This window comes from Streptomyces sp. NPDC026417, assembly GCF_055567695.1.
Genome location: NZ_JBVHPY010000013.1, coordinates 13,192 through 66,137 on the forward strand (window position 1 = coordinate 13,192; position 52,946 = coordinate 66,137).

At 72.7% G+C, this 52,946-nt stretch carries 30 protein-coding genes; 8 read left to right on the forward strand and 22 right to left on the reverse strand.

Annotation, left to right across the window (positions count from 1 at the left end; genetic code table 11):
* Positions 1–121: 121 nt before the first annotated feature.
* The 5 genes from ACZ4NT_RS21010 to ACZ4NT_RS21030 form a co-directional block, all read right to left on the reverse strand.
* Entirely contained in the window at positions 122–3,400 is a 3,279-nt protein-coding gene (locus ACZ4NT_RS21010; RefSeq protein WP_467726859.1) for a GH92 family glycosyl hydrolase, read from the reverse strand.
* A 714-nt stretch (positions 3,401–4,114) separates the two neighbouring features.
* Positions 4,115–6,949 (reverse strand): aconitate hydratase, encoded by a 2,835-nt coding sequence (locus ACZ4NT_RS21015; protein ID WP_467726860.1) that lies wholly within the window; start codon positions 6,947–6,949, stop codon positions 4,115–4,117.
* Positions 6,950–7,185: 236 nt separating this feature from the next.
* Positions 7,186–7,854, reverse strand: a complete 669-nt coding sequence (locus ACZ4NT_RS21020) for a hypothetical protein (RefSeq protein ID WP_467726862.1) — start codon at positions 7,852–7,854, stop codon at positions 7,186–7,188.
* Between the two features lie 77 nt (positions 7,855–7,931).
* Positions 7,932–10,280 carry a hypothetical protein gene (locus ACZ4NT_RS21025; protein ID WP_467726864.1) on the reverse strand — a complete coding sequence of 783 codons (2,349 nt, stop codon included), beginning with the start codon at positions 10,278–10,280 and terminating at the stop codon, positions 7,932–7,934.
* 16 nt (positions 10,281–10,296) lie between these two features.
* Positions 10,297–10,728 (reverse strand): hypothetical protein, encoded by a 432-nt coding sequence (locus tag ACZ4NT_RS21030; RefSeq protein ID WP_121406634.1) that lies wholly within the window; start codon positions 10,726–10,728, stop codon positions 10,297–10,299.
* A 280-nt stretch (positions 10,729–11,008) separates the two neighbouring features.
* Here ACZ4NT_RS21030 and ACZ4NT_RS21035 point away from each other — a divergent pair, with 280 nt between their 5' ends.
* Both ACZ4NT_RS21035 and ACZ4NT_RS21040 read left to right on the forward strand, forming a co-directional pair.
* Positions 11,009–11,206 (forward strand): DUF4236 domain-containing protein, encoded by a 198-nt coding sequence (locus tag ACZ4NT_RS21035; RefSeq protein ID WP_121406633.1) that lies wholly within the window; start codon positions 11,009–11,011, stop codon positions 11,204–11,206.
* Between the two features lie 111 nt (positions 11,207–11,317).
* Positions 11,318–12,847, forward strand: coding sequence for a UDP-N-acetylglucosamine 1-carboxyvinyltransferase (locus tag ACZ4NT_RS21040; RefSeq protein WP_121406632.1), 1,530 nt, complete (start codon positions 11,318–11,320; stop codon positions 12,845–12,847).
* A gap of 251 nt (positions 12,848–13,098) precedes the next feature.
* Here ACZ4NT_RS21040 and ACZ4NT_RS21045 read toward each other — a convergent pair whose 3' ends face one another.
* From ACZ4NT_RS21045 to ACZ4NT_RS21065, 5 genes are all read right to left on the reverse strand, one after another.
* On the reverse strand, positions 13,099–13,815 hold the full coding sequence (locus ACZ4NT_RS21045) for a DUF4839 domain-containing protein (RefSeq protein WP_467726865.1): 717 nt from the start codon (positions 13,813–13,815) through the stop codon (positions 13,099–13,101).
* 112 nt (positions 13,816–13,927) lie between these two features.
* Positions 13,928–15,310 (reverse strand): hypothetical protein, encoded by a 1,383-nt coding sequence (locus tag ACZ4NT_RS21050; RefSeq protein WP_467726867.1) that lies wholly within the window; start codon positions 15,308–15,310, stop codon positions 13,928–13,930.
* A 90-nt stretch (positions 15,311–15,400) separates the two neighbouring features.
* Positions 15,401–16,111 (reverse strand): class I SAM-dependent methyltransferase, encoded by a 711-nt coding sequence (locus ACZ4NT_RS21055; RefSeq protein ID WP_121406611.1) that lies wholly within the window; start codon positions 16,109–16,111, stop codon positions 15,401–15,403.
* Positions 16,112–16,221: 110 nt separating this feature from the next.
* A complete protein-coding gene (locus ACZ4NT_RS21060) occupies positions 16,222–17,157 on the reverse strand; it encodes an NAD(P)/FAD-dependent oxidoreductase (protein ID WP_183117061.1) in 936 nt (311 codons plus the stop codon).
* 363 nt (positions 17,158–17,520) lie between these two features.
* Entirely contained in the window at positions 17,521–19,899 is a 2,379-nt protein-coding gene (locus tag ACZ4NT_RS21065) for an excinuclease ABC subunit UvrA (RefSeq protein ID WP_121406609.1), read from the reverse strand.
* Positions 19,900–20,057: 158 nt separating this feature from the next.
* Here ACZ4NT_RS21065 and ACZ4NT_RS21070 point away from each other — a divergent pair, with 158 nt between their 5' ends.
* The 3 genes from ACZ4NT_RS21070 to ACZ4NT_RS21080 all read left to right on the forward strand — a co-directional run bounded on the left by ACZ4NT_RS21070 (position 20,058) and on the right by ACZ4NT_RS21080 (position 23,992).
* Positions 20,058–20,843 carry a TioE family transcriptional regulator gene (locus tag ACZ4NT_RS21070; protein ID WP_467726869.1) on the forward strand — a complete coding sequence of 262 codons (786 nt, stop codon included), beginning with the start codon at positions 20,058–20,060 and terminating at the stop codon, positions 20,841–20,843.
* A gap of 110 nt (positions 20,844–20,953) precedes the next feature.
* Positions 20,954–22,237, forward strand: coding sequence for an erythromycin esterase family protein (locus ACZ4NT_RS21075; protein ID WP_467726871.1), 1,284 nt, complete (start codon positions 20,954–20,956; stop codon positions 22,235–22,237).
* A 6-nt stretch (positions 22,238–22,243) separates the two neighbouring features.
* On the forward strand, positions 22,244–23,992 hold the full coding sequence (locus ACZ4NT_RS21080; RefSeq protein ID WP_467726873.1) for a non-ribosomal peptide synthetase: 1,749 nt from the start codon (positions 22,244–22,246) through the stop codon (positions 23,990–23,992).
* 56 nt (positions 23,993–24,048) lie between these two features.
* On the opposite strand, the gene ACZ4NT_RS21085 is transcribed toward ACZ4NT_RS21080, so the two are convergent.
* Positions 24,049–25,236, reverse strand: a complete 1,188-nt coding sequence (locus tag ACZ4NT_RS21085; RefSeq protein ID WP_467726875.1) for a cytochrome P450 — start codon at positions 25,234–25,236, stop codon at positions 24,049–24,051.
* Here ACZ4NT_RS21085 and ACZ4NT_RS21090 point away from each other — a divergent pair.
* Positions 25,235–26,131 (forward strand): tryptophan 2,3-dioxygenase family protein, encoded by an 897-nt coding sequence (locus ACZ4NT_RS21090; RefSeq protein ID WP_467726877.1) that lies wholly within the window; start codon positions 25,235–25,237, stop codon positions 26,129–26,131. The two genes, ACZ4NT_RS21085 and ACZ4NT_RS21090, sit on opposite strands and share 2 nt — an antisense overlap.
* Positions 26,132–26,144: 13 nt before the next feature.
* Here ACZ4NT_RS21090 and ACZ4NT_RS21095 read toward each other — a convergent pair whose 3' ends face one another.
* The 8 genes from ACZ4NT_RS21095 to ACZ4NT_RS21130 all read right to left on the reverse strand — a co-directional run bounded on the left by ACZ4NT_RS21095 (position 26,145) and on the right by ACZ4NT_RS21130 (position 48,278).
* Positions 26,145–26,564 carry a winged helix-turn-helix domain-containing protein gene (locus ACZ4NT_RS21095; RefSeq protein ID WP_220784184.1) on the reverse strand — a complete coding sequence of 140 codons (420 nt, stop codon included), beginning with the start codon at positions 26,562–26,564 and terminating at the stop codon, positions 26,145–26,147.
* A gap of 271 nt (positions 26,565–26,835) precedes the next feature.
* The gene (locus ACZ4NT_RS21100) at positions 26,836–27,048 is read right to left on the reverse strand and encodes an MbtH family protein (RefSeq protein WP_121406602.1); all 213 of its coding nucleotides are present in this window, start codon (positions 27,046–27,048) and stop codon (positions 26,836–26,838) included.
* Positions 27,049–27,087: 39 nt separating this feature from the next.
* Positions 27,088–36,537, reverse strand: a complete 9,450-nt coding sequence (locus tag ACZ4NT_RS21105; protein WP_467726880.1) for an amino acid adenylation domain-containing protein — start codon at positions 36,535–36,537, stop codon at positions 27,088–27,090.
* Positions 36,538–36,544: 7 nt separating this feature from the next.
* Positions 36,545–44,638, reverse strand: coding sequence for an amino acid adenylation domain-containing protein (locus ACZ4NT_RS21110; protein ID WP_467726881.1), 8,094 nt, complete (start codon positions 44,636–44,638; stop codon positions 36,545–36,547).
* Positions 44,565–44,936, reverse strand: a complete 372-nt coding sequence (locus ACZ4NT_RS21115; RefSeq protein WP_183117059.1) for an antibiotic biosynthesis monooxygenase family protein — start codon at positions 44,934–44,936, stop codon at positions 44,565–44,567. The genes ACZ4NT_RS21110 and ACZ4NT_RS21115 overlap by 74 nt, the downstream gene beginning before the upstream one ends.
* Positions 44,927–46,336, reverse strand: coding sequence for an FAD-dependent oxidoreductase (locus ACZ4NT_RS21120; protein ID WP_467726883.1), 1,410 nt, complete (start codon positions 46,334–46,336; stop codon positions 44,927–44,929). The genes ACZ4NT_RS21115 and ACZ4NT_RS21120 overlap by 10 nt, the downstream gene beginning before the upstream one ends.
* Positions 46,333–47,406, reverse strand: a complete 1,074-nt coding sequence (locus tag ACZ4NT_RS21125; protein WP_467726885.1) for an isocitrate/isopropylmalate dehydrogenase family protein — start codon at positions 47,404–47,406, stop codon at positions 46,333–46,335. The genes ACZ4NT_RS21120 and ACZ4NT_RS21125 overlap by 4 nt, the downstream gene beginning before the upstream one ends.
* A gap of 122 nt (positions 47,407–47,528) precedes the next feature.
* Positions 47,529–48,278, reverse strand: coding sequence for an alpha/beta fold hydrolase (locus tag ACZ4NT_RS21130; protein ID WP_183117058.1), 750 nt, complete (start codon positions 48,276–48,278; stop codon positions 47,529–47,531).
* Positions 48,279–48,436: 158 nt separating this feature from the next.
* On the opposite strand from ACZ4NT_RS21130, the gene ACZ4NT_RS21135 reads away from it, so the two are divergent.
* Positions 48,437–50,074, forward strand: coding sequence for a (2,3-dihydroxybenzoyl)adenylate synthase (locus ACZ4NT_RS21135; RefSeq protein ID WP_467726887.1), 1,638 nt, complete (start codon positions 48,437–48,439; stop codon positions 50,072–50,074).
* 69 nt (positions 50,075–50,143) lie between these two features.
* Here ACZ4NT_RS21135 and ACZ4NT_RS21140 read toward each other — a convergent pair whose 3' ends face one another.
* Entirely contained in the window at positions 50,144–50,584 is a 441-nt protein-coding gene (locus ACZ4NT_RS21140) for a DUF6299 family protein (RefSeq protein WP_121406598.1), read from the reverse strand.
* 366 nt (positions 50,585–50,950) lie between these two features.
* Between ACZ4NT_RS21140 and ACZ4NT_RS21145 the strand changes: the two genes are divergently transcribed.
* Positions 50,951–51,142 (forward strand): DUF5999 family protein, encoded by a 192-nt coding sequence (locus tag ACZ4NT_RS21145; RefSeq protein WP_467726890.1) that lies wholly within the window; start codon positions 50,951–50,953, stop codon positions 51,140–51,142.
* A gap of 43 nt (positions 51,143–51,185) precedes the next feature.
* On the opposite strand, the gene ACZ4NT_RS21150 is transcribed toward ACZ4NT_RS21145, so the two are convergent.
* Complete coding sequence (locus ACZ4NT_RS21150) at positions 51,186–51,584, reverse strand: RidA family protein (RefSeq protein WP_467726892.1); 399 nt, start codon at positions 51,582–51,584, stop codon at positions 51,186–51,188.
* Positions 51,581–52,744 carry an acyl-CoA dehydrogenase family protein gene (locus ACZ4NT_RS21155; RefSeq protein WP_467726894.1) on the reverse strand — a complete coding sequence of 388 codons (1,164 nt, stop codon included), beginning with the start codon at positions 52,742–52,744 and terminating at the stop codon, positions 51,581–51,583. Before ACZ4NT_RS21155 ends, ACZ4NT_RS21150 begins: the two co-directional genes overlap by 4 nt.
* Between the last annotated feature and the right edge of the window lie 202 nt (positions 52,745–52,946).

Consider the following 52,946-nt stretch of genomic DNA (forward strand, 5'->3'; position numbering starts at 1 on the left):
GTCGCGCCCCGCCCCCACCCCCGACCGAGGGGAAGGGGACAGCACCAGCATCCCCCCCCCCCCCCCCCCCCCCCGCGGCATGTCCGGCGGCCCGGGCCACCGGCCCCGGGCCGCCGGTGGTTCAGCCGACGGCGAGTGTGAAGACGTGCAGGTCGCCGTTGTCCGGCAGCTTCACGCTCTTGACGGTCCTGCCCGCCGGGGCCTCGAAGGGCTTCGTGGCGAAGACGTACGTCGCCACCGGGTCCTTGTCGGCGCCCGCGACGTTGCGGTACGGCGCCCTGGCGACGACCTCGTTGCCGTACTGGACGGTGCCGCCCCCGCCGCCGACGGTCCAGTCGGTGAAGGAGAGATCGACGGTGTCCGTGGTGCCGTCGGTGTAGGTCACGGTCGCCTCGGCCCGCTGGTTGCCGTTGACCGCACTCCCGATGAAGCTCAATCTGGCCGCGGGCTCGGCCAGTTCGAGGGTCTGGCCGGACGCCGTGGCGTTGTCGGGGCGGCCCGAGGGGGAGTCGGGCCAGGTGAAGGCCAGGCCACCGGACACCGTGCCCCGGCTGCCCGGCGCGAGCCCCGCCGCGGCCAGCGCCTGACGTGAGTAGCTCCAGCCGCCCCCGTCGTAGTCCGCCTCGTCGTGGTCGCCCTCGTCGTCGGAGACGCCGGTGTTGTCGTAGGCCGCGAGGAGGGAGCCGGGGGCCGCCACCGTCAGGGCCACCGGCTGCTCGTAGGAGGTGGTACCGGAGGTCACGGTGACCTCGACGTCGTAGAAGCCCTGCCGGGCGCTCTCCGCCGCCGACAGGACGATCCGCTGCGCGCCGTCGGTCACCGTCCCCTCCGCCGGGGTCGCGGTCACCCCGTCCGGCACGTCCACGTGGAAGCGCACCTCGGGACCCGTTCCGCCGCTCAGGGCCAGCGCCTTGATGCCGAGTTCGGTGCTGCCGCCCGGTGCGAGCGTCGCCGCGGTCGGACCGACGCCGATCTGGTACGGCTGCTCGCCCGCGCGGAAGGACGGCGGGGCGTCGGCCGCGGCGCTGCCCCACTCCTTGTCCGGGGTGCCGCTCAGCGTGTAGTCGAGGGTGCCGCCCGTCCGGACGAAGGACGCCGGGAGCCAAGCGCGTTCGGAGGCACGGCCGTTGACCTTCAGGGACCGGACGTACGGGGCCTCGGGCGCGGCCCCGGCGGCGCGGATCGTGATGTCGGCGGCACCGGGCCGGGAGATCTCGACGCGCGGGAACAGCGGTGAGGACAGGACCAGTTCACCGCGCGAGGGGACCTGCGGGTACATGCCGAGCGCGGAGAAGACGTACCAGGAGGACATCTCCCCCAGGTCGTCGTTGCCGGGGATGCCGCCCGGCTGCGTCGACCAGAGGTGCCGCATCGCCGCGCGGACGGTCTCCTGTGTCTTGTACGGGGCGCCGGCGTACGCGTACAGGTAGGGCACGTTGATGGACGGCTCGTTGTCCAGTTCGGATTTCTCGCCCCCGCTGCCCGTGAACGCCCAGCCGCCGTCGGCGTCGTGGAAGAAGGTGTCGAGGCGGTCGAGCGCCTCGGCCCGGCCGCCCATCGCCGCGAACAGTCCGGCCGGGTTGTGCTGCACCATCCAGGTGTACTGGGCCGCCGTCCCCTCGACGAAGCCGTTGCCGGTCGCCGGGGTGAAACCGGTGACCCAGCTGCCGTCCGCCTTGCGGTTGGCGATGTAGCCGCCGGTGGTGTCGGCCGCGAGGTTGAAGTTGTTCTGCCACCACTGCGAGCGCTCGGCGAAGGTCTTCGCGGTCTGCTTCTCCCCCGCCGCCGTGGCCAGTTGGGAGATGGCGAAGTCCGCGCCCGACATCTCCAGGGTCTCGGCCGCGCCTCCCCAGGCGTTGGAGACGGAGGGCATGTAGTGCTGCTTCAGGTACTTGTCGAGGGAGGGCCGCTGGCCCACGGACAGAACCGGCTTGCCCGCCGGCGACAGGTCCTGCTCGGTCGGTACGGTCGCCGCCCGGACCAGCGAGTCCAGCGCCCCGCGCAGGTCGAAGCCGGTGCCTCCGAAGGCGCGGATCCCGGCGAGCGCGGCGGGCGAGGGGTCGCCGTTCATGACGTGGGTCCCGCTCGCGCCGTGCAGCCAGCGGTCCCAGATCCCGCCGTTCTGCCGGGCCAGTTCGAACAGTGACTGCGCGATGTCGGAGCCGGCGTCCGGATCGAGGAGCGTGAGCAGCTGGACCTGCGACCGGTAGACGTCCCACCCGGAGAAGGTGCCGTACTGGGCCCGGTGGCCGCGGCCGACGGTGTGCACCCTGCCGTCGCCGCCCCGGTATCTGCGGTCGGCGTCGCTGATGACGTTCGGGTGCAGGAGGGAGTGGTAGAGCGCCGTGTAGAAGGTGGTGCGGTCGGTGTCGCTGCCGCCGCCCACCGCGACGGCGCCGAGGGACTTCCGCCACGCCTGCCGGGCGGCCTGCTGCACCGAGGAGAAGGACCGCTCCGGCGGGTTCTCCTTCGCGAGGTTGGCCGCCGCGCCGGCCCGGCTGACGTACGAGATGCCGACCTTGACGTTGACGGGGTCCGAGCCGGGGGCGAACTCCACGTAGCCGCCGGCGCCCTTGCCCGCGACCGGCCGTCCGCCGGCGGAGAAGCCGCCGGTGCCACCGCTCGTCGCGGTCGCGCCCGGGGTGACCGTGTCGTCCCGCCAGGTGCCGGTCTCCTCGAAGTCCCGGTCGAAGCGGGCGGTGAAGTAGAGGGTGTAGTAGCTGCGCCGGCCCTCCGGGTCGAGGTAGCCGCAGAAGTTCCCGGACGTGACGGAACCGGAGACCGTGCGGGTCGCCGGGTCGATGCGCAGGTCCGAATCCGCCGACCCCACCTCGGAGTTGGCGGTGCGGATGAGCAGGGAGGCGGGCTTGTCCTCCGGGAAGGTGAAGCGGCCCGAACCGGTGCGCGCGGTCGCGGTGAGGTCGGCGGTGACCCCGGAGGCGAGCGCGGCTCTGTAGTGGCCCGGTTCGGCGGTCTCGTCGGTGTGCTTGAAGTCGGCTGCGTACACCGCGTCCTTGGTGTCGCTCGCCGGGGAGGACGTCACCTTGCCGGGGTACGGGAAGAACGGGATGTCACCGCTGCCGCCCGCGCATCCGGTGCCCGACATGTGGGTGAGGCTGAACCCCCGGATGCGGGTGGCGTCGTACTGGTAGCCGCCCGGCGCGGCCGTGCGGGTGGCGTCACCGCGGGTGTTCTCCGGACTCCAGGAGAGCATGCCGAACGGGACGACGGCGCCGGGGAAGACGTTGCCGCCGTTCTTGGTGCCGATGAGCGGATCGACGTACGCGGTCGGGTCGCGGACGAGGTCCGGCGGACCGGACGCGGGTGCGGCCAGGGCCGGGGTGGCACCGCCGACCGTCAGGGCGACGGCGAGCAGCACGGATGACGGACGGAAACGCATGACGCGGCCCCTCCTCCTTCGGACGGGTCGCGCACCACGGGTCGCACAAGCCGCAGGGACAGTAGCGTGCGCCACCGGTACCACGGAAGACCGCGTCCGGCGGGCCCGGCACGCGGGACGCGCCGCAGGACGGTCCGGCGCCCGCCCGTTCGGCCGAGAACCGCGGTGATCCGGGGAGCAACTGGCTTGACATCGTTGTCCGTTGAGGCGGTAGAGTCGTCCCGGTCTGTTAGACAACGTTGTCGCGCATCGCGGCCGCCACAAAGCCACGCACCACCCCGGGCCGGTCTCTCCCCCCTTCGGCCCGCCCGGGCTCGCGGACCGGGTGGGCCTCGGGCTCACCCGGTCCGCCCCGAGCCACCCGCCCCGCGCCGGGGCGGCCCGTCGGGGTGAGGTGGGAGCGGCTCCGCCGAGCGGGTTCCGGTCCGCGGTCGTGGGAGCGCTCCCACCCTGCGTGGACGCTAGCGCGCACGGGCACCGCTGTAAACGCCTGTCACAGAACCGCCCCCGGCGGCGCCGGCCGCGCGGGCCTCCCGGCGCGGGCCCTTCCCTCCCGGAACGCACGCTCGGCGCGGAGCCGGCCCGGCGGACCGCCGAGGCCGCCCCCGCCGTACGGGGGTGCGCCCCCGGCCGACGGCGAGGGCCGCACCCCCGTCGTACGGGAGTGCGGCCCTCGGTGTCCTGCGGCGCCCGGTGACGGGCGTCCCGGTCCGGCTAGCTGCGGATCAGGCTGCGCAGCACGTACTGCATGATGCCGCCGTTGCGGTAGTAGTCCGCCTCGCCGGGGGTGTCGATGCGGACGACCGCGTCGAACTCGACACCCGTGTCGGTGGTGACCTTGACCGTGCGCGGGGTGGTGCCGTTGTTCAGCTCCTCCACGCCGGTGAAGGAGAAGGTCTCCTCGCCGGTGAGGCCGAGGGCCTCGGCGCTCTGGCCCTCCGGGAACTGGAGCGGCAGGACGCCCATGCCGATGAGGTTCGAGCGGTGGATGCGCTCGTAGGACTCGGCGATGACGGCCTTGACGCCGAGGAGCGCGGTGCCCTTGGCGGCCCAGTCGCGGGACGAGCCGGAGCCGTACTCCTTGCCCGCGAGCACGACGAGCGGGATGCCCTGCTCGATGTAGTTGCGCGAGGCGTCGTAGATGAACGACACCGGGGCGTCGTCCTTGGTGAAGTCGCGGGTGTAGCCGCCCTCGGTGCCCGGCGCGATCTGGTTGCGCAGGCGGATGTTGGCGAACGTGCCGCGGATCATGACCTCGTGGTTGCCGCGGCGCGAGCCGTAGCTGTTGAAGTCACGACGCTCCACACCGTGCTCGGTGAGGTACTGGCCGGCCGGGGTGTCGGCCTTGATGGCACCGGCCGGGGAGATGTGGTCCGTGGTGACCGAGTCGCCCAGCTTGGCCAGGACGCGCGCGCCCGTGATGTCGGAGACCGGGGTGGTCTCCATCGTCATGCCCTCGAAGTACGGGGGCTTGCGGACGTAGGTGGACTGCGGGTCCCACTCGAAGGTGTTGCCGGTCGGGATCGGCAGCGCCTGCCACTGGGCGTCGCCCGCGAAGACGTCCTGGTAGGACTTGCTGAACATGTCCTCGCCGATGGCGTTCGCCACGACGTCGTTGACCTCGGCCTCGGTCGGCCAGATGTCCTCGAGGAAGACCGGCTTGCCGTCCTGGTCGGTGCCGAGCGCGTCCTTGGTGACGTCCACCTTCATGGAGCCGGCGAGGGCGTACGCGACGACGAGCGGCGGGGAGGCCAGGTAGTTCATCTTGACGTCGGGGTTGATACGGCCCTCGAAGTTCCGGTTGCCGGAGAGGACCGACGTGACCGCGAGGTCGTGGTCGTTGACGGCCTGGGAGACCTCCTCCGGCAGCGGGCCGGAGTTGCCGATGCAGGTGGTGCAGCCGTAGCCGACGAGGTTGAAGCCGACCTTGTCGAGGTAGGGGGTCAGACCCGCCTTGTCGAAGTAGTCGGTGACGACCTTGGAGCCCGGGGCGAGCGTGGTCTTGACCCACGGCTTGCGGGTCAGGCCCTTCTCGACCGCCTTCTTGGCCACCAGCGCGGCGGCGACCATGACGTACGGGTTCGAGGTGTTGGTGCAGGAGGTGATCGCGGCGACGGTGACGGCGCCGTGGTCGAGCTCGTACGTCGAGCCGTCGGGGGCGGTCACCGTGACCGGGTTCGACGGGCCGGCGCCGGGGACGACGGCCGAGTGCTGCGGGGCGCCGGAGCCGTTGTCGTCGTGGCCGTAGGCCGGGGCGTCGCTGGCCGGGAAGGACTCGTCGCTCGCCTCGTCCACCGGGGAGGCCACGCCGTGCGGCTTCTCCTGGGCGGGGACGCCGGACTTGCGGTCGTCGCCGCCGGTGATGCCGGCCTCGACGTAGTTGAGGACGTCGGCCTTGAACTGCTCGGCGGCGTTCGCGAGGACGATGCGGTCCTGCGGGCGCTTCGGGCCGGCGATCGAGGGGACGACGGTGGCGAGGTCGAGTTCGAGCTTCTCGGAGAAGTCGGGCTCGGCGGCCGGGTCGAGCCAGAGGCCCTGCTCCTTGGCGTACGCCTCGACGAGCGCGACCTGCTGCGCGTCGCGGCCGGTCAGGCGCAGGTACTTCAGCGTCTCGTCGTCGATCGGGAAGATCGCGGCGGTGGAGCCGAACTCCGGCGACATGTTGCCGATGGTCGCGCGGTTGGCGAGCGAGGTGGCGGCGACGCCCTCGCCGTAGAACTCGACGAACTTGCCGACGACACCGTGCTTGCGCAGCATCTCGGTGATGGTCAGCACGAGGTCGGTGGCGGTGGTGCCGGGCTTGAGCTCACCGGTGAGCTTGAAGCCGACGACGCGCGGGATGAGCATCGAGACGGGCTGGCCGAGCATCGCGGCCTCGGCCTCGATGCCGCCGACGCCCCAGCCCAGCACACCGAGGCCGTTGACCATGGTGGTGTGCGAGTCGGTGCCGACGAGCGTGTCGGGGTACGCCTGGCCGTTACGGACCATGACCGTGCGGGCCAGGTGCTCGATGTTGACCTGGTGGACGATGCCGGTGCCCGGGGGGACGACCTTGAAGTCGTCGAAGGCGGTCTGGCCCCAGCGAAGGAACTGGTAGCGCTCCTTGTTGCGGCCGTACTCCAGCTCGACGTTCTGCGCGAACGCCTCGTGCGTGCCGAACTTGTCCGCGATGACGGAGTGGTCGATGACCAGCTCGGCCGGGGAGAGCGGGTTGACCTTCGCCGGGTCGCCGCCGAGCTCCTTCACGGCCTCACGCATGGTGGCGAGGTCCACGACACAGGGCACGCCGGTGAAGTCCTGCATGATCACGCGAGCCGGCGTGAACTGGATCTCCTGCGACGGCTGCGCCTGGGAGTCCCAGCCGCCGATCGCCCGGATGTGGTCGGCGGTGATGTTCGCGCCGTCCTCGGTGCGGAGGAGGTTCTCCAGCAGCACCTTCAGGCTGTACGGCAGGCGGGCCGAGCCCTCCACCTTGTCCAGCCGGAAGATCTCGTACGACTCGTCGCCCACCTGCAGCGTGCTGCGGGCGTCGAAGCTGTTCGCCGACACGACAGTCTCCTTCATATATGTGCGCGTACCCACCGCAATCCTGCCGCCATGACGACTGGCCTATCCGCTAAGGTAAGGCTAAGTTAGGTAACCCTTACCGGAGTGGCGGCTGCGGGGCGCCTTCGGCAGATATCTCGATGTCGAGATAACTCTAGTACATGACTCCTGCGCGCAACCAGGCACGCCCCCCTGTCACGCCCTCTCATCGTCGTACGAGGCGCACAGGCGCACCAGCGCTACAGCGACGGGGCGGCCTTCAGCCCGCCGTCGTCGGCGCAGCGCAGTTCCTTCGCCATCGCCAGGGAGAAGGAGTGGGCGACGGTCGCGTAGGCGCGCTTCAGCTTCCGGGGGTCGCCCTCGGGCTCGTGGAGAGCGTCCGGGTTCTCGACGCCGACGGTGATGTGGTCGGCATCGGAGGGGGACTCGTCCTCGGCGCGGCAGGCGAAGGAGACGAAAGCACCGTCGGTCGCGCCGCCGGCCCGCTCGCCCATCGGAAACAGGGTGAACTTCGACGCGGAGGGCTTCTCCGGGGCCGTGTCCCACGTCCTCCAGGTGAGGCGCAGCTCCTCGACACGGGAGTCGTACGGCGCGTAGATCCCGCAGATCTCGCCGTTCGCCCTGGCCGTGGAGCCGGTCGTGCGGGACAGCTCCGCGGCGGCGGCCGCGACCGTGGCCTTCTTGTCCGAGGGTTCGAACCGGTCGGAGCCGGTGATCACTCCGAGGGCCTTGCCGGCCTCCTTCGACACCGCCGAGCCGCCGCAGAGTTGCTCCGCGTCCGCGACATAGCCGGGCGTCGGCGCCGCGGCCCCGCCGTCGCCGGAGTCGCAGCCCGCGGCGGCGAGCGCCAGAAGGCCGGCCACGAGCGCGCAGCGGACCTCGTGGCGGCGGGGGCGGGTCGTCATCATCAGAGTCCTTCTACGTTCCATGTGATCGGTGCGGGAGGAGGAGGAAGGCAATGCTCAAGGAGCGGTCGGGGGCAGGCTCAGCCCGTTTCCGGGTCGTTGCCCTGCTGGTTCTCGCGGTCGTTGCCGACGCCGTAGCCGATCCGCATGGACTCCTTGAGGTCCTGGCCGAGCCGGCTGTCGGACGTTACGCCGCGGCTCCGCATGAACTCCTCCATCGGGGACTCGGCCAAACTCTCACCCGAGGAGTAGATCTTCCTCCGCTCCTGCGCCGTGAGCTCCTCGACCTTCTCCTTGTGCTCGTCGACCGAGTTGTCGGAGATGTCGCCGACCAGCTGCCCGATGCCCTGTTCCAGCGCGCCGCTCGCGGTGTCCGTCGCGAGCGGGATGAGGACCGCGGCGGTGCCGACGGCGGCGGTCGCGGGCAGGAAGGCCACGCCCGCGGCCACACCGGCGGTCGCCCCGAACTCGATCCAGCCGGCCCGCTTGGCGACCGCCTTCTCGTAGTCCTCGTGGGTCTTGAGGTTGGTGGCCTCGACCTGGTCCGCACGGGACTGGTCGAGCATGCCCTGCACCTCGGCGCCGACGTGCACGGTCGACCTGGCCATGCCCTCGTCGATCTTGCCTTCGGGGCCGACCGTGCCCTCCAGGACACTGCGGGTGTAGACCTGCTCGGCGGCCGAGACCGTGGCGTAGGCGTCGGGATGCTGGCCGAGGGAGCTGAGGAAGCCGCGGGCGACGCTGCGTCCGTTGCCGTCGGCGGTGTCCGAGAAGTCGAGGTGGCCCTCGGGGTTCCTGCCCGGCGCGAAGGGGCTGTTCGGATCGTTCTTGTCGAGGGCCCAGTTGATGTCGTCGACGTACCCGGCGCCCATCGTCCCGAGGCTGTCGGAGAGGGCTTCCTGTGTCTTGAGCAGGCCTGCGTCCGAGCCGTACTTCTCCATGACCTGTTGCATGACCGCGGCGTTGTCGGCGTCCTTGACGATGCCGCCGTCAGGGTGCCCCGCGGGGTAGCCGAGAGTCGCGGCCTCCAGCGCCTTGCCCAGCGCGTCGGGCATGTAATTCAGTGAGCCCTCCAGCTCCTTCTGGTCCAGCGAGTGGACGTCGCCGAAGCTCTCCCACTTGTCCGTGCCGAAGAAGTCGAGGTAGTTGTCGATCGGCTGCCCGTCGGCCTTGCCGAGGTCGGCGGTCGCGCCCCGGTTGACCGTGCCGTCCTCGTTGTATGCGGTCGGGGGGTCGGCGAAGAAGTGCTTGGCCGCGTCCGGGCTGTTGCCGAGGGCCTCCAGCATGGCGATCGTTGGGTCGTAGCCCGCGCCGTTGACCCCAGAGGGGTTGAACGGGTTCGCGAGCGGGCCGTTCACCACCTTGTTGCCGGCGAACAAGTATGGGTCCTTCTGGTGGAGCTGCGCCACGTGCTCGGCGATCGGGTTGAGGAACTGTTTGTCGTAGTTCCCGTACCGCATGATGCCGCCGAGGAGCTGATACCCGTAGGGCCCGCCGTAGTCGTTCTTGGCCAGGGGAACGCGCTCCGTGCCCAGCTTGCGCAGTTCCGGGCCCCACTTGTCGCTGAACTCCTTGTCGTGGGAGGCGGTCGCAAGGTTGAGCCCCAGATTGCGCTGGAGTTCCTGGACGTCCTTGAGCCGCTCCTTGTCGACCTTTCCGTGCTCGTACGTGTCGGTGGAGAGCTGACCGAAGAAGGCGAGGGACTTCTCCGGGCCGAGCTTCTCGTAGAAGTTCTTGGCGAACTCCGGTGCCGTCCCGTTGTCCTTCAGGAGTTCGTTGAGGGCCTGGAGTTCGGTGTGGGTGATGTCGCCGCCCTTGGCGGCCAGGGCGGCGGCCCGGTCGGCCTCTTCCTGGTCCATCTTCGTGTACTTCGGGGCGCTGAAGTCCTTGCGGTCGGTGACATTGGCCTCCAGGGAGTTCTTGAAGGACACGTCGGTGTCGTTGCAGTTCTCCACGATGGCGTCGATCTTCCGCTGCCAGGCGGCGATGTTCTCCTTCTCCTGGCGTACCAGCTCGGGGTAGTCCGGATCATGGTGGCGCTGAGCCGGCGGCACGTCGTCCATCGGGTGCAGCGCGCTGACCTTGCCCCTAGCGTCCACGCGGATACCGGCCGCCGGCCCCTCGTGGTCGCGGACGCCGATCAGCTCATCCCTGGCCCGCTTGATGGCGGCGTGGCCTTCCGCCAGGATGAGCTTCACACCCTTAGCCTCGGCGGCAGCGTCCCTGAACTCCTTGGCTGTCTTGCCGATGAATGCCTTACCGACACCCGCGTTGACGCCCTCCCAGTCGGCCTTCTTGGCCCGGGCAAGCATTCCGTCCTCGGCGGCACCCGCCAGCTGGTCGAGGTCGCCCGCCATCTCGGTCCAGGCGTCGACGGCGGCCTTCAGCTTTCCCACGGGCGCGTCGATGATGTCCTCGTACTTCAGCATGTGATTTCCCGGACCCCTACTGCAGATACTCGGAGAGCTTGGACACGGAGGTCAGGTCGCCCTGGATCCTCACGTCGTCCTTGGCGTGCTGGGCCTTGGTGTAGTCCAGGTGGTTCGAGATCTGCGCGCAGGCGTCGAGCAGTGTCTTCACATGGGTGTTCCAGCGGTCGTGCACCTTGAGCAGGGCGGAGCCGCTCGCGAATTCACCGTTCGTCAATGCGATGGCCGCGGCGAAGGTGGCGGGCCTGGCCTGGTCACCGTCTTTGGAGAGCCGGGTGCGCAGCTCGTACGCGTCATTTCCGATACGACCCAGTTCATCCCGGTGAGCCACCAGATCAGCCGTTCCACCGCCGCCTCCGCCCTCAGCGGGGAGGCTGTTGAGCTGCATAGCGCTGTGGCGAGCGGCGGCCGCGTCCCGCAGTTCGGCCCATTCCTCGTCGAACGACATGAATCCCCATCGGTGCAACGGCCGCCCCGACCGGTCCTCGCGGCCACGATTCTGCGTACCGTAACCGTTTTTCTCTTGTCGCCGTCAAGAGATGGCGGGACCGGACCGACAGCGCGTCGGGCGAACGGGCACGCGGGTCCCCTGCCGCCGACACCCCGCCCTACGTGCCGCCACCTGCACGCACCGCACATCGCGGACCGGCCCTGAACTCCCCCCGCACGCAGGGCCGGTGCGGTTTTTCCCGTCGACTGATCGCGAAGTGCGGGGGTAGCCGTAGGCCATGGCTATCACTTTTCGCAAGAGCTTCCGGATCCTGCCCGGTGTACGTCTGAACATCAACCGCCACTCCTGGTCCATCACCACGGGTGGCGCGCACGGGCCGCGGCAGACGCACAGCAGCACGGGTCGGCGCACGACGTCGATGGACCTGCCGGGTCCGTTCGGCTGGCGTCGCACGCGTACTTCCAAGCGGCGATAGGCCCCGGTCGGCGGCGCGTCGGCCCCGTCTCGGGGCTCAGGGTTGAGGAGGCGTCACCTGAAGGGACCCCTCGGGAGGGCGCCATCTCATATCTGAGATAACCTCGACCCCATGGCAGACGACTACCTCGTACGCATCGGCAAGCTCATCCGTGACGCCCGGCAGCACCGGGGCTGGACACAGTCGCAGCTGGCCGAGGCGCTCGGCACCAGCCAGAGCGCGGTCAACCGCATCGAGCGCGGCAATCAAAACATCAGCCTTGAGATGATCGCCCGAATCGGTGAGGCCCTGGACAGCGAGATCGTCTCTCTGGGGTACGCGGGGCCCATGCATCTGCGGGTGGTCGGCGGCCGTCGTCTGTCCGGCTCCATCGACGTCAAGACCAGCAAGAACGCCTGCGTGGCGCTGCTGTGCGCCACGCTGCTCAACAAGGGCCGCACCGTGCTGCGCCGGGTCGCCCGCATCGAAGAGGTCTACCGCCTCCTGGAGGTGCTGGGCTCCATCGGCGTACGCACCCGCTGGATCAACGACGGGGTGGACCTGGAGATCGTGCCGCCGGCCGACCTCGACATGGGCACCATCGACGCGGACGCGGCCCGCCGCACCCGCTCGATCATCATGTTCCTGGGTCCGCTGCTGCACCGCCTCGACACCTTCAAGCTGCCGTACGCGGGCGGCTGCGACCTCGGCACGCGCACGATCGAGCCGCACATGATCGCGCTGCGCCGGTTCGGTCTGGACATCGCGGCCACCGAGGGTCTCTACCACGCGCAGGTCGACCGGTCGGTCTCCCCCGACCGGCCGATCGTGCTGACCGAGCGCGGCGACACCGTGACCGAGAACGCGCTGCTGGCCGCCGCCCGGCACGACGGCGTGACGGTCATCCGAAACGCCTCCTCGAACTACATGGTCCAGGACCTGTGCTTCTTCCTGGAGGCCCTTGGCGTACGCGTCGAGGGCATCGGCACCACGACACTCACCGTGCACGGTGTGCCGAACATCGACGTCGACGTGGACTACTCGCCCTCGGAGGACCCGGTCGAGGCGATGAGCCTGCTCGCCGCCGCCGTGGTCACGGAGTCCGAGCTCAAGGTGTGCCGGGTGCCGATCGAGTTCCTGGAGATCGAGCTGGCGGTCCTGGAGGAGATGGGCCTCGACCACGACCGCACGGCCGAGTACTTCGCGGACAACGGCCGTACGCGGCTGGTGGACCTGACCGTGCGGCCCTCCAAGCTGGAGGCGCCGATCGACAAGATCCACCCGATGCCGTTCCCCGGCCTGAACATCGACAACGTCCCCTTCTTCGCGGCCATCGCGGCCTCCGCGCAGGGCAAGACGCTGATCCACGACTGGGTCTACGACAACCGGGCGATCTACCTCACGGACCTCAACCGCCTCGGCGGCAGGCTGCAGTTGCTCGACCCGCACCGCGTCCTCGTCGAAGGCCCGACCCGCTGGCGCGCCGCCGAGATGATGTGCCCGCCCGCGCTGCGGCCCGCCGTGGTCGTGCTGCTCGCGATGATGGCGGCCGAGGGCACGTCCGTGCTGCGGAACGTCTACGTCATCAACCGGGGGTACGAGGACCTCGCGGAGCGGCTCAACACGATCGGCGCGCAGATCGAGATCTTCCGGGACATCTGACGTGCGGATGCCGCCGTGCTCGGCCTGGCCTTTTCCTTGGCGGGCCAGGACGGGGTGCGGCGGCATCTCCGGTACTCCTCCAGGGCTTTCGGCCCGAGGCGGGCGGCGGGCCACCTCCGCCCGGCTTTCCCGGCGGACCGCGGTCAGGTGAAGATCACGTCGATGGCGCGCTGACCCGGCCCCACCCCGGTCGGGGCCGTCGACCGATCCGGCGGGAGCCTCGAACGCGCGGGGGAAGGCTGCCCTTCCGGCTACCGGGTCCGTGTCGAGACCGGGGCGAGGCGGAAGAGGCACTGGACCTTGTTGAACTCGACCACCTCGGCGGCGAAGCGGAACGTGTCGCCGACTGCGACCGTGGCGGGGACCTGCTTGCCCGTCAGGTGCAGGTTGCCGGTGTTGACGTCCTCGTACTTGAAGTTCGGGCCGTCCGTCGTCCGCGGTCCCTCGTCGCCCGGGCCGAGAAGGAAGTCGTAGCGGGTCCGGTCACCCTCGTGGGACGCCATGTACCTGATCGACCCGTCGAAGGCGACCGTCTGCCCCGTGTGCCGGGCGGCGAAGTCCGCGTTCGCCTCGTCGCACGGGTCCGCCTTCAACAACGCTGCGAACTCGCTGTCGTTCTGCGCCGTGATCACCTCGGCGGCAGTCGGCTCGTCTGCGGGCGGCGTGGCGGAAGGCTTCTCGTCGGTGGCCGTCGAACCGGCCGACGCGTCCTTCTCCTCGTCTCCGTCGCCGAGCACGACACCGCTGGCGATGATGGCGGCCAGAACCACGACGACAGCAGCCCCCGCACCGATCAGACGCCACGGCAGTGGTCTCTTCGGCCGACGGAAGGTGAGGGTGGTGCGAAATCTGCCCGGGAGCTGGTCCACGAGCTCCCAGCCGTCCTTCCGCATCTTCGAGATCACCAAACTGTCGGTGCCCCGAACCGTCTGCACCGACTTGTACTCGTGTTTGATCTCATCGGTCATTCGGCTCCCCGCCCCTGAAGCGAACTGGTCACACCAACTGGGCGCGAGCATAGATGACCCCCCGCAGAGCCCGACATCGCCAACTGTCGGCTCATCACCGGCATCCGCTCCCCTACTGCAGATAGGCGTTCTGCTGCACCCAGTGGAACCCCCGGGCGAGGAGGGGGAACGTCTTCGGGTCCAGGCGGCGGAGGCGTAGGTGCAGGGTGGCGTCGTCGGCCTTGCCTTCGAGGACCAGGAGGTCGTCCTCGGGGCGGGAGAGGTGCAGGGTGGCCTTCCAGTCCGGGTCGGCCATCCGCATCAGGGTGATCGAGCCGGCGTCCATGTCGATCGCCGCGGCGTGGCCGTCCAGCGAGTCGTCCATGCGCTGGACGGTCACGACGTCGGCCGAGTCGAAGACGACCCGGCGCCAGCGCCGGGGGTCGGTCGTCAGCGGGGGCCTCGGGCGGCCGTCGACGGTGTGCTCCTCCACCTCCCAGATGCCGTACAGCTCGGGCTTCTCGCGTCCGCCGCCGTAGGTGTTCCAGAACGCGCGGTCGTTGCGGAGCTGCGCGTGGAGCAGCCAGAGCCCCACGCCGACCTGGACGGCCGCGGCCAGTCGGTTGGCGCGGGGGCTGCGGAAGAGCTGCGGCCGGGACGCGGGACGGACCGGGCGGTCCGACAGGAAGACCTCGGCCAGACGCGCCGACTCCGGGGCCAGCAACACCAGGCTGAGCAGCAGCAGATGGAACGAGTGGATCTTCACCGGGACGTCGAAGGTCATGTTCAGGATGAAGACCTGTGACAGTTCGACCGCGCACAGCAGGGCTCCCAGTGCCGCGGTCCGCGGCAGGATCAGCAGCAGACCGCCGGCGATCTCGGCACCGCCCAGCAGCCGCTGGTACGCCTCCGACGAGCCGGTCTGCGCCCACAGCACCCCCATCGGGCTGAAGTTCCCGAAGGGCTGGACGAGCTTGGACAGCGGCAGCTGGAACTGCAGCGGTACGGCCTTGGCGGCGCCGTAGGAGAACATCTGTCCCGCGAGGCACATCCGGACCGCCAGCCGGAACCAGGCGTCCAGCGCCTCGTGGTCCGTCCGGCGCCGGTCCAGCACCGACCAGACGGGGGTGGCCGCGGCCGCGCCGACCAGCCGGCAGAACTCTCCCACCCACGCGAACAGGTCGTCACCGCCGTCGAAGTGCTCGCCCACCTCCTTGCCGAAGACGTGGGCGGCCACCCAGGTGCGGACCGGGGTCATCGACCAGAGCTTCGCCCAGGAGTCGGCCGCCGACTGCAGATGCCCCAGCCCGCCGCCGCGCAGCGCGAGATGGATCTGGGGTGTCGTCAGGCAGTAGCTGCCGCAGTAGGCCGCCCCGAAGCGGAAGGCGACCCGGGTGGCCGTGCTCCAGTGCGACGTCGTCGACGGGCCGCCGGGCCGCGAGCCGGCGCGCCGGGACGCCCTGTTCCCCGGCGCGGACATCAGGGTCCGCAGCCGGCTGCCTACGCGTACCTTCATGGGTTCATCACCTTCGCGTTCGCCGGGTTGGCGGCGGGGAGCAGTCGTGCTCTGGGGGGGGCGACGGCCGCGCGAGGCGGCCGTGCGTGGTCAGGTGCGGCGGAACCGGCCGAGCCAGGCGTGCAGTTCGAGGGGCTCCGTCGCGGACGGGGGCAGGCCGTGCATGGTCGTGTCGGTGACGGACTCCACCGTCCAGCCGTCGGAGAAGCCGTCGCACAGGTGGTCCGCGGACCGCCGCGGACCGTGCGCGGCGTCGTCGGGGAGTTTCGCCGGCATCCCCTCGATCACCTCGGCCAGCCGTGCCTGCATCTCCGCCGCCCCGCGGTCGCTGATCGCGAGGACGTGCACGACCGCCCCGGGGCGGCACACGCGGTGCAGTGCCGCCGCGTACGTGCGCAGCCGGTCCGCCTCGAAGGTGTGCGCCAGGCCGGAGTCGATCACGGTGTCGAACCGTCCCTCGTAGCCCGCGAGTTCGAGCGCGTCGGCGACCTCGAAGGTGGCCCGGAGCCCCCGCTCGGCGGCCTTGTCCCGGGCGAGGGCGACCGCCGTCGGCGACAGGTCGAGTCCCGTCACCGCATAGCCCTTGGCCGCCAGGTACAGCGCGTCCTCACCGGTGCCGCAGCCGGCGTCGAGCACCGTGCCGCCGACGAGTCCCGCCTTCTCGACCGCGACGAAGGCGGGCTGCGGCCCGCCGATGTCCCACGGCGGGCGCGGGCCGAACGGGCTCTCACCGCGGTAGACGGCGTCGAAGACTTCGGCCGGCGCGTCGATCCCGCCGGGCCGGGCAGCAGGTTCAGTCATGCCAGCATGATTGCGCCGCCGCCCCGCGCCCTTTCGATCTCTTGCCGACATCTGTCACCCGGCTGCCCGGGTCCCCGACGAAGGCGGTGGGGCCGCGCCGCACGGCCCGCTCAGAGGCGGGCGGCGCGCAGTATCGCCGACGCGTGCAGGGCGTCGGCGGCCGTGGCTCCCGCGGCGGCCGACGCGGTGACCGACTGCCGCCACCGGCTGGTCAGGTCACCGGCCGCGTAGAGCCCCGGGACGCTGGTGCAGCCGGTGGCGTCGACGGTGACGAAGCCCGCGTCGTCGACGGCCAGGTCCAGCTCCCCGGCCGTCCGTGCCACCACGGCCTGCTGCCGTTGCTGCGGCGTCCACACCAGCGTCTCCCGCTCCAGGACCCGGCCGTCGTCGAACTCGACGGCGTACAGCGAGCCCAGCCGGTGGTGCAGCCGCCGGACCGTGCCCACGACGAGGTCGCCTCCCCTGCTCCGCGCGGCGGAGCGCGCCTCGTCGAGGCCGGGCATCGAGGCGTCGCAGATGGCGATCGTGTCCTTGGTCCACGCACGGAAGGCCACCGGGGACAGTGCGGCGAGGTCCGCGTTGTCGACGACGGTGGCCCAGCGCCGGTCGGCGTTCTCCTCGCCGAGGCAGAAGGGGCAGTGGATCACGGTGTGGCCCCAGCAGGCCGTGAAGCCGTCGACGTCCGCCGGGGGGACGTCGACGACGCCGGTGGCGAGCAGGACGGTGGCGGCCTGCAGGCTGTCTCCGTCGTCGAGGCCGATCCGGAAGCCGTCGCCCGTGGCGCGGACGCTGTCGGCGTCGGCGCGGCGGAACTCCACGGTCGCGTACCGGGAGAGTTCCTGCCGGGCGCGCGATTGGAACTCGGCCGGTGTGACGCCGTCCATCCCGAGGTGCCCGTGGACGCCCGTCGAGGTGTCGTTGCGCGCGCCGTGGCGGCCCTCCACGACGAGCACCGGGTGCCGGTACCTGGCCAGGACGAGCGCCGCCGTGAGTCCCGCGGGTCCGGCCCCCACGATGACGGTCTCGGTGTCGGTGTGCGAAGCCATGGGTCGGTACCTTCCGTCGGACGGGGTCGGCGTCTTCTCGCGCCGCGGAGCCCGGGAGCCGGCCGGGGCGGTCGCTGCTCGCCGTCGACTCACCGGCCGCCCGTGGGGCCGCCGTGGCGCCGCCCGTGGATGCGCGGGGGGTCTGCGGCAGGAGGCGGCGTCGGGCATCGGCCACGGGTCGGTGCCGATTGTGGTCGGTACCGGTGCGGAATCGGCCGGAGTGACAGAACTCGGCCAGACATCGGTCCGCACGAGGCCGCCCGTATGCGCGCGGCCGGGACGCGCGCGGCCCCGCCCCGGGTGGTGCCGGGGCGGGGCCGCGCTGGTCGACGGCGCCTCGGAGGGTGTCGGGGAGGCTCCCCCTCAGGCGCCGACGTACTCGGCGAGGTGCTCGCCGGTCAGGGTGGAGCGGGCGGCGACGAGGTCGGCGGGCGTGCCCTCGAAGACGACGCGGCCGCCGTCGTGGCCGGCGCCCGGGCCGAGGTCGATGATCCAGTCCGCGTGCGCCATGACCGCCTGGTGGTGCTCGACGACCACGACCGACGTGCCGGCGTCCACGAGCCGGTCGAGCAGCGCGAGCAACTGCTCGACGTCGGCCAGGTGCAGGCCGCTCGTCGGCTCGTCGAGGATGTACGTGTGGCCCGCCCCGGCCATGTTGGTGGCCAGCTTGAGGCGTTGCCGCTCGCCGCCGGACAGCGTGGTGAGCGGCTGGCCGAGGCTGAGGTAGCCGAGCCCGACGTCGGCGAGCCGGGTGAGGACCGTGTGCGCGGCCGGCGTGCGCGCCGCTCCGCTGCGGAAGAACTCGCCGGCCTCCGTCACGGACATCGCGAACACCTCGCTGATGTCGCGGCCGTCGAGGCGGTACTGCAGCACCGAGGGCTGGAACCGCTTCCCCTCGCAGTCCTCGCAGGTGGTGGCGACACCGGCCATGATCGCCAGGTCGGTGTAGATGACGCCGGCGCCCTTGCAGGCGGGGCAGGCGCCCTCGGAGTTGGGGCTGAACAGTGCCGGCTTGACGCCGTTGGCCTTGGCGAACGCCTTGCGGATCGGCTCCAGCATGCCCGTGAAGGTCGCCGGGTTGCTGCGCCGGGAACCCTTGATGGGACCCTGGTCCACCGTCACCACGCCGTCCCGTCCGGCGACCGAGCCGTGGATCAGGGAGCTCTTGCCGGAGCCCGCGACCCCGGTGACCACGGTGAGGACGCCGAGCGGGATGTCGACGTCGACGTCACGCAGGTTGTGCGCGCTCGCGCCGCGCACCTCCAGCACACCGGTGGCCTTGCGCACCGAGGGCTTCAGGGAGGCCCGGTCGTCCAGGTGCCGTCCGGTGAGCGTGCCGCAGGACCGCAGCCCCTCGACCGTGCCCTCGAAGACCACCTCGCCGCCCGCCGTACCGGCCTTCGGCCCGAGGTCGACGACGTGGTCGGCGATGACGATCGTCTCCGGCTTGTGCTCCACGACCAGCACGGTGTTGCCCTTGTCCCGCAGTTGGAGCAGCAGGTCGTTCATCCGCCGGATGTCGTGCGGGTGCAGGCCGACGGTGGGCTCGTCGAAGACGTACGTGACGTCCGTGAGGGCGGAGCCGAGGTGGCGGACCATCTTCACCCGCTGTGCCTCGCCGCCGGACAGCGTGCCCGAGGAACGGTCGAGCGAGATGTAGCCCAGTCCGATCCGGACGAACGAGTCGAGGGTCTCGCCGAGCACCTTGACCAGCGTGGCGACGGACGGCTCGGTGAGGCCGCGCACCCAGGCGGCCAGGTCGCTGATCTGCATGGCGCAGGCGTCGGCGATGTTGACGCCGTCGATCTTCGCGGAGCGGGTGGTCTCACTGAGCCGGGTGCCGTGGCACTCGGGGCAGACGGCGAAGGTCACCGCCCGGTCGACGAAGGCGCGGATGTGCGGCTGCAGCGCCTCCCTGTCCTTGGTCAGGAACGACTTCCGCACCCGCGCGATCAGTCCCTCGTAGGTGGTGTTGATCCCCTTGACCTTGACCTTGACCGGGTCCCGGTGCAGGAAGTCGTCCAGCTCCTGGCCGGTGTAGTCGCGGATCGGCTTGTGCGGGTCGAGGAACCCGGACTCGGTGAACGACTGCACCACCCAGCCGTCCGCCTTCCAGCCCGGCACGGTGATCGCGCCGTCGGCGAGCGACTTGGCGTCGTCGTAGAGGCGGCTGGGATCGATGTCGGAGACGGCGCCCATGCCCTCGCAGCGCAGGCACATGCCGCCGACGACGCTGAAGCCCTTCTCGATGCGCTTGCCGTTGACCACCAGCGTGCCGGAGGCCTCGGCGGAGGCGACGTTGAAGGCGAACGCCTTCTGCGAGCCGATGTAGGGCTTGGCGAGCCGGCTGAACAGGATGCGCAGCAGCGCGCCCGCGTCGGTGGCCGTGCCGACGGTGGAGCGGGGGCTGGTGCCCATGGGCTGCTGGTCGACGATGATCGCGGTCGTCAGTCCTTCGAGGACGTCGACCTCGGGACGGCCCAGGGTCGGCATGAAGCCCTGCACGAAGGCGCTGTAGGTCTCGTTGATCAGCCGCTGCGACTCGGCGGCGATCGTGTCGAACACCAGAGAGCTCTTGCCCGAGCCGGAGACTCCGGTGAACACGGTCAGTTGACGCTTCGGGATCTCGACGTCGACGTTCTTGAGGTTGTTCTCACGCGCTCCGTGCACCCGGATCAGATCGTGGCAGTCGGCGAAGCGCACTGCGGGCGGCTGAGTGTCCGCTCCCGGCCCGGCCGTCATGGTGTCCCTCCCAGGTGTTGGACGCGGTACGCCCTCGTCACGTGCGGTGGCGACGGATTCCTGAACTTCCCTGGTCATGGCATTCAAGCGTATACCTGCAAGGCCGGTTGAGACTTTGGTACGGAAACACCGGCAGAATTGCGTTAAAGTCTCAAACCATGGCTCATCTCCGCCCGCACGATCTGGCCCGCGAGCACGGCATCTCGACCCAGGCGGTCCGCAATTACGAGCGGGACGGGTTCATCCCGCTCGCCGAGCGCACCCCGTCCGGGTACCGCACCTACACCGCGACCCATGCGGCGGCCCTGCGCGCGTATCTGGCGCTGGTCCCCGCGCACGGCTACGCGGTGAGCGGGCAGATCATGCGGTCGCTGAACGCCGGCGAACTCGACGCCGCGCTGACGGCCGTCGACCGCAGCCATGCCCAACTACTGCGCGACCGGGGGACGTTGGACGCGGTCGGAGAGGCCGTCGAGCATCTGACCCGCGGGCCGCACGCCGCGTCGCACGCCCCGAGCGGCCCGGAGGCCCTCAGCATCGGCGAACTCGCCCACCGCCTCGGCGTCACCGCGGCGACCCTGCGCAACTGGGAGGTGGCGGGCATCCTCGCGCCCGGCCGCGAGCCGGTCACCGGCCACCGCACGTACGGCCCCGCCGACATCCGCGACGCCGAACTCGCCCATCTGCTGCGCCGCGGCGGCTACCCGCTGGACCACATCTCCACCGTGGTCCGGCAGATCCGGACCGCCGGCGGCACCCAGGCGCTGTCCGCGGCCCTGGACGACTGGCGGCGCCGGCTCACGGCCCGGGGCGCCTCGATGCTCGAAGCGGCCGTGCGGCTCGCGCACTACGTGACCGTGCTCGGGCTGGCACCGGCCGCACCGGCCACCCGCTTCCCCGCCACGGCGGAGCACCGGGCCGCCGACACCGCCACCCCCCGCTGAGCGCGCCGCGAAGCCCGCACGCCGATCAGCGGTTTGAGGGTTGCCGGCGGTGTCCGGCGGCACGGGTCCGCGAAGTCTCAACCGTCCTTTCAGTGCTTGGATGAAGTCACATGAGACAGGACATTCGGGACCTCGCCGTGGCCACCTGCGATCTGCTGGCCCTCGGTGAACCCACGCACCGGGAACCGGCCTTCGGCCGGGTCCGCAACGAACTGATCGTCCAGCTGGCCGACTTCGGCTTCCGGTCGGTCGCGCTGGAGACCGACCGCGTCGCCGCGCTGGGCGTGAACGACTTCGTGCAGGGGGCGGCCGGGAGCCTCGACGCCGTGATGAACGAGGGCTTCTCCCACGGTTTCGGAGAGCTGGAGGCCAATCGCCGGCTGGTCGCCTGGATGCGCGCCCACAACCGGAACCGCCCGCCGCGGGAGCGCCTGGCCTTCCACGGTTTCGACGCCCCGCTGGAGAACGCCTCCGCACCCAGCCCCCGGCGCTATCTCGAACACGCGCGGGACCACCTGGAGTTGGACCTCGACCTCACCGGGCTGCTCGGGGACGACGAGCGCTGGAGCCGCACCGAGGCGGTCATGGACCCGGCCGAATCGGTCGGCGCCTCCCCCGAGGCGGGTCGGCTGCGGTCGCTGGGCGACGACATGCTCACGCTGCTCTCCGCCCGGGCCCCGGACCGGGACGCGGCGCCCTCGTACGCGCGGTGGCACGAGGCCAGGACCCACCTCACCGCCGGGCTCGGCCTGCTGCGGTATCACCGGCAAGCGGCACAGCCGCTGGACCACGGTGCGCGGATGTACCGTCTGCTCGCCACCCGGGACGCGCTCATGGCGCAGAACCTCCTCGACATCCGCGGCATCGAATCACGGCGGGGCCCGACCCTGGTCTTCGGCCACAACCTGCATCTGCAGCACGTCCCGAGCACCTGGCGCTCGGCGGACGTCCAGGTCACCTGGCCCGGAGCCGGCTGCGTCGTGGCCGCCCTGCTGGGCGAGCGGTACGCCTTCGTCGCCGGCAGTCTGGGGCGCAGCACGGCCCTCGGGCTCCAAGACCCCGCGCCGGACACGTACGAGGGCCGCCTGCAGGACGACGACGGCTCCTGGGGGCTGACGACCGGGGGCTCGTTCGCCGGTGCCCGGGCGCGGACCGACATCACCCCGCAGCAGGGCTACTTCCCCCTCGACCGGCCCGTACTGGACACGGCCGACGCGATCCTGCACATCGGCGAGGGCGCCGTCGGGCCCGGTGCCCGCCCGCGGCCCGTCCCGTCGGCCGGGGAACACCGGGACGGCGGTGAACGCCGTGACAGAGATGGGAAGGATTCGCCGGGCCCCGCGGAGCCGGACACTAGATTCGCCGTCGATCAGGGACTTTCGCGAAGGAGCTGACTGCGGTTGTACACGGTTCCGGCACTGTTCGAGTCCACCGCCGCCCGGTGCGGCGGAGCGCCCGCCCTCATCGACGACAAAGGCACCCTCGGATACGCGGAACTGAACGCCCGCGCCAACCGGCTCGCGCGCAGCCTGATCGCCCGGGGAGTCGGCCCCGACCGCCTCGTCGCGGTCGCGGTGCCGAAGTCGAACGACCTGATCGTGGCGGTCATGGCGGTGCTGAAGGCCGGCGGCGCCTACCTGCCCCTCGATCCGGGCTACCCGGCGCAGCGCCTGTCGTTCATGCTGGCCGACGCCCGCCCGGCGCTGCTCCTGCGGGCGTCCTCGGTGGCCCCTTTCGACGCGGACCTGCCGGAACTCGTCCTCGACGACCCGGCCTTCGAGGACGCCTGCGCGCGGTTGCCCGGACACGACGTCGCCCGGCGGGAACGCCGTACCGAATTGTGCCCGGACCACCTGATGTACGTCATCTACACCTCGGGCTCGACCGGCACCCCGAAGGGCGTGGCCGTGCCGCACCGGGGTGTGCACGACATGGCGCGGACCCAGGCCGCCGTGCTCGGGCCCGGGCCCGGCGACCGTGTCCTGCAGTGGGCCTCGATCAGCTTCGACGCCGCCTTCTGGGACGTGACGCTGGCCCTGCTGTCCGGTGCCGCACTCGTCATGGCGTCGGCGGAGGACCTGCTGCCGGGCCAGCCGCTGCGGGACACGCTGTTCACCCATGACATCACCCATGCGGTGCTGCCCCCCGTCGCGCTGAGCCTGACCGACGCCGACGGCGTGCTGGTGGGCGGGACCGTCATGTCCACGGGAGACAGCTGCACACCGACGCTGGTCCGCAAGTGGTCGCGGGCGAGGCGGATGTTCAACGGCTACGGCCCGACCGAGGTGACCGTCGGGGCGACGATCGGCGGGCCGATACGCGACGCCGACGACGTCGGCATCGGAACTCCGTGGATCGGCAACGAGGTCCACGTGCTCGACGAGCGGCTGCGCCGGGTGCCGCCGGGTGCGGAGGGCGAGCTGTACATCGCGGGCAGCGGACTGGCGCGCGGGTATCTGAACCGGCCCGCCGCGACCTCGGCGAAGTTCGTGGCGAACCCGTTCGGGCCGCCCGGCAGCCGGATGTACCGCACGGGCGACCGGGGCCGCCGGGGCGCCGACGGCGCGCTGTCGTTCACCGGCCGCACGGACGGTCAGGTGAAGCTGCGCGGCTTCCGCGTGGAACTCGGCGAGATCGAGGCCCGGCTCGCCGCCCACCCCGCGGTGGACGTCGCGGTGGCCGTGGTGCGAGGCGGACTGACCGAGGCGCACGTGGTCGGCTACGTCACCGCGGGCACCCCGGTCGACCCGGCCGAACTGCGGGCGCACGCGGCCGATGCACTGCCCGCGCACATGGTGCCGGCGAGGGTCGTGGTGCTCGACCGGTTCCCCACCCTGGCGAACGGAAAGATCGACCGGGACGCCCTGCCGGAGCCCGCGCCGGGGCCGGCCGGGCCCGGCGTCCGGGACGACGCCCCGGAGGACGGCACGGCCGCCGTCATCTGCGCGATGGTGCGGGAGATCCTCGCCGTCCCGGACGTGGGGACCGCCGACAACTTCTTCGACCTCGGCGGGCACTCCGTGCAGGCCACCCGGCTGGCCGGCCGGATCCGTGCGGAGCTCGACGTCCGGGTGCCGATCCGGGTGGTGCTGGGGTCGTCGACGATCGGCGAGCTCGTCGCGGCCGTCGAGAGCCGGCTGCGCCGCTGAGGCCCGTGCAGGTCCGTCCGCCCGCGCCCGTGTGCGCTCCGTGCCCGGCCGCGGCGTCAGCGGAAGGCGACGGGCAGGCTGCTGTAGCCGTGCAGGAAGTTCGAGTAGATCGGCGTCGGCGTGCCGCACAGCCGGATCTCGGTGACCGACCGGACGAGCGCCGCCAGCAGTGCGCGCAGTTCCGCCCGGCCGAGGAACGCGCCGACGCAGAAGTGCGGGCCGTGACCGAACGACAGGTGCCGGTTCGGGGAGCGGGTCAGGTCGAACCGGCGGGGCCCGGCGAACACCTCCTCGTCGTTGTTGGCGGAGGTGTTCCACAGGGTCACGATGTCGCCCGCGCGCACCCGCTGCCCGCCGATCTCCGTGTCGTGGAGCGCGGTGCGCGCGAAGTGCATCGCGGGCGTCGCCCACCGCAGCACCTCCTCGACGGCCGCGTCGAGGCCGGCGTCACCGTCCCGCAGGGCGCGCCACTGCCCGGGATGCTCGGCGAGTGCCTTGACCGCACAGATCGCCGACACCCGGGACGACTCGTCGCCGCCCAGGATCAGGCTGTAGCAGTTGAGGGCGACCTCCTCCAGCGTCAGCGGACGACCGCCCGGCTCCGCGGTGGCGATCATGCTGACGACGTCGTCGCCGGGGTCGAGCCGGCGTCGCCGGGCGAGGTCCATGAAGTAGCCGACGATCTCGTGCCTGGCCTCCAGCGAGTCGAGCGCGTCGGCGTCGGCGTCGTCCGCGGAGAGCGCCAGCTTGTTCCACCGGAGCAGCTGCCCGCGGTCCTCGGGCGGTATGGAGAGCAGGTCGCAGATGGTGTGCATCGGAATGTGCTCCGCGACTTCGGTCGCGAAGTCGAACTCGCCCAGCCGCGTGACGGTTTCGATGAGTCGGGACGTCCGCAGCCGGACGCTGCGCTCGACCTCGCCGAGCACGCGCGGCGAGAACGCGCGCAGCATCAGGTTCCGCAGTTCGCGGTGGCGCGGCCGGTCGGTGACCGCGAGCATCTTGCCGCCGGCGGAGTCGCCGCCGCGCAGCAGCACGTCCAGCACGGTCCCGCGCGCGGAGCTCAGCGTCTTCACGTCGGCGTAGCAGGACAGCACGTCGGCGTGGCGGGCGACGACCCAGAATCCGGGGTCTCCGTCGTGCCAGTACACGGGCCTCGACGTCCGCACCTCGCGCCAGAATGCGTGCGCGTCGTGCCGGACGAAGGCGGTGGCGTCGGTGAGGTCGAGCTCGGTCCGCGTACTCATGTCTGCATCGTGGCAAGGGCACCGGTGCGGTGCGGGGTGTCTTGCCCAGGTCTTTCTCCTTGAATGGAAGACGAAAGATTGCCGATTCGCCGCGGTGCCGCCGTGCCATGCTCCGGACACCCGACTCACCGGCGTTGTGCGTGCGGAGCAGGCGGGCCGACGACTTCACCAGTGCGGGCATCAGCGAGGGGACGGCGTCTTGAGCACTCTGACGTATGCGGACTACCTGCGGATGGAGACCTTGCTCTCGCTGCAGGAAACGCGGACTCCGGACGCGGCCGGCCGCGCGGTGGTCCTGGCGGAGCAGTTCTTCATCATCACGCACCAGTCCTGCGAGCTGTGGCTGAAGCAGATGGGGGCGGATCTGGACGCGGCGGCCGAGGCCCTCGTGCCCCCCTGCGACACCTACGACCTGGAGCTCGGCCACGAGTTCCTGCTGCGCACCGGCGAGATACTGCGGGTGCTGCAGGACCAGCTGCGCGTCCTGGAGAAGCTGCCGCTGCGCTATTTCGCCGAGTTCCGGCCGTATCTGGACACGGCGAGCGGCGCCCAGTCGACGCAGTTCCGGCGGCTGACGGCACTGCTCGGCAACGAGCAGCATCCGGGCAGTCTGTACGAGGCGTTCGTGGCGGCGGCCGACTACCACGGCCGGTCGGTCGACGACATCTGCCGCGGAGGCATCGAGGCCGGTGTGCTGCACCGCCTCGCCGAGGGACTGCTGGACATCGGGGACGGCTACTGGCACTGGAAGGTGACGCATCTGGCGCTGGTGTCGAAGATGGTCGGGAACCAGGGCGGAACCGGCGGGTCAAGTGGTGTCGACTTCCTTGCCCGCCGTGCCACCAGGCCCTTCCCCGAACTGCGCAGGCTGCGGGGGAAGGTGCACCAGGACTGAACCGCCCCGGGGATCAGGCCGCGGTCTCCAGCACGTAGCCGCGGCCCCACGCCGTCCGGATGACCAGGTCGATCGGGGTCAGGCGGCGCCGGAGCCGCATGATGTGCAGGTCGAGCGAGTTCCGTGTCGGCCTCGGCACCCGTTCGGCGAGCCGTTGCGTGAGTTCATGGCGGTACACCACCTCCCCGAAGTGCTCGATGAGCAGCTCCATCAGTTCGGTCTGGACATTCGAGATCGTGATCGAGTGAGGGCCGAAACACAGCGTTCCGGCCGAGTCGAGAGTCGGGACCTGGCGGCTGTCGAGGCGGTTCTGCAGCGCTCGCACCCGAGCGTCCAGGTCGCTTCGGGATATGGGTGCGCGCACCCAGTCCTCGAAGGGGTCGTTGCACACCGGAGGCCGCGCACTGCCCTCGACGACGAGGAGACGGGGCACGCCCTCCCTCTTACATCGGTTCCTGAGGTCCTTCTGCGCGGGCCATCGAACGAACATGACGTCGCTGTTTGTGCCTCCCACAGCACAAGCCTCCCCGTTGACGCTCATGGATGATTCACCCTCTTCGCCTTGGTGTGGCGTGTATGCGTCCGCCGTGTGCGCGGGACCGGTCGCGGGCCGTGGTGGTTCGGTCGGTACGGCCCGTGCCCGGCGGCGGCGCCCGAGCGTCCGGGGACCTCGGGCGTCCGCCTCGCGGCACACGGCTTGGGAACTACCCCCGCATGGCCTCGCGGAGACTCCGGGGCCGCATGTCTGTCCAGTTCGCCTCCACGTAGGCGACGCTCTCAGCCCGTTCCGCCGGGCCGAAGACGATGCGCCAGCCGGCCGGCACCTCGGCAAAGGCGGGCCAGAGGGAATGCTGGTCCTCGTCGTTGACCAGCACGTGGAACCGGCCGTTCTCGTCGTCGAACGGATTGGTGCTCACCCGTATCCTCCAGATCTCGGATCACCGGTCGTGGGGCCGTCAGGGTCGCTGCGCCGCCCGCAGAATCCGGTTGATGACTCGGCTGATCTCCGCGGCGTTCCGCGGCCAGTACATCTCGTTGTGGGCGCAGGCGACGTCGATGCGCTGCACCCGGCCGTCGACGTGCTCCTGCCAGAGCACCTCGAGTTCCTCCTCCAGTTCCCGCTTGTCGTGGGTCTCCGGATCGAGGAGTGCGTTGAAGAAGAGGACGTCACCGCGGTAGCGCGGTGAGTCGAACCGCCGCATCTGCTCCATCTGTCCGACGAAGATCGACGACGCGGTCGCGACCAGGGACGGATACTCCTCCATTCCGGCCAGATGGCCCATGTAGTTGGCGAGGAAGCGGCGCACCATGCCTTCGTCGAGCGCCTCGAGGTCGGTGAAGTGGCCGGAGGGCGCGGCGTCCAGCAGTGCGAGGAGCGCCACCTCGTGCCCCCGGCGCTGGAGTTCGGCCGCCATGGCGTGCGCCAGAGTGCCGCCGAAGGACCAGCCCAGCAGGTGGTACGGGCCGCTCGGCTGGACGCGGAGCACCTCGCGCAGATAGTCGTCGACCATCTCCTCGACGGAGCCCGCCGGCGGTGTGGTGCCGTCGAAGCCGCGGGCCTGGATGCCGTAGAGCGGCCAGGACGCGTCGATGTGCCGGGCGAAGCCCAGGTAGGGCCAGCTCAGGCCGCCGCCCGGGTGCAGCCACCACAACGGGGGCCTCTCCCCCTCGGTGCGGATGGGCAGGACGACGGCGAAGGGGTCCTCGAAGCCCACCTCGGTGTCCGCGGACAGCCGGGCCGCGAGTTCGGCCACCGTCGGGTACTGGAACACCGTCCGGATGGGCACGTCCACGCCGAGCTTCTCGTGGATCTGCCAGACGAGGCGGGTCAGCCGCAGGGAGTGGCCGCCGCAGGCGAAGAAGTCGTCGTCGATGCCGATCCGGTCCAGGCCCAGCACCTCGGCGAACAGGGCGGCGAGTTCCTCCTCGCGCGGCGTGCGCGGTGCGCGGTGGTCGCCGCCGGCCGGGTCGGGTGCCGGCAGCGCGGCGCGGTCCACCTTGCCGTTCTCGGTCAGCGGCAGTCGGTCGAGGACCAGGATGTCGGCGGGCATCATGAACTCCGGCAGCTGCGCGCCGAGTTCGTCGCGCAGCCGGGACGGCAGCCGGGACACGCGACGGGACACCGCGGGTACGTTGACCAGGCGCGGGGAGGGGACGCCGGCCGGCCGGTAGACGCCGTCGCAGCAGGGAGCGTCGACGTCGGGCAGGAGGACCGCCTCGAAGCAGTCGGCGGCCTGCGCCGACCAGGTGCAGTACACCGCGAGACCCCGTTCGGCGCCCCACGCCTCCAGCTCGGCCGGGTCGAGTGTGCCGCCCGACTCCACGGGGGCGCCCCACTCGGCGGCCTCTCCGGCCAGCCTGGCGTTGGGGATGCGCGTGAGGCGGAGGTGGCCGCCGTGGCGGGCCAGCGCGGGCTCCAGGTCGGCCGGTCGACGCACCTCGCTCCCCCAGACCACCTCGGGCAGGTCCGCCAGCGGCAGCGGCCGGACGGGCTGCTTGTGCAGCACGACCTCGTAGCGGTGGCGGGTGAGTTCGTTGTGGTGGGTGCCCCGTTTGAGCCGGATGTCGGCGGCGACGGCGTCGGGGCGGGCTTCCGCCCAGCGGGTGAAGTACCCCGGGTCCACGACGAGTTCCTTCTCGCCCAGCACGGCGCGTTCGACCGCGGCCTGTACCGCGGCGGGCCCGTCGTCCGGCTGCCGGCACCGGTGGACCGCGGCGCTGAACAGGCGCAGGGTGCGGTGGTTGCGGACGTCGCCGATCACGATGCGTCCGCCGGGGGCCAGCCGGTCCATGGCGAGGTCGAGCACCCGTGCGAGGTAGTCGCCGTCCGGGAAGTACTGCACGACCGAATTGAGGATGACCGTGTCGAAGTGTCCCGTCGGCAGGCCGTCCGGGTCGTCGGCGGCCATGCAGCGCAGGGTGACCCTGCCGGACAGCTCCGGGTCGCTGCCGACCTGGGCGCGCAGCCGGTCGATGACGGGAGCCGAGAAATCGGTGCCCCAGTACTCCTCGGTCTCCGGTGCCAGCGGTCCGAGCAGCAGGCCAGAGCCGACGCCGATCTCCAGCACCCGGCGCGGTCGCAGCGTCCGCACCCGGTCGAGCACGGCCTCGCGCCAGGCCCGCATCTCCGGCAGCGGGATGGGCCGGCCCGTGTAGGAGCTGTTCCATCCGGTGAAGTCCTCGCCGACCCCGCCCGGCTCCACGGCCGTACCGCCGTACATCTCGTCGTAGATCTCCCGCCACTCACCGACCTGTTCGGCGGCGTCACGGCCGGTCGGGGCGGACGTGTCGGGCACCACGTAGGCGACCAGGCTGCGTTCGCCGAGCCGGTCCTCGCGGACGACGACCACGGCCTGCGCCACGCCGTCCCGCTCGCGCAGCACCGTCTCCAGCTCGCCCGGTTCCACCCGGAAGCCGCGCAGCTTGATCTGGTCGTCGGCCCGGCTCACGTACTGGAGGTGCCCGGCGGTCGTCCAGCGCACCAGGTCGCCGGTGCGGTACACCCGCGCTCCCGGCGGCCCGGACGGGTCGGCGACGAACCGCTCTGCGGTCAGGCCCGGCCGGCCCGCGTATCCGAGGGCCACGCCGTCGCCGCCGATGTACAGCTCGCCCACCACACCGGGCGGCACCGGCCGCAGCCGGTCGTCCAGGACGAGCAGCCGGCTGCCGTCCATGGGTTCCCCGATCGGCACGGGGTCGGTGCACCGGTCCGCCGAGGGCACGCGGTGCCGGGCGGCGAACGTGGTGGTCTCGGTCGGTCCGTAGCCGTTGACCACGGTGAGGCCGGGGCACGCTTCGAGGACCCGGCGGACGGCGGTCGGCGAGAGGACGTCCCCGCCCGCCCAGACCTCCTGGACGGCGGCGAAGCACTCCGCGTGCTGTTCGGCCATCACCGCGAAGAGTCCGGCGGTCAGCCACAGTCCGGTCACCTCCCGCTCGGTGACGACACGGGCCAGCTCCGCGGTGTCCGGCCTGCCGGCGCGGGCGACCACCGCCGTGCCGCCGTGGAGCAGCGGTACCCACAGCTCGTACGTCGACGCGTCGAAGGTGTGCGGGGAGTGGACCAGGACACGGCGCTGGGCGCCGGTCGTCCAGCAGTCGTCGAGGGCGAGGTCGAGCACGTTGCGATGGGTCACCTCGACGCCCTTGGGGCGGCCGGTGGAGCCGGAGGTGTACATCACGTACGCGACACTCTGCTCGCCGGTGCCCTCGGAACAGGGCGGTGTGCCGGGTTCCTCGTCGAGGTCGGCGTCGGCGAGGCTCTCGTCCACGGTGACGACGGGGGCGAGGTCGGCGAGCATGAACGCGATGCGCTCGGGCGGGTGGGTGGGGTCGACCGGGACATAGGCGGCCCCCGTCTTCAGCACCCCGAGGATCGCCGCGACCAGCAGGGGCGAGCGTTCCATGACGAGCGCCACCCGGGTGTGCGGGCGGGCGCCCCCGGCCCTCAGGTGGTGGGCGATGCGGTTGGCCCGGCGGTCCAGTTCGGCGTAGGTCCAGCGGATCTCGCCGTCCGCGGAGACCAGCGCGATCGCGTCCGGGTGGGCCGCGGCCTCCGCGGCGAACCGCTCGTGCACGGTGCCGGCCGCGAAGGCGGCGTCCCGGCCCGGTCCGCCCCGGCGGACCAGCTCCGCGCGCTCGCCGTCCGCCAGGACGTCGACGTCCCCGATGGGCGTGTCCGGGGCGGCGACCACGTGGCGCAGGAAGCGCTGCCACCGGGCGAGCAGCGTGGTGATCGTGGAGGCGTCGAACAGCTCGGTCGCGTACTCCGCGAACCCCTCGATGCGGGGCGGGGCGCCCTCCTCGTCGTGCTCGGTGAGGCTGATGAACAGGTCGAAGCGCGAGGTGCCGGTGCCGAACGGCTCCTCGGACACCGTCAGGCCGGGCAGGTCGAACGCGGGCCGCGCATTGTTCTGCAGCGCCAGGCAGACCTGGAAGAGCGGGTGGTGGGCGGGCGACCTCACCGGGTTCAGCACCTCGACGAGGTGCTCGAAGGGGATGTCCTGGTGGTCGTAGGCGGCGAGGCTGCGCTCCCGCACCCGGCCGACGAGTTCGGCGAAGCCCGGATCTCCCGAGGTGTCGGCGCGCAGCACCCAGGTGTTGACGAAGAAGCCGACCAGCCGGTTGAGCGCCTCGTCGGTGCGGCCGGCGATGGGGGACCCGATCGGCACGTCGGTGCCGACGCCCAGCCTGGTGAGCAGCGCGGCCAGTGCGGCCTGCAGCACCATCGACACGGTGGCACCGGTGTCCCGGGCCAGCCGCCGGACGTCCGCGGTGAGTTGCTCGTCGAGGACGAGCGGCACGAGATCACCGGCGTACGAGGCCACCGCGGGCCGCGGCCGGTCGGTGGGCAGGGTGACGGTCTCCGGGAGGCCGGCCAAATGGGTCGTCCAGTAGTCGAGCTGGCGCCGGTAGAGGCTGCCCGGGGCATCTCCGTCGCCGAGCAGCTCCCGCTGCCACAGGGTGTAGTCCGCGTACTGCACCGGGAGCGGTTCCCACTCCGGTGGCCGCCCGGCGCGACGGGCCTCGTACGCCGTGGTCAGGTCCTGCGCGAGCGGGAGCGCCGACCAGCCGTCGGCGGCGATGTGGTGCGCGCCGATCAGGAACACGGACTCCCGCTCCCCGGTCCGGAACAGCCAGGCGCGGAACGGGATCTCGCCGGTCAGGTCGAACGGCCGGCGGGCCGCCTCGCGCAGGACATCGGGCAGTTCGACCTCGCCGACCTCGCGCTCCTGCCAGGGGACCCGGATCGCGGTCGGCTCCAGGACCCGCTGGTACGGCTCCCCGTCCGCCTCTCCGAAGACGGTGCGCAGCGACTCGTGCCGCACCACGACGTCGTGCACGGCGCGGCGGAGCGCGTCGGCGTCCAGTACGCCGCGCATCCGCAGGGCCAGCGAGACGTTGTAGGTCGCCGAGGGTCCCTCGAACCGGTGGATGAACCACAGCCGCTGCTGGGCGAAGGAGACCGGCAGCCGCTCGGGCCGGTCCCGGGGGAGCAGGGGCGGGCGGACGCTGCCGAGGGTGGTGAGGTGGGCCGCCAGCTCGGCGGCGGTGGGTGCCTGGAAGACGAGCCGGATCGGGATCTCCACGCCGTGCTCGGCCCGGATGCGGCTCACCAGCCGGGTGGCCAGCAGCGAATGCCCGCCGACGGTGAAGAAGTTGTCGTCCACGCCGACCCGGTCGAGGCCGAGCACGGCGGCGAACAGCGCGCACAGCGACTCCTCCTCGGGCGTGGCGGGAGCCCGGCCGCCGCCGGCCGTGTAGTCGGGGACGGGCAGCGCACGCCGGTCCGGTTTGCCGTTGTCCGTCAGCGGCACGCGGGCGATGGGCACGATCGCGGCCGGGACCATGTATTCCGGCAGGGTCTCCCGCAGGTGGGTCCGGAGTGCGGGCAGCAGCGCGGTGACGGCGCCCGCGGCCGCGGGGTCGTTGACGGGTGTGCGCCCGCCCGCGGTCGGCAGGTACGTCCCGGCGAGCGGTGTCCCGGCCACGGGGCCGTCCCGGAAGAGGAGCACGTCGAGTTCGTCGACCACGTCGGCCGACCAGGTCACCACCGTGTCCCAGGCGTGCCGCTCGGCCCACGCGGGGAGGTCGCCGGGATCGAGCGGCGGCAGCGGCGAGGGGGCCGAGTCCTCCAGGCCCAGCTCGCGTGCGGCGCGGGCCTCGCCGGTCAGCCGGGCGTTGGGTACGCCGGTGATCCGCACGACGGGCGCGGCGTGGTCGCGCACCCGGCCGGCGAGGCGGCGCAGGTCGCCGTCCCAGGGCAGGGCGGGCACCGTGTCCAGCCTCCGTACCCGGGCGGACCCCGTGGCGTCGGGCTTGTGGACGACGACCTCGTAGCGGTGCCGGGTCAGTTCGTTGTGGTGGCCGCCGTCCTTGGTCCGGACGTCGACGCCGGCTCCCCCGGCCCGCTCCGACCAGCGCAGGAACCACTCGGGGTCGACCACCAGCTCCTTCTCCAGCAGGACGGCCTGTTCGACGGCGCTGCGCAGGACGGCCGGTGCCGCGTCCGCGTGCCCGGCCGCCTGGACGGACGTCTGCAGGAGGTGCAGCGAGTGCGCTCGCCGGACGTCGCCGAGGACGATCCGGCCGCCCGGCGCGAGGAGGCCCCAGGCGCCGTCCAGGACCTGCGCGAGGTACCGCTCGTCCGGGAAGTACTGCACGACCGAGTTGAGCACCACCGTGTCGAAGCGGCCCCGGGGCAGTCCGGTGAGGTCGTCGGCGGCCTGGCAGCGCAGCCGCACCCGGTCGGCGAGGCCGGCCCGCGTCACCCGGTGCCGCAGCCGCTCGACGGCCGGCGCGGAGAAGTCGGTGGCCCAGTACTCCCGCACCCGGCCCGCGATGTGCGCGAGCAGGAGGCCCGAGCCGGCGCCGATCTCCAGGACGCGCTCGGGCGACCCGCGCAGCACGCCGTCCACCGCGGCGTCCCGCCAGGCGCGCATCTCGTCCAGGGGGATGGGTTCCCCCGTGCGGGAGTCGTTCCAGCCGGTGAAGTCCTCGCCGAACGGGCTTTCCCCGGCGCCGAGATAGGCCTGGTCGTAGACCTCCTGCCACTCCCCGACCTGCTCGTCGGCGCCGTGCGTGCGGTCCAGGGCCTCGGGGTCGGGAACGACGTAGGCCACCAGGCGCAGGTCGCCGGGCCGGTCCTCGCGGGCGGTGACGATGGCCTGGCGGACGGCCGGGTGGCGGGCGAGGGTGTGCTCGATCTCGCCGGGTTCGATGCGGAACCCGCGCAGCTTCACCTGGTTGTCGGCGCGGCCGAGGAAGCAGATGGTGCCGTCCGGGAAGAAGCTCGCACGGTCACCGGTCCGGTAGAGCCGGTCGTCCTCACGGGTGCCGAACGGGTCCCGGACGAAGCGTTCCGCGGTCAGTTCGGGCCGGTTGACGTAGCCGACGCAGAGACAGTCCCCACCGATGTAGAGGTCGCCCTCGACGCCGACGGGGCACGGCTCCATCCGCTCGTCGAGCACGTAGTAGCGGGCGTTGTCGATGGGCCGGCCGTAGGGGATGCTGCGCCACTCGGGGTCGATGTCCCGGACGCGGAAGTAGTTGGACCACACCGTCGCCTCGGTCGCCCCGCCGAGGCTGACGATCTCGGCGCCGGTGAACACCCTGCGGACCTCGTCGGGCAGCGACAGCGGCGTGTAGTCCCCGGAGAGGAAGACCAGACGGAGCGTGTCGGTCCCCTCGTGGGCGGCGGTCTCGGCGAACAGCGAGGCCACCTGGTTGAGCGTGGTGGGGACCGAGTCCCAGAAGGTGACGGGTTCGGTGAGCAGGATGTCGAGCAGCGCCCGGGGGTCGCGCTGCTGGGCGGCGTCCGCGAGGTAGACGCCGCCGCCCGTGCCGAGCAGGCCGAAGAGGTCGAAGACGGAGAGGTCGAAGCCGAGCGAGGTGACGCACAGGACCACGTCGTCGGGGCCGAAGCCGAAGGTGCGCCGGCACCAGTGGATCAGGTTGTGCACCGGCCGGTGGGTGACCGCGACGCCCTTGGGCTTCCCGGTGCTGCCGGAGGTGAAGATGATGTACGCCGTGCTGTCCGCTCCGGCGGCCGGCTCCGGGTTCCGCTCGGCGCGCGGCGGGAGCGGCTCGCCGGGGTCCGCCGCCTCGACGACCTCGACGCCGTCCGGGACCGCCCAGCGCTCGGTGTCCGGCGTGGACAGCACGAGGGCCGCCCCGGCGTCGGCGAGCATGCCGGCGACGCGGTCCGCCGGCAGCGACGGTTCGAGCGGCAGATAGGCGCCGCCCGCCTTCAGCACTCCGAAGACGGCGGCGACCATCACGGGGCCGCGGTCGATGCCGATGCCGACGACGGTCTCCGGGCCGACCCCGCGCTCCTTGAGGTCCCAGGCGATCCGGTTCGCCTGCCGGTTCAGCTGGCGATAGGTCATGGTGCCCCCGGCCCAGCGCAGCGCGATGGCGTCCGGCCGGCGCTCGGCCTGCTCCTCGAAGAGCAGGTGCACCGGTCTCGGGCAGGGGAAGTCGCGGGCCGTGTCGTTCCACTCGACGAGGATCCGGTGGCGCTCGTCGGCGTCGAGGGAGGCGCGGGACGGCCCGTCCGCGGCGGCGGACGGCAGCTCGGCGCCGGCCGGTGCGCCGGGCCCGCCGACGCGGGTCAGCGGGTCGGCCACCACTTCCTCGACCACGCGTACGAAGCGGTCCGCGAGTTCTTCCACCGTGGAACGGTCGAAGAGGTCGGTGGCGTACTCGATCTCGCCCACGACGGACCCGGTGGCCTCGTCCGGCGCCAGGTTGAAGAACAGGTCGAACTTCGCGGTCCCGGTGGGAAGGGGTTCCATCGACACGGTCAGGCCCGGCAGGTCCAGGTGCGGGGGCACGTTGTTCTGCCAGGCCAGGACCACCTGGAACAGGGGGTGGTGGGCGCTCGACCGCTCCGGCCTCAGCAGCTCCACCAGCCGCTCGAACGGCACGTCCTGGTGGTCGTACGCCGCGAGCGCCTTGCGCCGCACCTCGTCCAGCACCCACGCGAACGTGCGCCCGGGGGTCACCTGCACCCGCAGGGCCCAGGTGTTGACGAAGAGCCCCACCAGGTCGTTCAGCGCCTCGTCCGTGCGGCCCGCGATCGGGGACCCGACGGTCACGTCGTCACCGCCGCCCAGCCGGTGCAGCAGGACGACCAGGGCGGCCTGGAGGACCATCGAGACCGTCACGCCGCGCGCCCGCGCCAGCTCCTCCACCCGGGTCAGCAGCTCGCCGGACAGTCCGGTCTCCACCGACCCGCCGCGGTGACTCGCCACCGGCGGGCGGGGCCGGTCCAGGGGCAGCGGAAGCGGCTTGGACACCCCTGCCAGCTCCTCGCGCCAGTAGGCCGCCTGGACCGACAGGACGCTCTGCGGGTCGGACTCGTCCCCGAGCAGCTCGCGCTGCCAGAGCGCGTAGTCCGCGTACTGCACCGGCAGTTCGGCCCAGTCGGGCGCGGCGCCGGTCACCCGGGCCCGGTAGGCCGCCGACACGTCGCGTGCCAGCGGGGCCAGCGAGCCGCCGTCGCCGGCGATGTGGTGGATCACCAGGACCAGGAGGAACTCCTCCTCGCCGCTCTGCACGACGCACCCGCGCAGCGGCACGTCGGCCGACAGGTCGAACCAGCTTCCGACCACCGACGAGATCACGCCCGGTACCCGCTCGGGCGGCACCCGGCCCCAGTCCTTCCAGGGCAGTTCGATCTCGGCGGGGTCGAGGATGCGCTGGAACGGCCGGCCGTCGACGTCCCCGAAGACGGTGCGCAGCACCTCGTGACGCGCCATCACGTCCTGGAACGCCGCGCGTAACGCGGCCGTGTCGAGCGCGCCGCGGAACCGCAGGAGCAGCGGGATGTTGTACGTCGAGGAGGGGCCTTCGAATCGGTTGATGAACCACATGCGCCGCTGCGCGTACGACAGGGGGATCATGGTGTTTCTACCTTTCGCTCATGCGACGCAGCGGCTTTCGGGAGGAGGCCGAGATCTCGTTCCACCGGGCGGTGAGCTCGGCGACGGTGGGGGCGGTGAAGAGGGTCCGGATCGGGATCTCCACGCCCAGTTCCGCGCGGGCCCGGGCCACCAGGCGGGTGGCGAGCAGCGAATGGCCGCCGAGGGCGAAGAAGTCGTCGTCGACACCGACCCGTTCCACGCCCAGGACCTCGGCGAACAGCCCGCACAGCGTCGCCTCGCGGGGTGACCGGGGCGGCCGGTGGTCGTCGCCGCCGAACTCGGGGCGGGGCAGGGCGAAGCGGTCGAGCTTGCCGTTCGGGGTCAGCGGCAGTTCCGCGAGGGTGACGAACGCCGCGGGGATCATGTACGCGGGCAGCCGCTCCCCCACGAACTCCCGGAACTGCTCCGCGGACGGCATGTCGGTGTCGCCCGCCGGCACCACGTACGCCACCAGTCGGCGCTCGCCGGGCTGGTCCTCGCGGGCGACGACGGTGGCCCGGCGGACGGCCGGGTGGCGGACCAGGGTGTGCTCGATCTCGCCGGGTTCGATGCGGAACCCGCGCAGTTTGATCTGGTGGTCGGAGCGCCCGAGGTACTCCACCTCGCCGGTGGCGCTCCAGCGGGCGACGTCGCCGCTGCGGTACATCCGCGCGCCCGGCGGACCGAACGGGTCGGCGACGAAGCGCTCGGCGGTCAGCCCGGGCCGGCCGTGGTAGCCGCGGGCCAGGCCCTGCCCGGCGATCCAGAGGTCTCCGGTGACGCCGGGCGGCACGGGGCGCAGCCTGCGGTCGAGGACGAGGATCCGGGTACCGGCGACGGGGCCGCCGATGGAGGGGGGCATGCCCGCGGTCCCGGGGGTGAGCCGGGCGGCGGTGGCGTAGACGGTGGTCTCGGTGGGGCCGTAGAGGTTGGTCACCTCGGCGGCGTGCTTGCACAGGGTGTCGGCGAGCGTCCGCGGCAGCACCTCCCCGCTGGTGATCACGCGGAGTCCGCTCAGGCAGGCCGGCACATGGGTGGCCAGCGTCTGCCAGAGGGCGGGGGTGGCCTGCATGAGGGTGATGCCGGAGCGCTCGACGAGGTCGAGCAGGGCCGAGGGCTGGGTGATGTCGTCTCGGCCGGCCAGGACGACCCGGGCGCCCGCCAGCAGGGGCAGGAACAGTTCCAGTGCGGCGATGTCGAAGGCGACGGTGGCGACGGCGAGGAGCCGGTCGTCCGGGGACAAGGAGAATCGATCCTGCATGCCGGTGAGGAGAAGGGCCAGGGAGCCGTGCCGGACGACCACGCCCTTGGGCCTCCCGGTGGAGCCGGAGGTGAAGACGACGTAGGCGGCGTGGTCGGCGCTCACCGCGGCCCGCGGGTCGTGGGCGGGCCGGGCGGACAGGTCGGCCCGGGCCAGCCGCTCCGGGTCCAGGACCAGCACCGGTGCGCTGTCCTCGACCACGGCCCGGATCCGGGCGGCCGGATACTCGGGGTCCACCGGCACGTAGGCGCCGCCGGCCTTCCACACCGCGAGCAGCGCCACGACCAGGTCGGCCGAGCGGGGCAGCAGCACCACCACCCGCGCCTCAGGGCCCACGCCCTGCCCGATCAGCCAGTGCGCGAGGCGGTTGGCCCGCTCGTCCAGCTCCCGGTAGGTCAGCCGCCGGCCGCCGGACTCCACGCAGACCGCGTCCGGCGTCGCCGCCGCCCGCGCGGCGATCAGCTCGGGGACGGTCCGGCCGGGCGGCGCGACCGCGGTGTCGTTCCAGCCGTGCAGCACCCGCTCCCGCTCCGCGTCGGACAGCACGTCGACCGCGCCGACGGTGGGTGCGGAGCCGTCGGCGAACTGCCGCAGCACCCGGGCCAGCCGGTCGGCGACGAGCTGCGCCTCGGCGTGCTCGAAGGCGTCGCGCTGGTACTGGAGGGAGATCCGCAGCAGCGGGTCGGCCGCCGCGATCACGGTCAGCGGGTAGTGCGGCGGGGCGTACGGGCGGATGCCCGTCACCGTCAGGTCCGCGGACGCGCCCGCCGTTGGCAGACCGGGCCGGTCGACGGGGAAGGACTCGAACACCACGAGGGTGTCGAACAGCGTGCTCAACCCGGTCGACCGCTGGATGTCGGCGAGCCCGACATGGTGATGGTCCAAAAGCCCGGCCTGGGCCTCCTGCAGCCGCCGCAGCAGCTGCGGCAGGCTGTCGTCCGGTGCGCACCGGACGCGGACCGGCACCGTGTTGATGAACAGGCCGATCATCGTGTCCACGCCCGGCAGTCCGGCCGGCCTGCCGGCCACCGTGGTGCCGAACAGCACGTCGTCGCGGCCGGTCAGCCCGGCCAGCACGAGGGCCCACGCGGCCTGCACCACGGTGTTGGGGGTGACACCCCACTCGGCGGCCCGCCGCGCCAGCCGGGTGGTGTCCTCGCCGGTGAGGGCCGCGTCGACCTGCCCGCTGCCGCTGCCCCGGCCCGCCCGGCGCCCGGTGGGCGCCAGCAGGGTGGGCTCCTCCACACCGGCCAGCTCCGCGGTCCACGCCCGTACCGACGCCGCGGTGTCCTGCCGCGCCAGCCGGCGCAGATGGTCCCGGAAGCCCTGGCGGGGCGGCGGACCCGCGTCGTGGCCGCCGGTCGCGTACAGGTCCCTCAGCTCCCGCTCGATCAGTGGCACCGACCAGCCGTCGAGGAGCACGTGATGGGCGGTGAGCGCGAGTTCGGCCCGGTCCGGCCCCAGGGTGACGAGCGTGAGCCGGAGCAGCGGCGGGCTGTCGGGCGAGAAGCGGGCGTCCCGCTCCTCGGCCAGGATCTCCTCCAGCCGCGCCTCGGCGTCCGGCTCGCCGGAGAGGTCCACCTGCCGCCAGGGCAGCGGGAGTTCGTCCACCACGATCTGTACGGGCTCACCGGTGGCGCTCGACAGGAACGCCACCCTCAGATTGGGGTGCCGGTCGAGCAGCGCCCGGCCCGCGGTCCGCAGCCGTCCCGCGTCCACGGGACCGGCGAGCCGGAACACGAACTGCGTCTGGTAGGCGCCGGCGGCGGTGTCCGCGACCATGGTGTGGAAGAGCAGACCCGCCTGGAGCGGGGTGAGCGGCCACACGTCGCCGACGGCCCCGAACCGCCGCTGCCAGGAGTCCAGTTCGGCCTGGCTCACCTCGGCGGTGACGTCGGACGGGGTCAGCCCCCGCGCACCGGACGACACCAGGGTGTGCAGGCCGCGCAGGGCCTCGCACCAGGTGTCGGCCAGGTCGCGGACCTCGTCGGCGGTGAGCACACCGGTGGCGAAGGTGAACAGTGCGGTCAGCCGGGCCTCGTCCCTGGTGCCGGTCACCAGGGAGTTGAGCTCCAGCGCGCAGGGCGCCGGCATGCCGGGGTCGGGCGCGGCGACGAGTTCGGGGCACTCCGGTGCGGGCGTCCAGGGCGCGCCGCCGTCCGGCCCGGACCCCGTGAAGGAGAACCGGCCCAGGAAGTTGAAGCCGATCTCGTCCGCCGGATACGGGCGCAGCACCGCCGCGGTGTCGTCGTTGAGGTGACGCAGCAGCGTGTAGCCGATGCCCTGGTCGGGCAGGGCGCGCCGCTGCTCCTTCACCCGCTTGAGGGCGTCGCCGGCGGCCGCTCCCCCGGCGATCGCCTCCTCGACGTCGATGCCGGAGAGGTCGAACCGGACCGGGTGCACCGTGGTGAACCAGCCGGCCGTGCGGGACAGGTCGGCGCCGGGGACGAGTTCCTCCTGCCGGCCGTGTCCCTCCAGGCGTACGACGGTGGCGCCGTCGGTGGTGCCCCGGCGCCGCCGGGCCAGCGCCAGCACGAGCGCCGTCAGCAGCACGTCGTCGGCGCCGCCGCGGTACGCCGCCGGGACCGAGGTGAGCACGGCTTCGGTGACGTCGGGCGGGAGCTGCAGGCGGAGGGTGCGGGTCGTCGCGACGAGGTCCCGCCGGGGGTCGAGCGGCCGGGACCCGACGGGGGCGGCGGGGGCCGCGAGCAGGTCGCGCCAGAGCGGGACCTCCGCCACGCGGCCGGGGCGGGCCGCCTCGTCGGCGAGGGCGCTCAGCCACCGGCGCAGGGAGGTCCCCACCGCGGGCGGCTCCGGTGCCTCACCCGCGGCGATCCGCCGCCAGGCCGCGGCGAGGTCGGGGAGCAGCACCCGCCAGGTCATGCCGTCCACGACGAGGTGGTGGGCCGCGATCAGCAGCCGGCCGGGGCCCGCGGCGGCCGGTTCGAAGCGGACCAACCGGAGCATGCGGCCGCGGGAGGCGTCGATGTGGCGTACGGCTTCGGCCGCCTCGGTGCGCAGCAGTTCCTGCCACGCACCGTCGTTCCAGTCGCCCGGGCAGCGGACGTGTTTCACCAGGCCGGAGATGTCCGGTGAGCCGGGCGGGTGCACCAGCAGTCCGTCGTCCGTCAGTTGTGAGCGCAGCACGTCGTGCCGGTCCAGGACGGCGCGCAGCGTGGCGGCGAGGCCGGTGGCATCGATGCCGGCGGGGATCTCCACCACCAGCCACTGGGCGAGCCGGTCGAGGCCCGGGCCGCGTTCGGCGTACAGGCGTGCCATCGGCGGCAGCGGCAGCAGGCCGACTCCGCCGCCGTCCGGTTCGGCGAGGGGCGGCGGGGCGGTGTCACGCCTCGCGGCCGCGGCCAGCGCGGCGACGGTGCGGCACTCGAACACGGTGCGCGGGCTGAGGGCGAGGCCACCGGCGCGGGCGCGGGCCACCACCTGGATCGCCCGGATGCTGTCGCCGCCGAGGGTGAAGAAGTCGTCGTCCACCCCGATCCGGCCGAGGCCGAGCACCTCGCCGAACGCGGCCGCCAGGATGCCTTCCTCGGCGGTCGTGGGCGGCCGGTGGGGCCGGGTGGCGAACTCGGGCTCGGGCAGTGCGGCCCGGTCGAGTTTGCCGTTCGCCGTGAGCGGCAGCCGGTCCAGTGCGACGAAGGCGGCGGGCACCAGGTGGGCGGGCAGCCGGGCGGCGACGAAGCCGCGCAGCCCGGCGACGTCCAGCCCGGCGTGCAGGTCCCATGCGGCGCCGTCCCCGCCGGGGCCGCCGGAGGTCCTGGGCACGACGTACGCGACGAGTTGGGCGGCCCCGTCGGCGCCGCGGCCGGGTCGGGCGAGGACCGCAGCCCGGACCACCCCGGGATGTGCGGTGAGGGTCGCCTCGATCTCCGCGGGTTCGATCCGGAAGCCGCGGATCTTCACCTGGTCGTCGGCGCGTCCCGCGAACTCCAGTTCGCCGTCGGTGTTCCAGCGCGCGAGGTCGCCCGTCCGGTACATGCGCCCCCCGGCCGGTCCGAACGGGCAGGCCACGAAGCGCTCCGCGGTCTGGACCGAGCGGTCGTGATAGCCGCGGGCCAGTCCGGCGCCCGCGATGTACAGGTCGCCGGGCACTCCGGGCGGGACCAGCCGCAGCCGGCTGTCGAGCACGTACAGGGCGGTGTTCCAGATCGGTGTGCCGATCGGGACGGTGCGCGCGCCCGGGCGGTACCGCCACGCGGTCACGTCGACCGCCGCCTCGGTCGGCCCGTACAGGTTGTGCAGGGGCACCCCGAGCACCTCGTGGAAGCGTGCGGCCAGGTCGGCGGGCAGTGCCTCGCCGCTGCAGATCACGCGGCGCAGACCGGTGCAGGCGCCCGCCGCCCCGTCGTTGACGAACTCGGCGAGCATCGACGGGACGAAGTGCACGGTCGTGACGCCGGCCCGCCGGATCAGGCCGGCGAGGTAGGCGGGGTCCCGGTGCCCGTCGGGCCGCGCCAGGACCAGGGTGGCGCCGGTGATCAGCGGCCAGAAGAACTCCCAGACCGACACGTCGAAGGACGCCGACGTCTTCTGCAGGACCCGGTCGGTGTCGTCCAGCCGGTGGCGGTCCTGCATCCACAGCAGCCGGTTGACGATCGCGGCGTGGGTGACGACGACGCCCTTGGGCCGTCCCGTCGAACCCGAGGTGTAGATCATGTACGCCGGGTGGTCGACGCGGGGCGGGGCGGCCGCCGTGACGGGACCGTCGGTCGGCGGGGCCTCGTCGGCCAGGACGACGGGCAGGTCCGTGCGGGGCAGCCGGTCCACGGTGTCCCGGACCGTCAGGAGCAGGTGCGGCGCCGCGTCGGCGAGCATGGACCGCACGCGGGGGGCGGGGTGGTCCGGGTCGACCGGCACATAGGCGGCGCCCGCCGCGAGGACCGCGACCAGGGCGACGACCAGTTCCGGGGAGCGGGGGATCGCGACGGCGACGAACCGTTCGGGGCCCGCCCCCGCGCGGATCAGCGTGCGGGCCAGTCGGCCGGCCCGTTCGGCCAGTTCCCGGTAGGTCAGGCAGGTGTCCTCGTAGGTCACCGCGATCGCGTCGGGGGTGGCCTCGGCCTGCCGGTGGAGCAGTTCCGTCAGGGTGGCGGGCGGCACGTCGACGGCGGGTCCGGCGTACTCGATGAGCAGGGCGCGGCGTTCCCCGGCGGTCAGGACGGAGACCTCCTCGACCGGGATGCTCGGGTCGGCCAGGGCCCTGCGCAGGAACGTCACGAACCGGTCGGCCAGTCCGGCGACGTCCTCGCCGTCGTACATCGGCATCGGGGCGTCGAAGCGGACGTACAGGTCGCTGTCCGCGCCGCCGTCGGTGTAGACGCAGACCATGACCTCGTCGATCACGCCGAAGGTGCCGCCGGCGAACCGCGCCACGGCGCCCGCGAGGTCGAGCTCCTCGACGAAGGGGATCACGTTCACGACGGCGCCGAACGGGCTGCGCGCGTCCCCGGCGTGGCCGGTGGCCCGTTTGATGAGGGAGACGTCGTGACGGGCGTGACGCAGGACGCGCCGCCGCTCCCGGGCGAGCGCCTGGGCCAGTTCGACGAAGTCGGCTCCGGGGTCGACCTCGACCTGGAGCGGCAGGCGGTTCGAGAGCAGGCCGACCGCGCGCCGCAGCGTGCCGACGCGGTGGTTGACGGTGATGGTCTGCAGCGGCCGGGGCAGACCGCACAGGTGGCGCAGGAACGCGGTGGCCGCCGAGGCGATCAGGTCGGGCACGCCGGTGCGCACCGCGTCGGCGGCGCGCCCCCAGGAGGCGAGCTCGGCGGCGGGGACCGTCACCGTGCGGGTGGCCATGCCCTGCCGCTCGGTGAGGGGGTCCCAGAAGCCGGCCTCCGTGCGGGGGACGCCCGCGGCGGGGCGGACGCCGGTGGGCAGCCGCGCCGCGGCCGGCTCGTCGGCGACGTACTCCCGCCAGAACTCCTCGGCGTCGGCGAACCGTCCGGACGCCCGGTACGCGGCGTCGTTCTCGGCCGCGTCGCCCCGGGGGCCCGCGGGAGGCGCCGGTACGGCGGTGCCGGCGTGCAGCGCCCGGTAGATCTCGGCGATCCGGCGGGACAGCAGCGTGAGGACACCGAACGCGTCGGTGAGGATGTGGTGGAAGACCAGGACCAGCAGATGCCGGTCGCCGCCCAGCCGAACGGAGCCGATGCGGAAGAGCGCGTCCTCGCCCAGGTCGAAGGGCCGGTGCACCAGTTCGGCGACGAGGGTGCGGGCGGCCCCGGCGGGGTCGGCCGCGTCGCTCACGTCGAGCCGGAACGGCTCCCAGGCCCGCGGGTCACGGGCCACCGCGTGCAGTCCGTCGTCACCCCGGCGGAAATTGACCGTCAGGGTGCCGGTCTCGGTCACCGCCGTGCGCAGTGCCGTCGCGAGACGGGAAACGTCCAGGTCACCCTGGACGTTCCACAAGGTCGCCGTGTTGTTCGGTATGTCCGGAGAGAGTTCCTGCGCCAGCCACATGGCTTCCTGCGCAGACGTTACGCCGGTACAACCCATCCGGACTTCCCCCATCGCAAACGTGGTAACCAGGTCAACGGCCACTCGTCGTGCTCGATAGTCGTCACGGCCCCGGGGATTGATCAACCAGGGTGAAAGAAGTTGGCCAGAGATCGAAACAGAATTGGCCAGGGACCGAAACGGAATCCGCCGGAGATCGAAACAATGTCGTGCTGAGGGCTCTCGGCGGGTTGGCCGGAAACCGGGCCGAGCGGGTGCCGGACGGCGGTGTCCGGCTCTCCTCGCCATCCCGTCAGCGCCGGACTCCGTCGCGCGGCGCCTCGTCGGGGACTGTCGCCCCGGTCGCCGGATCCGTGGCCCCGGCATCGTGCGAGCTGGTCCTGATCACCTCGGCCACGGTCAACTCGTAGTGCGAGTACCAGCGTTCGCGGCCCAGCCGCTGCGCCACCACGTGCTCGGGGTCGGCACGCCACTTCTCCAGCGTCTCCGCGTCCCGCCATTTGACGACGGCGAGCCGCTCGCCGTCCTCCCCGGTGTACTGCTTGACCTCCATGAGGTCGGATCCGGCGATGGCGCGGACCCTCTCCCGCATCTCGTCCTCGGTGGCGTAGTAGTCCTCGCCCGCCTGGTCGGTCAGGCGCGACGTGAACAGGATCACGAACATCGGGACTCCTCCTCGGTGACGGTGTTCTGGGCGAGGGACACACAGGCGCGCAGCCGGCCGTCGGAGGCCGTGACGAGCTCCGCGCCGTGGCGGCCGAGCAGGCTCTCCACCAGCCGGTCGAGCCGCCGGTCGTCCCTCAGCACCGAGGCGTAGCTCTCCTCGGTGAAGGCACACCGCTCGTACAGCGGTACGAAGCGGTCGGGAAAGAGGTCCACGAGACGCCTCCGCAGGACTCCGCCGGCGTGGGCGGTCTCCTCCTGGGGCGGATTGGCCATGACGTGGTAATGCCGGTAGGAGAGGCGGGAGATGGCGTCGGCGTCCTCCACTCGCGACTTCTCGTACGCGGCCAGGGCCGCGGTCCAGTCCGCGGTGGAGTCGAGGCAGTCGACGAGCGTACGGGCGTCCTCGAAGCCGCAGTTCATGCCGTGCCCCATGAACGGTGCCATCGCATGGCAGGCGTCCCCGAGCAGCGCGAGCGTGTCCTGCCAGACCCAGCGGTCGCAGCGGACGACGGTCAGCGTGGAGACCGGCTTGGCGGCGAGCTGTCCGGCGACGTCACCGATGGCCGCCGCCGGTTCGGGGAAGCGGTCGGCGAACACCTCGAACAGGCCCCGGCCGCCGCCGACGGCGGCGTAGGAGGGCGCCGGTCCCTCGCGGCGCATGAACAGGGAACCGGCGTACCGGCCCGACGGCATGGGGAACGCGGCGAACAGCAGGTCTCCGGTGGGCCAGTAGTGCATGGTCCGGCTGTCGAGCCAGCCGCCGGGCACGTCGATCTCCTGGTAGGCGAGTTCGAGATTGCGGACCTGCGCCGGTGCCGTACGCGCGGCCAGGGCGGCGCGCGCCGTGGAGTGGGCGCCGTCGCAGCCGAGGACGCGGCGGCACCTCAGCCGCTGCCTGCCGTGGCGGTCCTCCACCAGCACGGCGGGTTCGTCCAGGTCCACGCCGCGCACCCGCTGACCGAAGCGGAGGCGCACGCCCGAGGTCGCCTCGGCCGCGTCCAGCAGCAGGCGGTGCAGCCGCTCCCGCTCCACCGACCAGATGGGCCGGCCGTCGCGGCTGTAGGGGGTGACGTGGGAACTGCCGTCGGGCAGATGCGCGCAGCGCCCGTGCAGGGGGACGCATATCTCCCGCACCGCGTCGGCGAGACCCAGATCCGTCAGGACGCGCCAGCCGCGCGCGGACAGCATCACCGTGAGGGAGCGCCCCTGGCCGCCGGCGCCCCGGCGCGGGTCGGCCCGCTTCTCCAGGACGGTGACCGGCCCGAAGCGGGGGGCGAGGTACATGGCGGTGACCGCGCCCACCAGGCCGCCTCCCACCACGACGGTCCCGGCGTCGTCCGCTGCGCCGCCCCGGCCCGGCCCGTGCGCGGCGCGGCCGCTTCCCTGTCCGGCCCTCACCGCGCCGCCGTCCGTCGTGCCGGGCCGGGTCCGGGGCTCGTCCGCCGCGGGGACGGCTGCTCCAGCTCCGCCAGCACCGCGGCGCCCGCCTCCTTCGTGCCGAGGGATCCGCCCAGGTCGGGGGTGACGCGTCCGGCGCCGACGGCGGCGGTGACCGCCCGCCGGACGGCATCGGCCTCGTCGGTGCGGCCCAGGTGCTCCAGCAGCAGCGCGCCGGAGAGAACGGCTCCGAGGGGGTTGGCGACACCGGTTCCGGCGATGTCGGGCGCGCTGCCGTGCACCGGCTCGAAGAGACCGCGCCGCACTTGCGGGTTGAGGTTGGCCGACGCCGCGACGCCGAGGCCGCCGGCGAGGGCGGCGGTGAGATCGCTGAGGATGTCGCCGTAGGAGTTGTTCGTGACGATGACGTCGAAGGCGGTGGGGTCGGTCGCCAGCTTCATCGCGGCGGCGTCCACGTAGAGGTGGGACGCCCGGACCCGGGGATGCCGTGCCACCGCCTCGCGCCAGCAGCGCTGCCACAACTGCCCGCCGTTGCGCACCGCGTTGGCCTTGTCGACCATGCACACCGAGCGCCTCGCCACGGAGAAGGCGAAGTCGAGGACGCGCGACACCCCGTGACGGGTGCTCAGGTCCACGTCGACGGCGATCTCGTGCGGCGACCCGGTCCGGGCGCTGCCGCCCATCCCGCTGTAGAGCCCTTCCGTGTTCTCCCTGACGATCACGCAGTCGATCGGACGCCGCCGCGGGTCGCGCAGCGGGCTGAGCCGGTCGTGCCACAGCCGGGCGGGGCGGTAGTTGACGTACAGGTCGAGCTCGACGCGCAGGGTGGTCAGCACGCTGCGCACGTACGCGGTGTCGCTCAGCCGGGGATCGCCGACCGCGCCGAGCAGCGTCGCGTCGCTGGTGCGGATCCGGTCGAGGTCGGCCTCGGTCAGGGCGGCGCCGGTACGCAGGTACGTCTCCGCGTTGACGTGGCCGAGGACGTCCGTGCGGACATCCGGCGCCAGGGCGTCGAGGACGGCCAGGGCCGGTGCGGTCACCTCGGGGCCGATGCCGTCACCGGGGATCACGGTGATCGTCCCCGAGGCTGCCCCCGTCCGGGCGGGACGGTCCGCGCACGCGGCGGGGCGGACCGCCGTGTCCCCGGGCCGCGGGTCGGGCCGGGGCCCGGAGCCGCGCGCTCCGTCGCCGCTCACGCCCGGCCGCCGGGGCGCAGGACGTCGGCGATCAGCCCGGTGACGTCGTCGCTGATGTGGAAGTGCCCGCCCGGCCGCGCGCCCAGCGAGAAGGGGCCGGAGGTGACGCCCGCCCACTGCGCCAGCCGTGCCTCGTCCACCAGCGGGTCGCCCAGGCCGTGGTAGCAGCGCACCGGGCAGGACAGCGGCCGGGTCCCGGGCCGGGGCCGGTAGGTGGCGTGCGCGCGCAGGTCCGAACGCAGCGTGGGCAGCAGGAGTTCGCGCAGTTCGGCGCTCTCGGCGACGCCGGGCTCGATGCCGCCGAGCCCGCACAGCGTCGCCCAGAACTCGTCGTCCGGAGCCAGGTGGATGCTGCCCTCGCCGGGCGTCCCGGGCGGCAGCGCGGCCGACACGCAGAGCTTCCGCGGCTCCTCGCCGGCGTCCCGCAGGACGAGGGCGGTCTCGTAGGCCACCAGCGCGCCGAGGCTGTGCCCGAAGAGCACGACGTCGCCGGACGGGTACCGCAGCAGCTCCGCCGCGGCGCGGCCGGCCATCTCGGTCACCTCGTCCACGCACGGCTCCCCGAACCGGTCGCCCCGGCCCGGGTACTGCACGGCCATCAGTGCCACGCCGGGCGGCACGGCGGCGGACCACTCGCCGAAGGCGGTCACCGACCCGCCGGAGTGCGGGAAGCACACCACGCGCGCGTCGGGACGGTCGACGGCGGTCAGGGACCGTACCCAGCCCCGCTCCCGTATCCGGCTCATCGTCTCCGCCTCTCTCGTCGGCCATCGCTTCGCCCGTCCCATGGTTTTCGGTTCGATCCGAAATCACGGGATCCGCGAAAGAAGTCGGCAAGACATCGGCGGCACCGCACGGCCCGCCCCGACGATGCGGGGAAAGGCAGGACCCGGACGAGTCCGTCGTGCCCGTGGGACGTCCGTCCGCGGTCGACCTCCAGGAAGGGAACGCGATCATGCTCGACGGAGTGGTGCCCTGGCCCGACGACGTGGCAGCCGATCTGCGCCGGACGGGAGTGTGGCTCGGCCGGCCGCTCGGCGACCTGCTGCACGAGTCCTGCCGCCGGCACGCCGACCGGGTGGCCGTGGTCTGCGACGACCGCAGGATGACCTACGCGGAGCTGTCACGACGGGCCGACCGGCTGGCGGGCGGCCTGATCGAACGGGGCATCGAACCGCTGGACCGCGTGGTCGTGCAGCTGCCGAACGTCCCCGAGTTCGTGGTCCTGGTCTTCGCGCTGCTGCGGGCGGGCGCCATTCCGGTGCTGGCGCTGCCGGGACACCGCAAGGCCGAGATCTCCCACCTGTGCGCCCATTCCGGGGCGGTGGCCTACGCGGTGAAGGACGAGTTCGGCGGCTTCGACTTCCGGACGCTCGCCCGGGAGATCCCGCAGGTCCCGCGGGTCTTCGTCAGCGGTGACGCCCAGGAGTTCACGGCGCTGGAGTCGCTGGACGCCGAGGGCGTCCCCCTGCCCCGCGTCGACCCGGCCGATCCGGCACTGTTCCTGCTGTCCGGCGGCACCACCGGACTGCCGAAGCTGATCCCCCGGACCCACGACGACTACGCCTACGTCATGCGGGCCACCGCCGAGGCGATGCACGTCGGTCCCGAGCTGGCCTACCTCGCCGTGAACCCGGTCGCCCACCAGGCGGCGCTCGCCTGCCCGGGGGTCTTCGGCGCCCTCCTGCTGGGCGGCAAGGCGGTTCTCACGTCGAGCGTGCGGCCCGACGAGGTGTTCCCGCTGGTCCGGCGCGAGAACGTCACCGTCACCACGGTCGTGCCCGCCGTCCTGCGGCTGTGGGCCGACTCGGGACGGCCGCCCGGCGAGCTGTCCGGCCTGCTGGTCCAGGTCGGCAGCGCCCCGCTCGACCCGGAGTTGGCGCGCCGGGCGGGCCGGGTTCTCGGCAGCCGCATCATGCGCTGGTACGGCATCAGCGAGGGGCTGCTGACCCACACCCGGTTCGACGACCCCGAGGAGGCGGCGGTCGGCACGGACGGCCGGCCCATGTCGGAGGGCGACGAGGTCCGGATCGTCGACGGGTCCGGAAGCCCCCTGCCCGACGGAGAGGCCGGCGAGATGCAGGTGCGCGGCCCGTACACGATCCGCGGGTACTACCGGGCGCCCGAGGAGAACGCCCGGTCCTTCACCCCGGACGGCTTCTTCAGGACCGGCGACCTCGTCCGGCGCCGGCCGGACGGCAACATCGTGATCGTCGGCAGGATCAAGGACGTCATCAACCGGGCCGGGGAGAAGGTGTCGGCGGAAGAGGTGGAGCGGCAGCTGCGCACCCACCCGGGCGTCCAGGACGCGGCGGTGGTCGGCGTGGCGGACACCGTGCTCGGCGAACGGACGTACGCCTACCTGGTGCTGACCGACGGGCAGGTCCGGACGTCCGCGGTGAAGGAGTTCCTGCGGGAGCGCGGCCTGGCCACGTACAAGATTCCCGACCGGCTGGTGCCGGTCGCCCGGCTGCCGCGCACCCCCATGGGCAAGGTGGACAAGAAGGCGCTGCGGGCGCTCGCCGCCCCGTCGGCGAGGTGACGGACGGCCGGCCACCGGCCCGGGACCGGCTCGGACGCGGGTCCCGGGCCCGGTGCGGCCGGCCGTTCCTCAGGACTGCGCGAGCACGACCTGCTGCCGGCCGGTCGCGTGGAAGTACGGCATGGGCAGCCCCATGACGCCGGGGCGCAGCTCCGTCAGGGTGGCCTCCACCTGGGCGTCGCCCGCCGTGAAGGTGGTCGTCCCCGGGCGGGCCGAGTTGGACCAGCGGTGCTCCGCGCCGTCACAGACGGCGCGGGTGCCGCCGATGCCGTGCCGGACGGTGCCGTCGCCCTGCGCCAGTGAGGAGCTCACGAAGACCGGGCCGGTGCCGGCCGAGCAGCGGTAGGTGCCGGACAGGGTGACGGTGCCGTCCGCGCCCAGTCGGCCGGCCGGGTCGACGGTGACCGAGTCGGCCGTGGCGGCCGGCCCGGTCAGCGCGTGGGCGGCGGGGGCGGTGAGCAGGAGCAGCGCGGCACCGGTGGCCGCGCCGACGGCCTGACGCAAGGACATGGAGTACCTCCTGGAGTGGGGGGCCCGCGATGGGGTCTCTCAGGGGTCTTCCACGGGTGCCGGGTGGCTGTGCTCCGGGCCGCGACTGTCACCCCTTCGGTGGCCGACCCGTCCTGCCGGGCGGCGGACCCGCCGCGGCGCGGCCGCGCCGCGGTGCCTCCGTCCGGCGGCGGCGCGCCTCGTCCCCGGCGCCCGTTTCCGTGGCCGGGCCGCCACGAGCGTCCTGGGCGCGTACCCGTGTTGTCCGCGTGTTGTCACGCTTCCCGGCCCGCTGTTCCGAAGGGGTCTCCGCGGGAGGATGGTCTGTTCATGCGAGGCGCCGGCAGCGCTGCCGGCCACCGATCGCATCCGACGTGGAGGTGCGCCATGTGTTCCCACCAGTCTTCGGACCGTCCCGGCCGCGAGGCCGCGCACATCGTCGCCGCCCACCCCGAGCAGGGGTGGAGCCTCCGGTGCGACGGCGCGATCGTCTTCGACGACACGGGTGAGCTGCTTCCCGACGGCAGCGTGGTCGCTCCCCACCGCGTCTCCGTCGACCAGCTGGCCGTCGCCGCCTGACCGCCCCGGCCGCGGGGCGGGGTCCCGGGGACCGGCCTGCTGTCTAGGGCAGCACCGCGAAGCCGTCGAGTTCGACCAGGGCCTGTTCGTCCCAGAGCCGGACGACGCCGATGACGGCCATCGCCGGGTAGTCGCGGCCGGCCAGGTCGCGCCAGATGCGGCCCAGTTCGGCGGCCCGCGCGCGGTAGTCCGCGACATCGGTCGCGTAGACGGTGACGCGGGCCAGGTCGGCGGGGGAGCCGCCCGCGGCGCGCAGGGCGGTCAGCAGATGGCCGAGCGCCGTGCGGAACTGGTCCGGGAGCGTCGCGCCGACCACCTTGCCGTCGGTGTCGAGGGCGGTCTGCCCGGCCAGGAAGACCACCCGTCCGCCGGTGGCGACGACGGCGTGCGAGAAGCCGGTGGGCGGCGCCAGTCCGGGCGGGTTGATGCGCTCGGCGGTCACGTGCGGTCCCCTTCCCCGCACCCGCCGGGGTACGCGGTGTCGGCGGGCTTCCGGTACAACTCCTTGGCGATGACCGCGCGTTGGACCTCGCTCGCCCCCTCGTAGATCCGCGGTGCACGCACCTCGCGGTAGAGGTGTTCGAGGAGGTGACCGCGGCGCAGGGCGCGGGCGCCGTGCAGCTGGACGGCCGCGTCGACCACGTACTGGGCGGTCTCGGTGGCCAGCAGCTTCGCCATCGCCGCCCGGCGGGGCACGTCCGGTGCCTCCGCGTCGTACGCCGCCGCCGCCGCGTACACCATGAGGCGGGCCGCCTCGGTGCGCAGGGCCATCTCGGCGACCTGGTGGGCCACGGTCTGCAGATCCCGCAGGGTGCCGCCGAAGGCCTCGCGGCGGGCCGTGTGCGCGAGCGTCGCGTCGAGGGCCGCCTGGGCCATGCCGACCGCGAAGGCGCCGACACTCGGCCGGAAGAGGTTGAGGGTGCCCATGGCCACCCCGAAGCCCCGGTCGGTCTTCCCGAGGACGTCGTCGGCGGTGACGGGGACGGCGTCGAAGTCGAGCGCCCCGACCGGGTGCGGGGAGAGCAGGTCGAGCGGGGTGCCGGTGAGTCCGGGGCGGTCGGCGGGCACGAGGAAGGCGGTCACGCCGCGGGCTCCGGCGTCCCGGGTCGTCCGTGCGAAGACGGTGTAGAAATCGGCCTCGGGGGCGTTGGAGATCCAGCACTTCTCGCCGGTGAGCCGCCATCGGCCGGGGCCGTCCGGGTCGGCGCGCAGGGCGAGCGCCGCCGCGTCGGAGCCCGCGCCGGGCTCGCTCAGCGCGAACGCGGCCACGGCGGTGCCCGCGCGCACGCCCGGCAGCCAGCGGTCGCGCTGCGCCTCCGTGCCGTGCGCGTGCACCGGATGGGCACCCAGTCCCTGCAGGGCGAGAGCCGTCTCGGCCTCCGTGCAGATCTGCGCCAGGGACTCACGCATCAGGCACAGGTCCAGCGCGCCCGAGGTGAACAGCCGGGCGAGCAGGCCGAGTCGGCCCAGTTCCGCGACGAGCGGGCGGTTGACGCGGCCGGGCTCGGCGCCGTCCGCGAGGGGGCGCAGCCGGTGCGCCGCCAGCGTGCGCAACTCGGCGCACCAGGCCGTCTGTTCCGGTTCGAGCGCGAATGCGGTCACTGCCGGTCCTCTCCCCTGACGCGCGGCTTCCCGCCGCGCGGCCGCGGTGCGTCGGACGGCCGCGCGCGTCGTACGGGCCCGGGGGGGGGCCCCAGGGGGGGGGGGGGGGACCGACCAGACCCCCACAAGGGGGGGGGGGTCTGAATCGCCTCCCCCCCCCCACCGACGGCCCTTTGTTCTCGTTGCCCACCCACAACACCCC

Excerpts from the sequence above, each read along its gene's own strand:
- ACZ4NT_RS21010 (WP_467726859.1), bottom strand. The coding sequence starts at position 3,400 with ATGCGTTTCCGTCCGTCATCCGTGCTGCTCGCCGTCGCCCTGACGGTC.
- ACZ4NT_RS21020 (WP_467726862.1), bottom strand. The coding sequence starts at position 7,854 with ATGATGACGACCCGCCCCCGCCGCCACGAGGTCCGCTGCGCGCTCGTG.
- ACZ4NT_RS21025 (WP_467726864.1), bottom strand. The coding sequence starts at position 10,280 with ATGCTGAAGTACGAGGACATCATCGACGCGCCCGTGGGAAAGCTGAAG.
- ACZ4NT_RS21030 (WP_121406634.1), bottom strand. The coding sequence starts at position 10,728 with ATGTCGTTCGACGAGGAATGGGCCGAACTGCGGGACGCGGCCGCCGCT.
- ACZ4NT_RS21035 (WP_121406633.1), top strand. The coding sequence starts at position 11,009 with ATGGCTATCACTTTTCGCAAGAGCTTCCGGATCCTGCCCGGTGTACGT.
- ACZ4NT_RS21040 (WP_121406632.1), top strand. The coding sequence starts at position 11,318 with ATGGCAGACGACTACCTCGTACGCATCGGCAAGCTCATCCGTGACGCC.
- ACZ4NT_RS21045 (WP_467726865.1), bottom strand. The coding sequence starts at position 13,815 with ATGACCGATGAGATCAAACACGAGTACAAGTCGGTGCAGACGGTTCGG.
- ACZ4NT_RS21050 (WP_467726867.1), bottom strand. The coding sequence starts at position 15,310 with ATGAAGGTACGCGTAGGCAGCCGGCTGCGGACCCTGATGTCCGCGCCG.
- ACZ4NT_RS21055 (WP_121406611.1), bottom strand. The coding sequence starts at position 16,111 with ATGACTGAACCTGCTGCCCGGCCCGGCGGGATCGACGCGCCGGCCGAA.
- ACZ4NT_RS21060 (WP_183117061.1), bottom strand. The coding sequence starts at position 17,157 with ATGGCTTCGCACACCGACACCGAGACCGTCATCGTGGGGGCCGGACCC.
- ACZ4NT_RS21065 (WP_121406609.1), bottom strand. The coding sequence starts at position 19,899 with ATGACGGCCGGGCCGGGAGCGGACACTCAGCCGCCCGCAGTGCGCTTC.
- ACZ4NT_RS21070 (WP_467726869.1), top strand. The coding sequence starts at position 20,058 with ATGGCTCATCTCCGCCCGCACGATCTGGCCCGCGAGCACGGCATCTCG.
- ACZ4NT_RS21075 (WP_467726871.1), top strand. The coding sequence starts at position 20,954 with ATGAGACAGGACATTCGGGACCTCGCCGTGGCCACCTGCGATCTGCTG.
- ACZ4NT_RS21090 (WP_467726877.1), top strand. The coding sequence starts at position 25,235 with ATGTCTGCATCGTGGCAAGGGCACCGGTGCGGTGCGGGGTGTCTTGCC.
- ACZ4NT_RS21085 (WP_467726875.1), bottom strand. The coding sequence starts at position 25,236 with ATGAGTACGCGGACCGAGCTCGACCTCACCGACGCCACCGCCTTCGTC.
- ACZ4NT_RS21105 (WP_467726880.1), bottom strand. The coding sequence starts at position 36,537 with ATGATCCCCCTGTCGTACGCGCAGCGGCGCATGTGGTTCATCAACCGA.
- ACZ4NT_RS21110 (WP_467726881.1), bottom strand. The coding sequence starts at position 44,638 with ATGCCGGGGCCACGGATCCGGCGACCGGGGCGACAGTCCCCGACGAGG.
- ACZ4NT_RS21115 (WP_183117059.1), bottom strand. The coding sequence starts at position 44,936 with ATGTTCGTGATCCTGTTCACGTCGCGCCTGACCGACCAGGCGGGCGAG.
- ACZ4NT_RS21130 (WP_183117058.1), bottom strand. The coding sequence starts at position 48,278 with ATGAGCCGGATACGGGAGCGGGGCTGGGTACGGTCCCTGACCGCCGTC.
- ACZ4NT_RS21140 (WP_121406598.1), bottom strand. The coding sequence starts at position 50,584 with ATGTCCTTGCGTCAGGCCGTCGGCGCGGCCACCGGTGCCGCGCTGCTC.
- ACZ4NT_RS21145 (WP_467726890.1), top strand. The coding sequence starts at position 50,951 with ATGTGTTCCCACCAGTCTTCGGACCGTCCCGGCCGCGAGGCCGCGCAC.